Genomic DNA, 57,671 nt, shown 5'->3' on the forward strand with positions numbered 1-57,671 from the left:
CAAGGTGACAATGACAACGATCCGAATACACCAGCAGATCCAGGTCTTGACCTTGTACCAGGTGCGATCACAGTTGATATCGACCCTAATGGATATATTTCAGGAACAACAACGGATGTAGCACCAAATACAGAAGTAGTATTAACTATTGCTGGCTATAATGAAAATGGTGAAGCTGTCCATATTCAACGACCTGTCCAAACAGACGCAGATGGTCATTATCAATATGATTTGACGCCTACAGATGGAATTATACCTGCATCAGACGGATCACAAATTTCTGTAGTTGCGGAAACTAATGATCGTAATGGTCATGTGCTTAATGCTCAAGATTCTGAAATAGTTGAGCCAGTTGTTAAAGGTGATTCATCTACTGGAGTAACCAATGGTGGAGATTCTGTAACAGGTACATCTGGAGATGATTTATTAGCGGGTGATATTGGCGGATTAAAAACTAATTTCGTTGCTGGTCAAGACTATAATATTTCTATCGTTTTAGATTTATCAGGCAGTATGTTATATGCAATGAATGGTACGGGTAATCCACCTGCTGGCGAGTCGCGACTTGCTATTGCTATTAAGGGCCTTAAAGCCTTTATTCAGCAAATGACTGATCATGATGGCGTGATTAATTTACAAATAGCTTCATTCTCAGCAAATGGTAGCGTTGGAAATGGTTATAACCAAGTTTTCTTAAATGTAAGTAGTGATAATATAAATGAAATATTCACTTATCTTGATAGTCTGCAAGCAGGTGGTGGTACCTATCCAGAAGGAGGATTTAATAAGGCTGTAGATTGGTTTGACGATATCTCTACTGCTGATTTTGAAAATCAGACTTATTATCTTACAGATGGAGAACCAAACAGTTCTCAATCAACTTTGGACAATGCATTTGCCCCATTAGCTGAGCAGAGTAAAGTTTTTGCAGTAGGTGTGAGTAGTTCAATTAGTGATACTACAGTCTCTCGTTATGACAATACTGATGTCAATGGAAATAAACTTCCTGGTGATTGGAGTGGTACTAATCATGGTGAAGCTAAAGCTATTGCTGATGCTGATAAGCTGATAGCTTACTTAATAGGTGGCTCCGAAAACTTTATACCTGCTGATGTTGGAGGCGATACAGTTAAAGGAGGTGCTGGAGATGATGTTCTGTTCGGTGATGCTATAAATACGGATCATTTAACATGGACAGGATATGATCCTCTTCAGTATCCTAAATATTCAGGTTATTCAAAATTAATCGCATATTTAAAAGCTGAAGTTACTAATGGTGCTGAACCAAGCCAGCAAGATATCTATGACTATATAAAAGAGAATTTCCGCGATTTTGTTGCCGCTGATGCTGCTGATCCTGCGACTAAAGGAGGGAATGACACGATTTACGGTGGAGCTGGAAATGACATTATCATTGCTGGTGCAGGTAATGACATTATTTATGGTGGTTCAGGAAATGACATTATTTCGACTGGTCGAGGTGATGATACCATTGTCTATGATGTGTTAAATGCAACAGATGCTACTGGAGGTAATGGTACTGATACTTGGATAGATTACGAAACTAATGACAAAATTGAATTTGGAGAAGATTTCTTCGAAGGCTTATTAGCAGATCAGAGTAATTTAGGTGATTATATTACTGTTGTTGATGATGGTAATGGTAATGCTGTAATTCAGGTGGATCGTGATGGTGGTTCTGGGACTTATACTGCGTCTGATTTATTAATTATTGAAAATCAAGCTGGTTTAAGTTTGCAGGATTTACTCAATAATAATCAGATTATTATTGGTTGATTACATTAAACGGTTATAGATCATAGATCTATAACCGTTTTTTATCTACTTCAGGTCGGTTAAAAGAAATGTTGATTCATTTAAATAGCTTTTAATTTGATGATTAATAACTGATCGATTTAATTCAGATATTTTAAAATGCCTCTCATTACATCAAGATTAGGATGGATTTTATTTTCTCCTTTCTTTTTATTTATATCGCAAGTTCAAGCAGATACATTTAAGAGTTATTTAAATACTGCAAAAAATCACTTGAGCCAATATTTAGGAAAAGAAACAGAAGATGATTTTCAAAAAGTAAGTATTCAAAAGTTGAGTAATTTTAGCTTAGACGAGCGCTTAAATTATGAGACTCTACCTTTAGTGACTTCTTCAAAAATACAAGAGAAGAATTCAAAGATACAAACTCCAAATAAAAATTTAAGATGGGAACAGCGACCTCTAGATTTTACTGAGGCCATACATCAAGCTTTACAACGTCGTCCAGAAATTACTCAGAGTATTGCAACTATTGCTGGACAAAGCGCGAGTATTGATGTGGCTAAAGCTGCATACTATCCTCAAATATCAGGTGGAATGACTACAGCTGATTTAACCTCAGGAGAACGTGGAAGACAACTTTTTACAATTACAGCATCTCAAATGTTATATGACTTTGGAAAAGTTAAAAGCTCTGTTGATATTGAAAAAGCTAAATTATTTCAAGAGCAAGCAAATACTTTGGCAAATATTGATGATATTGCTTATCAAACAGCAAATGCTATTGTTAATATTAAACGCTATCAAGAAATTTTACGTATAGCCGATCAACAGATTAATGGCATAGCGCATATTGCTGAAATTTCAAATTTACGTGCAGATGCAGGTATTAGTAGTCAAGCTGATCCAGTACAAGCACAGTCGAACTTAGAAGCTGCTCAATCAAATAAAATTGTTCAAGAAACTCAACTTAAACAGTATCAACAAAAATTACGTAATTTACTGGGATATAATGTTTCAAATCTAGAAATAAATATTCCCGAATATATAGTTAAAAATGCAGGCCTTTATGAAGAAACCCAATTTACATTAATTCCACAAATGATGGCTGCTCAAGCTGCAATACAAGTTGCTAAATATCAAAAGGAACAAACGAAATTAAGTAATTATCCAACTGTAAGTATTAAAGGAAATTTAAGTCAGGCATTAAATGGTAAAAATCCGAATAATAATAAAGATGATGGTTTTTACAATTCAATAATGCTCGAAACAACAAGTGATTTTTTTCAAGGTGGGGCAATCCGTTCTAAGGAACGTGCAGCAAGTTATGCGGAAGAAGCAGCAAAGGCAGAGTTAGACTCCGTATATTTAGATGTATCAGATCAAGTACAGCTTATTCGTCAAGAAATAGAAAATAAACAGAAACAAATCCAAGTTCTTAGAGAACGCCAAAAGTCTACGATTCGTACAAAAGAGCTATATAAAGAACAATATAAGTTAGGTACACGATCGGTTGTTGATCTTTTAAATGCTGAACAAGCCATTCATAGCGCTGCTCAAGAAATAGAGACTGCTAGGTATGATATTTATTCGAACTTAGTACAATTTATCAAAATAACTGGCCGTTCTCGAGATTTATATCATTTAAATAATACTTCTATTCAAGGATTCCAAATTCAGCCATGAGCAATGTAATTAATTATCAGCCATGGCTTCAAGCCATTTTAGTTGTTGCTAAGCATTATCTTATTGATCCATCTGAAGAGAAGCTGAGACTTGAATTTGATTGGAGTAAAGAGCAAACAATAGAGGATGTTTTAACATTGGCTACACGCCAAATTGGAATGAATTATCGTAAAGCCCAGTTAAACTTAGACGAAATTAGTCCTTGGCATTTGCCTGTTATTATTGAGATGAAAGATGATCAAGTAGGTGTAATAGATAAAATTGATGCTAATCAAAATTTAAGTGTTCAATTAAGTGGAGATCAAGGTTTAGCACAAATATTTACATTCGATATTCTTAAATCGCATGTAATTAATATTTATATTTTACGTCCCGAAAAATCTGTGCCAGATGCTCGTATCGATGAATATGTAAAACCATATGAAGCTAGTTGGTTCTGGGAAATCATTTTACGTGACTGGAAGCGATATATAGATATTATGTTTGCTTCATTAGTTGCAAATATATTGGCATTAGCAACCATAGTTTTTTCTATGAATGTTTATGACCGAGTTATTCCCGCTCAGTCTGTACCAACCCTATGGGTGTTAGCAGGAGGAGTATTGATAGCAGCTATATTTGAATTTTGTTTGCGTGTAGCTCGTGTTTTCTTATCTGATATTTTAGGTAAGCGTGCTGATTTAAGTATTTCAGATTTAGTATTTGGTCATGCTTTAAGAATTAAAAATAAAGAGCGCTCTAAATCAACAGGGACTTTCATTTCCCAAATTAGAGAACTGGAAGGTGTTAGAGATTTAGTAACATCAACAACAATATCCGCGATTGCTGATTTACCATTTTTCTTCTTATTTCTTATCATTTTTTGGTTGATTGGCGGGAACTTGTTTTGGGTAATGATAGTCGTAGTGCCACTTATGATTATTCCAGGTATTTTAATTCAAAAACCATTGGCGAAATTAGCTTCTGAAGGAATGCGAGAAAGTGCGATTCGTAATGCGATGTTGGTTGAATCTGTTCAGGGAATTGAAGATATCAAATTGTTAAGGGCTGAATCGCGTTTCCAAAATCAATGGAATCATATGAATGAAGTATCAGCTGATATTTCAATGCGTCAACGTAAATTAGTTGGTGTAATGATGGCGTGGACTCAAAAAATACAAGGTTTGGCTTTTGCTATTGTGGTCCTAGTTGGTTGTTTTGCAGTTATGAAAGGAGAAATGACAACTGGTGCTTTAGTGGCTTGTTCAATTCTTTCATCAAGAATGTTGGGGCCTATTGCACAAATTTCAGGAGTATTAGGGCGGTTACAGCAAGCTAAAGTTGCTAAAACAGGTTTAGATGAACTTATGAAAAAACCAGTTGATCAACCTCCTCATGCACATCTCATTCATAGACCTGTATTGTCCGGAAATTATGAGTTAAATCAGGTTGAATTTAGATATAACGAAACTGAAGGTAAACCCATATTGCTAATTCCGAAGCTTAATATTAAAGCTGGAGAGAGAATCGCGATTTTAGGACGTAATGGGGCCGGTAAATCTAGTCTGCTGCAATTATTGGCGGGTATGCAAGAACCTATAAAAGGTCAAATTAAATTGGATGATATTGCTTTAGGATTAATTGACCCATTGGATATTCGTCGAGATATAGGGCTCTTAAACCAAAATGCACATCTTTTTTTTGGATCAATTCGAGAGAATTTAAAATTAGGAGCACCATTAGCTACTGATTCAGATGTTTTAAAAGCATTGGATCTCTCAGGCGCTTTAGAGTTTTTACAAGAAAAAAAAGAAGGTTTGGATTATCAAATTTTAGAAGGTGGAGCAGGTCTTTCTGGAGGACAAAAACAAGCCTTATTAGTGGCTCGTTTATTAATCAGAAAACCTAATGTTTTATTACTAGATGAACCCACAGCAGCTTTTGATGATGTTTCTGAAAAAAAATTTATTGAACAACTTCAGAGCCGGTTAGGTAATAAAACCTTAATTGTTGCAACTCATCGACGAGCAATATTAGAGTTAGTTGATCGTGTAATTGTTGTTAACAATGGAAAAATTGTAATGGATGGTCCTAAGGAGCAGGTTTTGAAAATATCACAGCCTAAGCAACAAATAGGAGCTGAATGATGAATTATGATCAGTTGAATTGGACCAGTTTAAACAAAAATAAAAAATTTGGGCAACCTTTACCAAAAGTTAGCATATTTTTATGGATTATCTGTTTGGGGCTTCTTGTCTTACTAATTTGGGCTTGGGTATTTAAATTAGAAGAAGTTTCAACAGGAACTGGAAAAATTATCCCTTCATCAAAAGAACAAACTATTCAATCCTTAGAAGGTGGGATTTTAACTAGACTCAATGTAAAAGAAGGTGAAATTGTTGAAAAGGGGCAAATCCTTGCACAACTTGATCCAACTCGATTTGCATCAAATGTGGGTGAGACAAAATCATTGCTGCTTTCTGCTAAGGCAACGGCTGCTCGTTTAAGCGCTGAAGTAAATGGAACAGCTTTAATATTTCCAAAAGAGGTATTAGAAGAACAAGCTCTTGTGAATGAAGAAACAGCTCTTTACCGGTCTCGACGTTCAAATTTGGAAGTGTCCTTAGAAGGTTTAAAAAAAGCTTTAGTTTTAGTACAACAAGAGTTGGCAATGACGGAGCCACTTGTTGCTAAAGGTGCCGCTAGTGATGTTGAGGTATTACGTTTGAAACGACAAGCAACAGATTTGGTAAATCAAATGAATGATGTTCGAAATCAATATTTGGTTAAATCTCGTGAGGAGTTAGCAAAAGCAAATACTGATATTGAAACCCAATCCCAAGTCGTAAAAGGTAAATCTGACACACTTAAACGAGCTATTTTTAAGTCGCCAGTTCGTGGAATCGTTAAAGAAATTGATGTTATGACTATTGGAGGTGTTATTTCTCAAAATGGGAAATTAATGACAATAGTCCCCTTGGATGAAAAGCTTCTAGTTGAAGCACGTATATCCCCAAGAGACATTGCCTTTATTAGACCGGGTCAAGAAGCTTTGGTTAAAATTACTGCCTATGACTATTCTATTTATGGTGGTTTAAAGGGAAAAGTTACAGTTATTTCTCCAGATACATTACGTGATGAAGTTAAACAAGATCAATTTTACTATAGAGTTTATATCCGTACAGATTCTGATAAATTAACTAATAAAAATGGAAAATATTATAATATTACACCAGGTATGGTAGCTACTGTAGATATTAAAACAGGGGAAAAAACTATATTAGATTATTTAATTAAACCTTTTAATAAAGCAAAAGAAGCTTTAAGGGAAAGATAATAGATTTTTAACTTTCTTTGGAGGGAGGGCTAGTTTGATGCTGTAGTTGGATTTTTTTATTAATATTAACCTTCTTGGTCAGCGCAAAGAACAGAGGTTATAACAGCCCATGTTAAAGTGGGCTCTTTATTAAATTTAATGTGTATGTTTTATTGCAATTTGATAGTTTTTATAAAATTTATTTCTAAGGATTGATTGATAATTATATGGCGTATTAGTTCTACCTTTGTAAATGATCTTTTAAACGGTCATTGCAATAAATCCAAGTAGACTCCTGCCTTATTAGGCAGAAGTCTGAATTATAGTAATTAATCTGCTATGTATTACAGAAATTAGCCCAGTCCTCCATTAATCTCTTACGTTTTTCAGGATAAGCTCCACGCAAATAAGCCGCTTCCACTTCATCTGGTAGCTTGTGTGCTAATACCTGTTCACATACTTCACGAAGATAATCCATTTTATCGGCTGACCAGTCACGGAAAGTTGAACGGAAAACATGTGTTGTGATTACTCGATTTTGTTTAAGATCAATATAAACAATTCCATTTTTATTTTAATTTTTTGTCATACATCCCTTTAATTACAATGGTTAAAGAGATATCAGATATCATACCATCACACGGAATATAGAAAATGAAGTCATCTGGTTAAAGATAAATTTCTTGGTAAAGTTTTTTAATTAATCTAATTGCTTTTCGGGATTACATAATTGGCAAAATAGTAGGAATTCATTTTGAATAAATAAAATTAATAGTTTTTTCTTTAATCTTGAATTTATTAGTTTTATTGTATTAAATATATACTTGTTACATTTAAAATACCAAAATATTACTTTTATGATGATGTTTTAAACAAAAGGAAAGAGGAAGTGAAGACGTTTTTTATGTGGGTTGGGCTTGCAGTCATTGTTCTTATTCTTGTTGCAATTTTTGTAAGAGGTGTTAATCAAAATACTACCGTTACTACAACTTCAAATATTAAAACTGCTGCAACAGACGAAGAAGTACGTCAAATGGCTATTGAAGCTGCCAATGAAGCTATTGCAAAAGAAGAAGTAGAGAAAGAAACTATAACTGCAAATGCTTCTGAAGTGCTTGCTCAGGAGACTTCAATATTTACGGCACCACAACTTAATGCTATACGTTCGGCAAAAGCATATTTAGATTACACTTTTTTTTCACGTAAAGGTTTGATTGATCAGCTATCTTCAAGACATGGTGACAATTATAATGTTAATGATGCAACAATAGCTGTAGATAGTTTAAATATAGATTGGAATCAACAAGCTGTAGGATCAGCAAAAGACTATCTTGATTTTCAAGGTTTCTCTTGTAAGGGGCTTATTGATCAGCTTTCATCAAAACACGGTAGTAAATATACTGTTGAACAAGCAACATATGGGGCTCAACAGGCAGGAGCTTGTTCTTAACACATTTTCAATTTCTCAAGAGACTGCTATATGCAGCCTCTGGGTTTATGTAAATTTAAATTTATTTTTCATTATATTTGGGGGGAAATTAATAAGCTAATATTTTATAAAAAATATATAATTTATAAAGTGTTACGGGTGTTAATATTTTTTCTTCTATAATACAACTTATTTATTGAACGTAGAGATTATTGGGTTAAAAGTCATGGTGAAAAGTTTAAAAGCTCATGAACGTTTAGCAGAACGACTTGCAAATATTATAACCCGTTTAAATAGAGGCGAGTATTTAGATCCTAATGAATTGACTTTAGATTTTGGAGTAACTAAAAAAACTATACAACGAGATATAGAAAGGCTATCAATCGCAGGTTTACCTTTAGTTATAGATGAAAAAACAAAGAAGTTTCATTTAGGAACAAACTATGTTGGTAAAATCAGCCCTCAGGATATCCAAAATTTTGCTCAGCTTTCTGGAGTTACAGGTTTATATCCTAATTTGGATCTATCATTTCTCAGAGAGTTACTCGATAGTCGTTCATCTGAAGTCTATGCGGCAAAAGGTTATTTTTTTGAAAATACAACTCATTTTTCAGATCTATTTAAATTAATCCGCGAAGCAATACAAGATAGAAAACAGATAACTTATCAATACAACAGTAAGTTACGTACGGTACAGCCGTATAAGCTTATACATCATCACGGTAGTTGGTACTTAGCAGCAGTAAGAAATGATCAGTTGCAACTACGAGCATATCGTTTGAGTAGAATTGGTAAAGATTGCCAAATACAACATTATTTAGGTCAGTTTGAACCGGATATAGAAATACTAAAACAATTAAAAAATGAAGAGAGTATTTGGTTTGGTAAGGAAAAAAAGAAATAGTATTGTCCGTTCACCATCTGGCGGCAGAGCATTTCGAACAAAGAAAACTTTTTCCTGAGCAACAAATTATGAAAAAAAACGATGATGGAAGTTTGATTATTTCAAGTCGTATTGCGCATCAAGATCAGATTAAATCCTTAATTAGATTCTGGATACCTCATGTTAAGGTAATTTCCCCTGTAGAGCTCCAACAGAGTGTAGAGAACGATCTAAAGTCATATCTAGAGATAAGTTTCTAGCTTACTTTTAGAAAATTTGAATCAGGTGAGTTCTTAGAGGGACATATCCTGTCTAACCGCTCATTTATGATTATTTATAGTCTATCAATTTAAAGTACGAGAAATAGTGTGAACGTTGAGTTATTAAAGGAATTATATAAAGAATTGATAAATATTGATCAATTAGAAGGATGGTATAAGAGTTACAAATCTCGAGTTTCCGAAGTTGAAGAAATGAGAGAAAAGATGACTAAAGGCTATAAATTAAATCCTCAAAGTGATGAGAAGTTCTTATTATCTTTATTAAAAATTCAAAAAAATGGAATAGCTTCAAGAGGACAGTCTAATATTAGTGATGTAGCTTATAACGAATTAATAAATAATAAGGAATTTCTTGAGATTTTAGAAAATGTAATCAAAGAACCAACCTATGAAAATTATATTAATTTTAGAAGAGTTAGTAAGCGTATATTAACTTTAGTGGGTAGCAATAATTTTCCTTTAATTTTTAATAGAGCGGTCGCAGCCTGTAATCTAGATTTGTCCACTGTTGTAGATGAAAGTAAATTTCATCAATTATTTAAATATCTTGATAAAGAGAAAATTCTTGATATTCCTCAAGAGGTAAAAGATAAAAATTGGTATGCCCAGAATATTTTCTTAGTAAGTAAATTTCGTGAAATACTAAGTGATCTTAAAGGTATAGTTGAGATTGATAAGTATTGGATAAATATATTTATATGGGAAATATATGTAAAAAAAGTCGAGCTTTCAAAGCAGAAAATTTCAATACTAAATAAAGTCGAAGCCGATGAGGTAGTAACAGAGATCAATAGATATGATGAGAAAAAAATGCAAAAGATAGTTCAGCCATTAAATCGTATTTTATTTGGTGCAGCAGGGACAGGGAAAACATATCATACAATTAATCATGCACTTAGTATTCTAGATAATGAAACATTAGAAGAGTTGGAAAAAGTAGATCGTATAGAATTGAAAAATAGGTTCGATAAATATAAGGAGAATGGCAACATTAAGTTTGTTACCTTCCATCAAAGCTTTAGCTATGAAGATTTTATTGAAGGGATTCGTGCAGAAGTAAGCAATGGTGGTCTTAGCTATAGTATAAAGTCAGGTATTTTTAAAGAGCTGTGTGAAAAAGCGACTATTAATAAAAAAGCGACTGATGAAAGTATAAAAAGTGCTATTTCAGAATTAACTGAAAAGGCAAAAAATGAGGAAATTATTTTTTATACAAAAAAGGGAGCTGAATTTAAAGTTAAAAGTAATTCAAGTGGTACCTTAATTGCGACTACCTCTAAAGATACAGAGGTAATATTGGCAAAAAGCTATATTACTAACTATTTATTAAAACAGTCTGACGAAATAATTGATCAACGAAGTTATGAATGGGCAATCGCTAAATCTTTACGTACCGAAGTTGATTATAAAACTATTGCAAGTAAAGAAAGTAATGAACGTTTTGTTCTTATCATTGATGAAATTAATAGGGGGAATATATCTCGTATTTTTGGGGAATTGATTACTCTAATTGAGGATTCTAAACGTCAAGGCAATGATGAAGAGTTGAGTACAGTTTTACCTTACTCAAAAGAAGAATTTAGTATTCCAAGCAATCTTTATATTATCGGAACAATGAATAGTTCAGACCGTTCCTTGACTGGGTTGGATGTTGCGCTGCGCCGACGTTTCGAGTTTATTGAAATGCCGCCAAGGCCTGAGCTCTTAAAAGATGATGAAGGAGAAGACTTAGAGATCGATGGTCTTAATATTGTGAAATTATTAACTGTAATGAATCAACGTATCGAAATACTATTAGATAGAGATCACTGTATCGGACATGCTAATCTCATACCTTTAATAGTAGAACCAAAAATCGAAAAATTAGCTAAAATTTTCCAGCAAAAAATCATCCCACAATTACAGGAATATTTCTTTGATGATTGGGAAAAGATCGATGCAGTTTTAAATGGAAATGGAATGCTTCACAAAAAGTATGACCCAATTTCAAAAAATAAATTATTTAAAGATCAAAGTTTGATTAATCGCAGTATTTGGGAAATTAATACTGAAGCATTTGGTGATGTGAAGAAATATATTGCAATTTATGATGAGACATCTGACGTTGGAAATGAGTTAAGTGGATATTGATTATGTCGAATATCACTATCCGTGAATACGCATATTTAAGAGTTTCACAGAATCCTCCTCTGCAGAATCGAAAGTTGGATTTTGCGGAAATTTCACAGAGTGGATTTGATTACTTATTTCAACTGAATCAGGAGTTGCTCAGAAATGGGCAGCGAATTCTGAAGTTAGGTAGAACGGCAACAGAAATACAAGTACAGAATTTTGTTGGAGTTATTGAAACCCCATGCGGCACTGAAATTGAGATCTTACCAAAACATGCTGATTCAGTAGAGGATAATGGTGATGCTAGGGCTATCTTGATTAAAATCTTGAAACAGGTTTTACAGTTGCCACAGCGTGATACAGGTCTTGCCTCGATCGAAAAATTTAAAGTACCTCTAACAGACTGGTTCTACGCACAATTTTTAGATGCTTTGCAGAAACTTTATCGTACAGGGGTGCGATTTGATTATCAGCGAGTAGAGGCTGAAGAAAACTTCTTACGAGGACAGTTAGATACAGCACAACAAATGCGAAAACCTTTAACAAGGCAACATCAATTAAGTATAAAACATGATATTTTTACGTCAAATCGGGCAGAGAATCGGTTGATTCGGTCATGTATTGATGTGGTCTGTAAGAGAGCTAAGACTGCTGATTTGTGGCGAACATCACATGAGTTTCACTTACTGTTCTCAGAAGTGCCTCAATCTACGAATTACAGGGAAGATTTTAAAAAATGGAAAAATGATCGTCTAATGTCACATTATTCCAATATAAAGTATTGGTGTGAATTGATTTTAGGCAATGAAATTCCATTCGCTGTAAAAGGTATTAATCAGGCAAGAAGTATTCTATTTCCTATGGAAAAGTTATTTGAAAAATATGTAGAAATACAATTATCAAAGCAACTTGTAAAAGGGGCAAAGCTTGAGACTCAGAAATCTAGCAAATATTTAGCTCAATATTGTTCAAAAGATATATTCAATTTAATACCAGATTTAGCTATCCAATATTATTGTGAACAATCAAAGTCTAAAAAATATTTGATACTTGATACTAAATGGAAGCTGATTAATAGCAATAATATTGAGGAAAAGTTTGGAGTAAAACAAAGTGATATGTATCAGATGTTTGCCTACAATCATATGTATCAGGGCCACACATCAGATATCGTATTAATTTATCCAAAACATAAAAATTTCCAGATAGCACTGGAACCTTTTGAGTTTAAACTTCATTACTTATTGAAGACTGGACTGCAACCAAAAATTTGGGTAGTTCCATTTGACTTAGAACGTAGCGAGCTTATTTTAGATAATTTGACGATTGCTGGGTTGCATTCTAAATGAAGTAAAAGCTACTTAGCGTAGCTTTTACTTCTGAATAATATCTATTAACACTGATTATTTTTGACAATCGCCATTACTTCTTTTTTATAGCTATCAGGAATGTAAATGTCATCAATTTGACAATTTTTCCCATCACACTGAACTTTAAAATCTACTTGAAAGCTTTCACCAAAGTTCTTTCCTTGAGCCCGAACTAATCCGTTGTTAAGGATGGAGAATTTCATCTGGTTTACACGTACATCATAATCATTGCCAGGTATAAGCACATTACGGACCCACTCGCACATTTCCCCTTTATGACGAAGAGCAATCGTATCTCTTCGAGAAAGCAATTGTTTAAGTTCAGAAGAACTATTCTGCTTAAGAATATCTACTCCCATATATTTATCACTTACAGCCATCATATATACTTTTTTCACGAAATTTATTTGTTCAAGAGGCTGTTTATCTGTAGCGGCAATAGAAGTAGTAGAAATTAAAATTAAGGTTATAGCTGAGGTTAATAATCGATTCATGAAGTACTTTTCCTAATAAATTTACTTTTAAGCAGGTCTGTAGTTCATACAGAAGTTAGATGAACTTTCTAAGCCACAATCCTGCATATATTTGAGTTCATTAATTCTTCTGTTATTCATATTAATCATACATTGAGCATGTAATTGTCCAGCGATAGTTCCGTAGGAAGCAACTTCAAAATTACATTGTTTCATTTTATAACTTATCCAAGAACGTTGGACTTCTAATAAATTTTTTTGTTCATTAGCGCTGAGAGTATTTTTATAGTTTGTATAAACCTGCATTATTTTTTTATCTGATTTTTGAACTTCTTTTTTATAACATTCATTAATTGAGATAGTAGTTCCATTGTTGCGTTCATTTTCGCACATTGCATAGGTTGCAAATGGAATAGTAGTTAAAATTAGGGCAATAAGTATTTTCATGACGATATCCAATTAATAAAGTTAATTTAATGTCCACATTTTGAGCAGATCCATCTATTTGCTAGAGCTGTCATAGATTTAGCAAAAGTATGCCAAAGTAACATTAATAGCCAAATCCATATCAAAATAGTGAATGTACAAATTGTTAAGAATAAGTGCATTAACCAACTCATCTGTTTTGAGTTTTTTTGATGTAAAGTTTTATAACCACATTCTTTACACATCTTCATTTTTTGAGAAACTACTCTAGCCATAAAGTACCTATTAATGGTGAAGCTGATTGTTCACTCCTGGATAAGAAATTTTAATATTTTCTGTGGGTTATTGCTATAGGTAACCAATTTTTGTATTAAAGTATATATAATTGAGAAGTTATATCTTCAAAAAATCAATTTATTTTGAAATTGAGAAATTCTTTATATAGCAAGTGCTAATTTTTCTGAATCTCTTAAGTTTTGGGGGTAGTTCTTATCCAGATATTTTTATATAAAGCTTGTTCGTGTAGAGGCATATCGCTACTGTGCTCTTTGTAAACGTGGTTCTAACTTTAGCTATAAATTTATATTTTGGACAATAAGCAATTAAGGAGTTGCGACAATGAGCATCGTTCTTTAGTTAATAATTAATTTAGTTTTTATGAGTAGAATATACAAAAGAATGGAAAAGTTACTAACAGCTATGCTGAGATTAATAATTTAAATAAAGATATTTGAGAGTCTATTTTTTTAATTGTAATACAAGATAATAGGCCACAGTTTTAGAAATTGACTCTGCTACAAAAAACTCTTGTGGTGGTGTGAAGTCTAAAGTCTGTTTACGATACCGCGTCTGTTTTCCTGTCTGTTTGTCTTTAAAAATAAACTCATTATGTGCATGAGAATATTCCTGTCCATACAAGGGACCACCAAGACACTTTAACCGTTTCACTGAATCATCCTTAAATTTACTTAATGGTTAGTTTAATGGGCTAATCTAATGAAAAACAATAACAATCACTTTACGACTTAGTCGATAGATCATTGACACCTTAAATTTTGCAGATTATCCTTTGCGTGCTGGCCTACATTGCCAGTTGGTTTTGACAGACCATTTCTCAGAGATATTAAAAGATCTTCTTTTAATGTCTAGCTTCTCGTTCCCTCCCGTAGCGGTAGGACGGGAGAGGGACACTTTCGAGTGTGCTGGCCTCTGAGACCAGTCTGTCAACCCTTTCTCGTTCTGCCACCATAATTCTAAATTGATGCTTTGGCAGAACTCCAAATATAAGGAGTTGGCTATGCATATTCTTTTTACACCTTCCGACTAGTTTTAATCGGGTTTGATGAACCTCTGGTTTCTCAAGCTTTAGGTCTTTTCGTCTAAAAATTTAACTTTAAAAATGTCATGTGAGCTATACCGTGGCAGGGCTTTGTGTTGCCTAAAAAAGCCTGACCTCCATGACGATGTCACTGGATATAACGATGAAAAATAAAATTTTGATGGGTTTGGTGGGTGTCAGTGTTCTGATGATTACTGGTTGTTCTTCCGATTTCGAAAAGGGTATGAAGCAAGGATGCATGAATACTGGTGGTAGTCGCAGTTTCTGTTCCTGCTTCTACGACAAGATGGAAGAACATTATGGCGAAGAGAAGCTGGAGGCGATTGGCATGATGCAAGTCAGGATGCCAGAGGATTTCGAAGAAGTGTCCTTTAAGTCTGGTCAGCAATGTGCACATAAACTTTAGAGCTCCTATTCACATTAAATCTTAGTTTGTCTTTTGATCTCACCTGCTGCCATAGAACAGCGGGTTGGATGGGCTTACCTAAAAAAATGAGGAATTTACAATGAAACATCCATTGATTGGCCTTTATTTCACCATTGTGATTGGTTATTGGCTATATTTGATTTGGCAGTACCCTATTTATTCTGGTTCATATTCTTTGGGGCGAGCACTTGTTTGGCCTGCTGATTTTCTACGTTGGTTGTTTTAATGCCTAAATCTAGGAATTTGCCATGACAATCATATCGAGAGAATCACTTCAGAAAAGCCGTTGGATGTTGATGTTAAGAGCGAGTGACAATATTTATTTTGTACCTGCTATTCCTTATAAAAAACTGCAAGGGGCCATGAGTTATTTCCCTCAAGGTGTTCATCCAGATGAAATCCTCATGCTGATTGACGATACGGTATTTGGCAGTGCTAAAGCTGGACTTTGTATAACGGCGATTGGACTCTTTTATAAAGAAAGCTTTGGAGATGAAGCAGTTTATCTCTTTAAAAATATTCATCATGTCGAGGCAGATATTGGAGTCATTAATCATGGCATTGTACTGAATCGAATGGAAACATTAACTTTTACCCAATTGGATAAGGGAACAGTACGAACATTGGCTTCATTCTTAAATGAAGTTTGTCAGGGACAAACAGAAACCTACCAGACTCCACCACAGATTGATGCAGAACTGAAGATGATTGTTGATCTGTTTGCTTATTTTATTACATTTACTGTGGGTCAATGGAATGCTCAGTCGAAAGAAGCGCTATCCAGTCATTTTTCCAAATTGAATAATCAAGCAGTACATCAGTATGTTGAACAACTAGTGAATCAACAACCAAACTTCGATTATGAAGAATTATTGCATCGCTTTGCAGAACTGAAAGATGTGCTGGCTTATAAACTTCGTACGGAGATGATCGAACAACTGGTTTATGCCATGGCACTGGGTAAAGTTGAGCAGAATCAGGCAGATCTTTTCATGACTCATTTGTGTCGTGTATCCAATGTTTCTAAAGCCGTATTTCCTGACCTTGTCAAAATTATTTATCAATGTCTGGCTGATGAAAAGCGGGCTAATGCTCCAGCGTTGAACAGTGAACAGCTTCAAGCATGCAAACTTCTTGATTTACAGCCCAAAGTACTGAGTGAGCAAATCCTCCAATCTGCTTATAGAAAAAAGATGGCTGAGTTCCATCCGGATAAATACCAGAACCTCCCAGATTCTGTTCGCCAGTTGATTGAGAATCAGGCACAGCAACTGAATGAAGCGAGAGCAGTATTAAAGAGCTATCTGGAAAATAACTGAAAATAAAGAATTTTTAATTACATATTACCCCAATGAAGGCAGCCCTAAAGCGCCGTATATCCTCTATTTCAAGGTAATGATATGAATATGATAAACAACAACACCCACTCAACTAAAAAGATACCACCGTTATATTGGTTGTTAACTGTAGTCATGATGGTTGTACTGATTGCCGGTGGGATTTTATTTAATCAACATCAAAAACGACAAACTGAACTTCAGTTAGCACAATTAGCTTTGGAACAATCTAAAGTACAGAAACAAGCTACTGCAACACAAGCAGCTTCTGAACCCGCTGAATCAGGTTTTACTGGTATTGAAAGCATGGTGGAAAACCCAGAATCAGAATCTGCTGATTCACAAGAGGAAGACGAAGTGGTTGCAGGCGCAATAGCAGCCGTTGATAACGCAAAAGCACAAGATGCGAGTATTGGGAAGCTCAGTTCAGAAGTTGATGGTGAGTACCATGAAGGAAAAACTTTAAGTTCCAATGCTTCTCGTTACGGGCTAAAACCAATCAAAACTGCTCCTAATGATTTAAAGTCAACCATCCCGAATATTGATCAAATGCTAGCGTCGCATCTAATGAATGTATGGGGCCGTTCAAGTCCAGATCAGGTGAGTAAACGAGTAGAAGGATGGAGCCAGCAAGGCAATACCATGACTTACCGTGCTGCTTGGGACTCTGACCGTTATCAATGTACTTGGTATGTCGTGAGCTGGGATAAGAACAGCAATCAAGTCCTGAATGAAGGATACCAGTCATGTTTTGGTCACTAACTTAAATAGCCTTTTAGCATTTATTGAATGATTACTTTTATTTACATCAGAGAAAATATTATGAATTTTATCAAACTTATCACTTGCGGAATCTTAAGCCTTTCAATCAGTTCTATTGCCTTTGCTAAAACTGAGCAGGTTACTTTAAAAGCCAATGTCTACTATGGTGAAGAATCAGTTGTATTTCCAACCACTAAAGGTGAAGTCGTTTTAAATAGCTACGCCATACCAGCCAAAGTTGTTCCCCAAGTTAAACCTTTTAAGAAAGGGCAATGTTTAGAAATCAAATCGAAACATGGTTTCTTTAAAGACACAGGGGATGGGCAATATATCGAAAGTATTCGACCTTGTACCAAGAAAGGTTTAGCCACTCCAAAAGTAAGTCACTAATTTGATATTCATCTAAAACGACATAAGTCTAATCAAACCACAAGCAATTGCTTGTGGTTTTTTTATGCCTTTTATTTAAGGAGGAAGACCATGCATCAGTGTCCTTACTGTCATTCATTACACATCACATTACTGCGCCAGACTGAGCCCACTTCAGGCGTATTTGCCAAGCTTTCCTCGTTCTCACCCATGTCTCTGGCAGCTGCTTGTATACAGTTGTCAAAACGCAGTCCTGTTCATCCTTTGGTGGGTGGCTTTGTGGGCTTGGTCATTGGAGGCATGTTTCTGCTCTATGTGCAGCATCAAGACAATATGGTGACGTTGCATTATCAGTGTGAGCAGTGTCTGGAACACTTTGAAAGCAAGCAATCGGGTTTTTAGTAACTCTCTTTTTCACAAAATTCAAATTAATTAAATCAATTAAAGGAAATCAATAATGGCACATCAAATAGAAACTATGGCATTCGTTGGTCAAACCCCGTGGCATGGTCTGGGCAATCAACTCTCTCAAAATCAGCCGATAGAAATCTGGGCACAGCAGGCGGGTATGGACTGGCGGATCGAATCATCCAATGTCAGTTATATGGCAAAGAATGAACGAGGGCAAAATATCCTGATGCCTTATGAAGAACAACGAGTGCTTTATCGTTCAGATACTCATGCACCGCTCTCGGTAGTGAGTCAGCGTTATCAGGAAGTCCAGCCCAAAGAAATTTTAGAATTTTACCGCGACCTTACTGAACAATCGGGTCTTGAACTGGAAACCGCAGGGGTACTGAAAGGTGGTAAGAAATTCTGGGCTTTAGCTAGAACAGGGCAGACTTCTGCTTTAAAAGGCAAAGATGTCAGTAATGGCTATATTCTCTTAGCCACGGCGTGTGATGGAACCTTAGCAACCACCGCACAGTTCACCTCGATCCGCGTGGTGTGTAATAACACCTTAGCCATTGCATTAAAAGGTCAGAACGCAAGTACAGGTGTGGTGAAAGTCCCACACAGTACTAAGTTTGATGCAGACAAGATTAAACGGCAACTGGGGATTTCAGTGCGAGCATGGGAGGATCACATGTACGAAATGAAACAGCTCAGTCAACGTAAAGTCACGCAGACTGAAGCGGCAGCCTATTTCGATGCAGTGTTTAACAATACCAGTCTCAGCGCTATGGAACAGGATGAAGGCATTATTCAGTTCTATCGTAATGTTGCCATACAAGCTAACTCAGCCACTAAAGCTGATAATAAGACTGAACCGAATGGCCGTGCCATGTCGAAAGTCATGACTATGTTTAACGGGCATGGCCGTGGGGCAGAGCTCAGTTCAGCCAAAGACACCGCGTATGGCTTGCTCTGTTCAATAACTGAATTTTGTGATCATGAGCGTCGCGCCATGAGTCAGGATCACCGTCTTGATTCCGCATGGTTCGGTGCAGGCGCAGGTCTCAAGCAACGTGGACTTGAACAAGCACTCCGTTTAGTTGTTTAAGTTTAGATTCAGATTCCAGATTTAACATGAGGATATGAGATCAATATGATCCTGTAAAACCTTCTCAATCCAGACCCCTCTTTGCCACATCCCCAGATGTGGCTTTTTTTATGCCCAAAATTTAACAATGACAGGAAATGATTATGAACTCAGTTGTAATTCAACCAAACAATATCAAACCAAATATCCATGCCAACCGTCCGAAACTATTTACAGTAAAACGCTTCGTAGAAACTAAAAATATGACTCAAGCCGAATGGCTGGAAGTCAGACGCAAGGGCATTGGTAGCAGTGACTGTGCCGCAGCCTGCGGTCTCAATCCGTATATGTCGATGTTGGAACTATGGATGATTAAAACAGGACGGATTCAACAAAATATAGAAGATGAAAGTGAGGGCCATGCACCCTTGTATTGGGGCAAACGACTGGAACCTTTAGTGGCTGAATACTACAGCATGCACACTAACCATAAAGTCCGACGTGTCAATGCAGTGCTGCAACACCGCGATCCAGATAAGCATTTCATGTTGGCAAACTTGGATTACTCCGTTGTGGGTAGCGATGAAGTACAAATCCTAGAATGCAAAACCGCAGGAGAATATGGCGCCAAGCTGTGGCGAGATGGGGTACCTTTATATGTACTTTGCCAAGTGCAACATCAATTGGCCGTGACAGGCAAAAACGCAGCGCATATTTGTGTGTTGCTGTGTGGACATGAAACCCGAATCTTTAAAGTGACACGTTCTGAATCCGTGATTCAGCATATCTTCAATGCGGAACGTTACTTCTGGGACTGTGTCGAGAAAGATACACCGCCTGAAGCGGATGCCAGTGAGTCGGCAGCTAAAGCTTTACAACTCTTATATCCAGAGCATATCCCATTCTCTACCACAGACTTATCTAGAGATGAGCAAGCCAATCAGCAGTTTGAGCAACTGATCCGAGTACGCAATCAAGTTGAAAAGCACCAAGAGCAATTTGACTTACTCAAACATCAGCTGCAAGCCAAGATGCAAGAATCAGAACGCGCCACCTTTAAAGCAGGTTCAGTGACGTGGAAAAAGGCTAAAGACTCGGTCAGTTTAGACAGTAAAGCTTTGCTCAAATCACACCCTGAATTTCTGAACCAATTTCCACAAGCTAAACAGGGCACACGGCGTTTTCAGATTTATATCAATGGTGGATAAGTCAGATTTTATCGATACAAGCATCAAGCAGTAATTCAATCACACAAGCTTATATCAGAGTCCATGCCTACAGCATGGGCTTTTTTATACCTATTCAATTTACAAAAAAGAGGAAATCCATATGATTAAAGGTTTAGCCATTACACCACCGATCTTAGGTCGTATCAGCATCGGTAAGATGGTGGAGAAGAATGGTAAACGTGTCCCTGAAAAAGATGATCAGTTCACCATTACCAGCCAAATCCAAAACAAAGAGGGTTGGGTGAAACATCCACTGGATGAACAGCTTCGAGCCAAGGCATCGAATCAAAAACTCAGAAGCATTCCAGTCCGTATGATTTTTAATGATCCCGAACTCAATCTACGTGCAGAGTACAGTTTATTTGATCGTCAAACAGGGCGACCAGTGTGTATGGGTAATGGTGAAACTTGCCAGCGCATGACCAATCAAGGTGTGGAACAACATCCATGCCCATCTCCTGATTTATGTCCTTTGGCACAAGGCGGTAACTGTAGGCCTTATGGACGGTTACACGTCAATTTAGATGAATCGGATGAACTTGGTACATTTATCTTTAGAACCACAGGTTTCAATAGTATTCGAACTTTGGCTGCACGTTTGGCTTATTACCATGCAGCATCCAATGGTTTACTTTCATGTTTGCCACTGCAATTGATACTTAGAGGTAAGTCGACGACACAAAGCTATCGTCAGCCTGTGTATTACGTGGATTTAACCTTAAGAGAAGGAGTCAGTCTAAAGGAAGCGATTCAAACGGCTCAAGAAATTGATCAACAGGCTAAAGCGAAAGGGTTTAATCAACAGGCCTTAGATCAGATGGCACGGCAGGGTTATGGCAATGCACGGTTTGAGGTGAATTCGGAGGAGGGTGTGGATGTGATGGAGGAATTTTATACGGATGAATCAAATGTAGAGCAACGTCAGCAGAATCATGACTTGACTCATGTGCAGGATATTCAGACAGGGTTGCAGCAGTCAGTACAGGCTTTGAATTAAGCTTAGTGTATCAATAGATTCCATATTTTATACTAAAGAAGGTATGATTTTATTTAGTATGGCTGATTTAAGTAAAGGAAATAGACTTAAATCAGTTTTTTTTATTTTTTGGTTTAAAAAGCATTTATTTTACTCCCCCTCTAAAAAATCATCTTAGCAATTCTCCTAATGTAAAAAGAGCTTATCCTAAATCATCTAAAGTCTTTAAAATTAAACCTATTCATTTTTATACATAAGAGCTTAAATACGTTATGAATCGAAATAAACTTGTTCCTGAATTAATTGTCATGAACTTAGAAAAAAGTAAGGCCTTTTGGATTGATCTAATTGGTTTTAAAATAATGTATCAACGAGAAGAAGAACATTTTGTTTATTTAGATCTTAATGGTGTCCAATTTATGTTAGAGCAATTTCAAGAGGATCAGTGGATTACTGCTGAACTAAATTATCCATTTGGTAGAGGAATTAACTTTCAGGTAGAGGTTGATCAAATTGATGCTATTTTAGAGAGACTAATTAACATTAATTGGCCTTTATATCAACTACCTGAAGAGAAATGGTACAGAGTAGATCAAGCTGAATATGGCCAGAAGCAGTTTTTGGTTAAAGATCCTGATGGATACTTATTGAGATTAGTTCAAGTATTAGGTGAAAGATAAAAATATATTTTATCTCTTTGTTACACATAGTAATGAAAAAATATCAGATATTTATACTTTGGAGAAAATTTACATTGCTACTTTTGAATAACAAAAAAGCGTGGATCGATATCCACGCTTCGTACATTTAAAGGTAAATAGCTACAGTTTGACGGCTAACAGCAACTAGTTTACCTGTTTCATCCCAAAGCTGAGCTTTTTCATATACGTAGCCATTAGTAGCATAATCAGCATTAACTTCGTACTTCCACCATGAATCACCATTATAAGTAGATTCAGCATCTATCAGATCAAAGTCCCATGTTAATGAGCTTGCTGGCGCTGGGCGATTAAACATTGGTAATACTGAGGCAGGCCACATATCCATTAATAAAAATAAATGTGGCAGTTTAATTTCGGCTATTTCTTCAGATGACTTTAATTTCATCCACCCAGTAAAACCAGTTTTTTTACTGTTCGAAAAAGGAATATCACCTTCAACGAGGATAACATCAAAGTGGTTTAAGAATTCCGGCATGATGCCTTCCATGTAAGGCAATAGCGTATAATCTTTTGGAAAACTTAATTGAGCTTCTGAAGCAGAATGTGTGATTGCAATACTTGATTCTCTTGGTAGTGCAAAACTAGCGATGATAATGGATACTACTTCTGTATTCTGGATAACCTCTACTTGAATCGTGGTTACAGACTTACTAGAACGTAGAATTCTAGAAACTAACTCAGCTTTTTCACCTGAAGTTACAGGCCCAACAAAAGTGATGGATGCTGATTTTAGTGTTTTATTTTCATCATTAAGTAAGAGCTGTGCATGGGATACCATAAGGGCTGTAATAAGTCCGCCATAAACTGTGCGGCCTTGCCCCCAGTTAAGAGGAATTTCTACTATAGAACTCTGTTTTAAATTTTCAATTAACTGATCTACATGCATGGATTGGAAAATTCCTAAAATTTATAATGTGAAATATTGCATAAAAACTACAATATAATCAATGAATAAACTGAACTTTTTGGTTTAATTATTTTTACTATAGTGAGGTGGATGTATCTCACTTATTCTTAAAATGAATACAAAGTCTATTAAAAAATATTAGATACTACTGCCACCTTGTTCTATAAGGATAGAATTGCAAATACAGGAATAAATATAATTTCAGAGAGATTTACCATCATGAAGATGATCCGTCAGCTTGTGTATATCAATACATTTTATACATAAAGTGTGAGTGAAAAATTACTGCAAATAATTGTTCATTCTATTCAGATATTTTTTACATAATAAAAACCAGCAATACCTAAAACAGGACCGATAAGTAAAATCCATGCAGAATTGAGCCCTATATAATCAAATGCATATGTTGTTAAACCAATTGAAATAATTGTAATTGCAAATCCTATCGAGTTTTGAATAGCTAAAGCTGCACCTAGTTTTTCTGGTGGACACGCTTCGGCTGAGAGTGCAGAAAATTGTGGGGAATCTGCAATGACTGATGTTCCCCAAATAACCAAAATAATAAAAAGCAACCATTCAGGCAAAAGTCGCCAGCCTAAAACAAAAATCAAACAGCATATGCCAGAAATTAAAAGTGCTCCTATTGCAACTTTAGTACTTCCAATTTTTGTTGAAAGAAATCCACTAAATATGCATCCAGCAGCACCACACGCCATCACAAAAAAAGTCAGTAATGCAACACTATTAAATCCTAAACTTTCTGGAATACCTGATTTAACGATGTAGAGTGGAATAACAGTCCAGAAAGCATATAGTTCCCACATGTGCCCGAAATATCCAACTGCCGCTGCTCTAAATTTGGGTATTTTGAAAACTTCTAAAGCACGACTATTATGTTTAGTCCTAATTGCTGAAACATAATTTTCACGATCTCCTAACTTAAAAACTAGAGATGCGGCTATAAGTGCTAATACAGAAGAAAAGGTAATCACATATTGCCAATTTAAATTTGCAGATAAACCATTTAACCCATAAGGAAGTGCTGTACCTAAAGTTAACATGGCAACAAGTTTCGCTAAAACTTGCCCAGTTTTATCAGGGGCCCATTGAATTACAAGTTTCATCCCAATTGGGTATATCCCTGCCAAGCATACACCAACTAAAAAACGATATATCATGGCTTCTATTAAACCATTAGCAATCCAAGCAAAACAGAGATTAAAGAAAGCCCCAAACAAGCCAGCGATTGCAAAAATTGAACTTGCTTTGAATCGGTCAGCAATCCCAGTAAATGCAATAAAAAAAGTTCCAAGAATAAATCCGATTTGTAAAGCATTCGTTAGCCAACCTATATCAGCAACAGAAATATTCCATTCACGAATTAAGTCTAAAACAACGCTATTCGCACTGAACCATAAAGATGTTCCAAATAACTGAGCAAATGAAATAATTGCGATAGCGTGGATTGAAAAAAAATTATTTTTAACAAGATTACTTTCAATATTCATTCAACTTCCTTTTGATACTTTTTATTTATCATCCTTATGGCCCAATCTTGACTCCATTCAGCATTGCAACCTCAATTACACCAGAAAAAAGCCCTGAATAATTTGGCTAAAACCTATGTACAGCAGCTATTAATCAATTTTTCATTCTAAGGTTTGATATGCTTTTAAAAGCATTGGCGTCAATCTTTCTATGATTTAATTTTCATACGTTGCTACCAAACTACTTCTAACTCTATCTTTTATATATCCATAGCGTATGGGTAAGCCAAATTTCTAAATCAACTTGACTCATTTTAAGAATACTTTAGGCAAAGAAGTTCGCTGTTATTGGTTAGATATTAAGATTAGTAATTACGTTAAAAATTGATCACTAAAATAAGTCAACTTTAAATAAAGCATTTCTTAATGAAGAAATGCTTTAAGGTATCGCTAAGAATTAACGCATGGTGACAAATTCTTCAGATGAAGTGGGGTGAATAGCAATCGTATTATCAAAATCTTTCTTTGTTGCTCCCATTTTTAAAGCAACAGCAAAACCTTGAAGAATCTCATCCATTCCATATCCAATCCCATGTATTCCTAAGATTTTTTCTTCAGAACCTACACAGATTAGTTTCATTTTAGTTAGCTGTTTATGCTCTGTCACAGCTGTATACATACTAGTAAAAGATGAGCTATATACTTTGACGTTATCTTTGCCAAACTGTTCTATGGCTTTTTCTTCAGTAAGACCGACTGTACCAATAGGTGGATGACTAAATACCACTGTTGGGACATTGTTATAGTCTAAATGTTCATTTGGTTTATTATTAAAAAGTCTTTCTGATAGTCTACGGCCTGCTGCAACTGCGACTGGAGTTAACTCCACTTTGCCAGTAATATCACCAATCGCATAAACACCTGTTTCAGTTGTATTTTGGAATGAATCAACTTGAATAAATCCTTGATCATTTAATTGAATATTTGTCAGATTTAAGTCAAGAGGTTGTGTATTTGGTTTTCTACCTACTGCCCAAATGAGACAGTCAACAATATGTTTATTTCCATCTTCTAAATATAAAACAATGGAGTTATCTTCAAGTTTGGAAACCTTTTTAATTTGAGTATGAGTATAAACTTGAATATTCTCACTACGCATATGTTCAATTAAGGTTTGACCTAAAAAACTGTCGAGGTTACGTAGAGGCTGATTTTTACGGATAAAAAGCTGTACATTTGAACCTAAAGAATTGAGAACTCCTGCAAGTTCTACTGCTATATAGCCAGAACCGATAATTGCAGTACGTTTAGGCAAATCTTGTAATTCAAAAAAACCGTTAGAGTCAATTCCAAATTCTACACCTTCAATATCAGGTAAACTTGCTTGTGTTCCAGTTGCAATAAGAATATGGTCAGCTGTAATTTTTTCACCATTGACTTCAATCGTTTTCTTATCAATAAATTTAGCAAAACCATGAATTACATCAATATTATTTTTACTCAGTACAGAATCATAAGAGGCACGAATTCTTTTAATATAATCCTGCCGATTATTAATGAGCTTTTTCCATTCGAAAGATTTTAATTCCGTATCGAATCCATAATCTGGACCATACTTTTTAATTGCATCGGCAATTTGAGCTGAATACCACATGACTTTTTTAGGAACGCAACCAACATTTACACAGGTTCCTCCTATGTCACCCATTTCAATCAGGGCACATTTTTTGCCATAAAGTGCTGCACGATTAACGGACGCAATACCACCACTGCCACCGCCGATCGCTATATAATCATAATGTTTAGGCATTAAAAATTCCTTTAATATTAACTAAATATTAATCGTCAAAGATTGTCAGTAGCTATAGTAATAAACGAAAACCGTTTAATTAGGTTTATGTTTACTTAAAATTAATGTGATTTAGAGCACGTTAACAATATTGCCAATAATAGCTGGATCTAACTCTGTACCGTCATTCATAGCCCATCGAACAAAACTACTGCCTTCCAATAAACTTAAAATCTGAAAAGCTTTTTGGTGTGTGTCGCCTTTAGAAGATAATTCACTGCATGAAATTCCTTCATCAATAATTTTTTTAATCCACTTTAATTGGATCTCAAAATATTGGCGAGTCAGCACTTGTAACTTATCTGGTAATGCGGCCATTTCAGCTGCAAGCGCACCACATAAGGGCAGCATTCCGTCTGACATTGCTGCTCTAAAAAGAGAAGCGAATGCACATAGACGACCAAAGGCATTAGGAAAATCTTGCTCGATACTCTCGAAATCTAGAATAGACTGCTGTATATATGACTCGATAATGACTGCACCAAGATCTTCTTTTTTTGGAAAATGGTGATGAATACTCGCTTTTTTGATTCCGACCACTTTTTCCAAATCAGCATAACTAAATGCGGCATAGCCTTTAGACCGTAACATATACTCAGCCGATTTAATTAATGATGCTCTGGTATCAATAGACATAATGGCTTTTACCTGTACGAAAATATGAGGGGGAGCATACTATGATATCACTGATAGTAAAGAAACCTCAGCTAGTACGTATGCTCCCTTATTACTTTACTTTTGAACGACTACAAGTTTAGGTTTCATGCGAATTGCACGTGATAAATTCGCAAAATTCGGAGATGTTTGAATCACTGCATTGTGAATCTCTTCTAGCTGCTCAGGCGTAGCATCCGCATCAATAAAAACGCTATATTCTATTTCATCATATCCTGGGTTAACTGTTTCATCTAGACCGAGAAAACCACGTAAATCAAGTTCACCAGTCGTGTTGATTTCTAATTTATTAACAGTGATTCCTTTTGATGCCGCAATTGCAACATATCCAACAGTCATACAAGCATTAAGAGCTGCCATTAACAGTTCTTGTGGATTCGGTGCTGTATCAGTTCCTAATATATCAGTTGGTTCATCTGCGGCAATATGGAAATTACGCTCGTATGTTTTTCCACAAAGTTCATAGGACTTAATCGTTGAAACAGAACGTGTTTGACCTGCCCAGCGAGTTTCTACATTAAAGCTAGCTTTTGATGTATTAGGGTTTTGGCTAACGCCCTCCGCAAACTGTTGGAAAGCATCTACATCAATACCGTTGATTGTATTTTTCATATGAAAATATCTCTATATTTGAATTTAGATAACTTGGGTAAATGAATAACCCAAGTGAGTACAGTTGTATAAAAATCAAGCCCTATGATTTATAACTCGTCATAAGCATCTAAGGTTCTTGCCGAGTAGACATAGGCTGCTCCAGCATTCAAAGCAATTGCAGTTCCCAATGCAGCAGCGACTTCTTCTTTTGTTGCCCCAGCTTTTTTTGCAGCAGCAGCATGAGCCGTTAAACAACCATCACAGCGAGTCGTTACTGCGACTGCTAAAGAAATCAACTCATGTGTTTTTGCATCCAACACTTTGTTTTCTCGTGTCGCAACTTCTAAGTTGTGAAACGCATTAGCGACAGGTTTATTTGTTTTTGCAAAGTTACCTACGCTTTTAACAAGTGCAGATAATTTGTTAGTCCATTCACCATTCATTTTCAGTACCTCTTCAATTTTTAAGCGTTATTTACCAAGTTTTCGTGATGCCATGACACCACCATCTACATCCCAAATTGAACCAGTCACCCAAGATGTTTTATCCGAAAGGAGAAATACAATAGTTTCTGCAACATCACGTGGAGTTCCATTTCTTCCTAATGGATGAAAACTATTGAAATCCTGCAAAGCACTATCTAGTTGATCACTAGGGATAAATCTTTCAAAAATACGAGTTTCTACCATGCCAGGGCTAACAGCGTTTACTCGAATGCCATGTTCAGCAAGTTCTGCTGCAACATGCCGAGTCATAGCCTCTAATCCTATTTTTGCCATTGAATAAGCCGATGCCGTAACAGTTTCAATAGCCTGACGTGCAGCAACGGCAGTTACATTTACAATCGATCCAGTTTTATTCTGCGCAACTATTGATGCTGCAACTTGTTGAGTAATAAAGAAGAAAGCGCGATTCAAATCGAGGAAATTGTTATAGTCACTCAATGAGTGATCTAGGAAACTTTTAGGGTAAAAAATTCCAGCTGAGTTAACTAATAAGTTAATGTCTTTATGTTCACTATTTAATTTGCTAATTAGATTTTGAACGCTATCAAAATTTGATAAATCAGCTGTTAGTGCAAAAACTTGATCTTCACTTGTTATAGCAACTAATTGTTTACGCGCTGCTTCGGCTTTATCTACACGATTCCCGACGATGATGACTGTACCGCCTTGTTCAGCGACTTTCTGTGCTGTTTCTAAACCAATGCCACTCGTACCACCAATGACAAGAAGTTTCTGACCTTTAAATTGTTGTTCACTCATGGGACACCTCAATAATTGATTATTTAATTTAATCTACCTACTAGTTGGTTTGTAGATTATATAGACTAATTCCAAATGTCAAGCACCACTTGAAATTAATCTGAATAAATCATTCGGGATGGCTGTTGGAATTTGTTAGACAAAGTGAGCCTATTGTTTCTTGATCAATATCTTCAAAACCGTTTGAATCTAATTTCATTAGCTCTTCTAACGCATTTTGATAATCCGTTAAGGGCTTTACGCCTACGATACGTTGAATTAATTGTCCATCTTTGAACATGAGTACAGAAGGTAAACCCCATATTTCATAACGATTTGCTAAAACTGGTGATTGATCAACATTGACCACTCCAACAGTTACATTACTCTCTATATGTTCTGCAAATTCATTAAATAAATTTTCACTACTATGGCAAGGCGGGCACCAAGGTGCGTGAAAACGTACCACAGCCAAACCTTCTTTCCATCCAATGTTGTGAAAGTTATCTTCATTAAAGGTAAGTAATTTACGCATTTTAGGGTTTCCTTTTTTCGCAGTTAGATATCGAACACTAAATAAGTTAAATAATATTTAATCGATTTTGAGTATGAATAAGTAAAACTCAGGAATAAAATATTAAAAATACTATTGCCTACCTATTAGTTGGTTGATATAGTGTCACTATCTTATCTGTTGCGCAATAGGGATAACAAAATACGAATTTTTGTATCTTTTAGAAACAGGTTATCGACCTGTGTCATTCATTGTCAGATTGATGAGTGTGGTCAAAGAAATTGCTTAAATTATTTGTAAATCTTTCTTGAGGTATATGATGAATAAATTATTCACTCCCCATAATTTGGCGGATATTCAATTAAAAAACCGTGTAGTAATGGCACCAATGACCCGTACTCGGACATTAAATGATGTGGCAGATGAGCTAGTTGCACTTTATTACTCTCAACGAGCTTCAGCGGGTCTAATCATTACTGAGGGTTTACCTGTATCAGAAGAAGGGCGTGGTTATTTATATACCCCAGGTTTATATAATGAAGCGCAAATGCATGGATGGCGCAAAGTTACAGATGCAGTGCATGCAAAAGGTGGACGTATTTTTGCTCAACTTTGGCATGTGGGACGAATGTCACATGTTTCAGTGCTACCTGAAAATCAAGCACCAGTATCATCTGGAACTATTCCAGCAACTAACACTACAGTATTTGCGTATTCTGATTCTGGAGAACCTAGTGCGGTTACACCAAGCATTCCTAGAGCACTAGAAACTGAAGAAGTTAAACGTGTCACTAATGATTTTGTTAAATCTGCACGACTGGCTATAGAGGCTGGTTTTGATGGCGTAGAAATTATGGCCGCAAATGGATTTATCTTTGATCAGTTCCTCAGTACTGAATTAAATAACCGTACCGATGAATATGGTGGCTCTGTTGAAAATCGCCAACGTTTCCTTTTTGAAACGATCGATGCTATCTCGCAAGAAATTGGTAATGATAAAGTTGCTGTACGTCTTTCACCATTTGGACGTATTTATGACCTTGCAGCTTATGAAGGGGAAGCTGATACGTGGAAAAATATTGCATTGGCTCTTGGGCAACGTGAATTAGCATATGTTCATTTGTACTATCAACCTACTTATGAAACAGCACCGATTGAAGCTGAGAGTTTTAAAACTTTATTCCGTAAAGTTTTTCAGGGCACCATTATTGCCGCAGGAGGTTTTAATCGACAAAGTGCCGAAGCTGCTTTGGCAAAAGGTGACGTTGATTTAATTGCTTTCGGTGTTCCTTATATTGCTAACCCAGATTTGGTAGAGCGGATGCAGAATAATTGGCCTTTGGCAGAAAGTGATCGCACAACGTATTACGGTGTGAGTGGTTCTCCAGAAAAAGGATATACAGATTATCCGAATTATGAAGTGAAGTAAGCAGATGATTGCCTAGCTATTTTTATGGCTAGGCTTAAAAGATTTCTGCTCATACAACATCTAATCAAGATTACTGAGGTATTTATGAAAACACTACACCCACAAATAACCATTGATGTATGGTCAGATTTTATCTGTCCATGGTGCTGGATTGCTAAAAAAAGATTTGAAAAAGGATTAGATGCTTTCGAACATAAGGATCATGTGATCGTTAGATATCATAGCTACCGCCTTGCTAATAAGTATGTGCCTGAATCCTTTAAAGCGGCATTGTATAAAAAGTTTGGAGGAAAAAATGGTGCAGAAGCGATGATGAGCCAAGTAAAGAGTGCAGGTGAGTCGGAAGGGCTAATCTATAACTTTGATACTATGCTTTTTGGCGATACTTTAGATGCACATGCCGTAGTAAAGCTAGCACAGCAAAAAGGTTTAGGTGAGGTACTTGCTGAAAAGTTATTCATGGCAAGTGTAACAGAAGGTCGGTCTATATTTGATCGTAAGGAGTTGGTTGAACTTGCTACTGAAGTGGGTTTATCCCGTGAGGAAACGGAAAGTGTCTTTAGCAATGATTTGTTTAAACAAGGTGTTCTACAAGATGAAGCAAACGCACATGCAATAGGTGCTAGTGGCGTTCCACTTTTTGTTATAAACAATAAATATTCAATCAGTGGTGCTCAATCTGTAGAAACCTTTCTGAATGTTTTAGAACAGGTATGGGCAGAAAAGCAGAGTGAAATAACGGCTACTGAAGGTCAAAGCTGCGGTATTGATGGTTGTAGCATTTAGTTTTTATGATTAATAAGCGTTGATAGGAATGTAATTAAGTTATCTACCATCAACGCATTTTTACTTAATCATAAAATGAAGTTAAAGATGACCAACTGTTTGACTAAATCCTTGCTAGTATTTAGATGAAAATTTAATTTAATGAATGGTTTATACTAATTCTTTGTTTAATAAATTTTTTAATTGATGTTAACGTTATGCCGAATCGGCTTTTGAGTCTGTGAGTTTATTTTGCTTGGAATTACTGATCTAACAACTTTTATTATTGGCACGACTTTAATTGTATTATTACCTGGGCCAAACTCACTTTATGTCATGTCTATTGCATCACGTTACGGTATTAAAACTGGTTATTTAGCAGCCTTTGGGGTTTTTAGTGGTGATTTAATTTTAATTATTCTTACCATTTTAGGTGCAGCGTCGTTATTGCATGCTTTTCCGTGGTTATTTACTGCTTTAAAGCTTATAGGAGCGCTATATTTAGGTTACCTTGGCATGAAACTCTTGATAGCTGCTTATCGAACTTGGCATCCACAACCTCAAATTTCTAAATTGATAGCCCATCAATCAACTAAAAATGAAAGTATCAAGCCATATCAAACGGCCTTGTTAATTAGCCTAATTAATCCAAAAGCAATTTTATTTTACTTATCCTTTTTTCTACAATTTGTGGATCCAAATTATCCTTATCCTTCACTCAGTTTCACTATTCTTGCGATTGTCTTACAAATCATAAGTATGAGCTATTTATCTCTATTAATTTTTTCAGGTGTAAAATTAGCCAGCTACTTTAATCATCGTTATAAAATTACTGCAATCAGTGTGGCATCTATTGGTTTGTTATTTTGTGGATTTGGAGTAAAACTTGCAACTACAGGTCTCTAAAAATGTGCCGTATTACTTCGGTATGATTTTTAGTGATTGGCTTTAAATATTGTGTTTGCTTTTAAGCTATATTGTACTTGTACAGTAGGTAGTTGAGTTTGCCCAAAAAGTCACTGTACATAAATTTATGAATTTTTTGCATACAACAATAATTCAAATTAATGAGAAAAATATGAGTTCAGAAGCCAGTTCAATCAGTTTATTAGCCCCCGTAATATTATTGACGGCCGCAGTGATTGCGGTACCCATATTTAAACGAATTGGACTAGGCTCTGTACTTGGGTATTTAGTTGCGGGGTTGATTATCGGCCCATTTGGTCTAGCTTTTTTTTACGACTCAATATCAATATTACACATTGCCGAGTTAGGCATTGTCATGTATTTATTTATTATTGGTTTAGAAATGCAACCCTCCCATTTATGGAGCCTAAGGCGAGAAATATTCGGATTGGGTTCGTTGCAGATTGTTCTCTGTATTATTGGGTTGATGGGTGTTGGACTGGCTTTTGGATTCAATTGGCAGATAGCCTTTATTGCAGCGTCAGGTTTTGTTTTAACTTCAACCGCTATTGTAATGCAGTTGCTTGGGGATCGAGGCGATATTACCCAACCACGAGGACAAAAGATTGTTGCCATACTTTTGTTCGAAGATTTACTGATAGTGCCATTATTGGCATTAGTTGCTTTTATAGCGCCAAATCATGTTGTTGAAAGTACCTCAGTAAGGTTTCAGAATATAGGTCTTGGTTTAATTGCAGTTGCTGGTTTAATTGCTGCTGGTTACTGGTTACTTAACCCATTATTTAGATTATTAGCTGCCGCCAAGGCTCGTGAGGTTATGACTGCCGCAGCACTACTTGTCGTTTTGGGAGCTGCACTACTGATGCAAGTAAGTGGCCTTTCAATGGCTATGGGTGCATTTTTGGCTGGTGTATTACTTTCGGAGTCTACATTTAGACATCAAATCGAGGCGGACATTGAACCATTCAGAGGAATCTTGCTGGGATTATTTTTTCTAGGCGTAGGAATGTCACTGGACTTGTCAGTTGTAGCAAAAAGCTGGCCATTAATTATTAGTGGTGTATTGTCGCTAATGTTGATGAAAGCAGTGGTGATTTATATTGTAGCGCGTTTAACCAAAAGCTCACATGGAGAAGCGTTAGATAGAGCATTGTTAATGGCTCAAGGTGGAGAGTTTGCATTTGTACTTTTTGCAGCAGCTACTTCTGCTCAAGTTATCGATACTACAATCAAATCAAACTTGACTGCTATAGTGGTACTCTCGATGGTTTTGACTCCAATCATTGGAGTTTTATTTAAAAAATTTGTCAGCGCAAATAAACCAGCTTCCTTAGAAAACATTGATATTGCAGAGGGCTTAACGGGGAGCGTATTAATGATTGGTTTTGGACGCTTTGGGCAAGTCACGAGTCAGTTATTGTTAGCTCGAGGAGTTGATGTAACGATTATTGATAATGACATTGACATGATTCAAAATGCTGAAAGATTTGGTTTTAAAATTTATTATGGCGATGCAGCTCGTTTAGATATTTTACATGCTTCGGGCGCTGGAACTGCACAAGCTATCGTAGTTTGCGTAGATAATAAAGAAATCACTAATAAAATCGTAAATTTAGCTCAGCATGAATTTCCTTTATCTAAGTTGCTAGTTCGTTCTTTTGATAGAGAGCACTCACTTTATCTAGTTAAACAAAATGTGGATTACATGATTCGTGAAACATTCGAGTCTGCAATTAAGTTGGGTGAGGCAGTTTTGGGAGAACTTGGAGTTGAGCCAGAAGATGTTCAACAAATTAGCGATGAAATCAGGGAGCGGGACAATGAACGTTTTGTTACTGAAATAGCCGCTGATGATGTTTATGCTGGCGTTGATATGCAATACTCACATCGGAAGCCTCGACCTACTGCACCGCTCATACAGCCAAAACAAAATTCACGTATTTTGAATAATGATGAAGAAAAATCTAATTTATAAAAAACTATTCAAATATGATGAAATGCACTTAGAAGCATTTGATGTAGTCTCAAATGAGCCCGTCTTGTGTTTAGGTTAATAAGCTGTAATTAGGAATTTTACTCTGCTAGCTTGAATCTGTTAGATACTTACTAATAGGCTTTATGCTGAAATCTAATGTAGTTTGTTCAATAGAGTAAACCATGCTTTACGCATGGTATGGTGGGCAGGATCTAATTTTAATCAAGAGTAAAGGGTGTTAGATGTAATAACTTATTCATTATCATTTGGTTGTATTTATTAGTGAAATAGCTTCTTTAATATAGCTAAATTTAATAATTGAGCTTTGAAAACTATATATCCCTGTATTTGTGCCACTAAGGAGAAAAATAGATGGTTCTCTCAGACTCGAATTACTTTGTTTTTTGTGATATTGTTCAATAAATCAATTGTATATTTATAGTTATGATCAGAACTAACCAATTAAACTCATAGAAGAATTAAGAAATTTTCTAATAATTAATATTAGTGCATACACGTTTATTGATGGCTATACATTAAATAAGGTTTATGAATCAATTTTCTATTCAAGTTTTAATAGGAAATATTAGGGGTGAACATGAGTGGTGGTCAAACTAAAAATGCCGCATTAACAACCGCCTTAGCCTTTCATTACCAAGTACTGATTGGCTTGGATAAATGCTTTTCACTAGAAGAAGGCCAATCAGTTTGGTTTGAAAAAGACGGTGATGTCAGCCTTGTGTCATCAGATGCTTTGGCTTCGACTCAAACTGAAGTCAAAGACTATGCTAATCGGCTTACTGACCACCACGAAAATCTCTGGAAAACACTCAAGAATTGGTTGGCATCAGAGTTTGACCATTCCCAATATGGAGCTTTGGTGCTGCATACCACTCAGGCTTTTGGTGCAACTACCCAGTTAAAGGATTGGAATACACAAACTGCTGACCAACGCCTCACTGTGCTACAGGCTATATTTGCCGAGCGCACTGATGAGCAACTTAATGCTGAAAAGCCATCTGACATCATCAGATTACAAAAAGCTGTTATGACTTTTGATGAAGCTTTGATTAAAAGCGTTCTTGGCAAAGTGACTTTGTTTACCGAGGCTGATAACGCGCAAGAATTAGAAAAACAGATTCTAGCTAAACCTGTTGGTATACCGAAGAATAACTTAAACAGTTACCTTCATGGTTTAGTTGGCTTTGTATATGCGCAGGCAACGCAACAATCATGGAATATTAGCAAAGAGATTTTTGTAGCGAAGTGCGAAGAGTTAACAGCACTTCTTTGTAAAAAAGAATTCACTTTTCCGGTTTTTTTAGGATACGAAGCGTCTGAGTTAGAAGTTGAACTATATCAAGACCGACCGTTCGTCCAAAAAATAGCTGAAATAGAACATCATGAGATGATCCCCGATGCTGTAGGCAACTGGCTAGAACTACAAAACTCTCTTTTAGAGCAGCTTGACGAATATCCGTTGTACAAAGATAAAACGGTAAATTATCAAAATCAACTGGTTAAAAAATACAAGCTGGCGCATTCAAGTGCACAACTTGAAGCAATTGATGCCATTAAGAGTTCAAAGTTGTTGTACAACAAAATCATGCAAGAATAGCCGTTAAACATGGGTAATGATATCCCGCCGATTGAATACAAAAATGGTTTGATCCACGACGCTATGGATGATGACGAGCGAGATTTGAAATGGTTCAGACTGATACTGTAAGTATTGATCGAAGTCGGATCATACTCAAACCAAATGTTATTGTTAAGTATGATGGGCAACCGTATAAGATTGCTAATGTACTGAATGCCAATGATATTGTGATTTCAAGTTTAGATTCTACACGTTGCTTACAGGTAAGTGCAGATTCTCTACAAGTATTTGAACCTGAAAATAACCAAACTAAAGATATAAATAAAGGTGATTGGGATATTACACATGAAGCATGGAAAATAGCTTTACATCGTTATGAAATTATCAAACCGTTAATTGGGTATTCAACAACTGAATTGGTAGAGCAACGGGCAAGCGAATATGACATTAACCGTTCCACTTTATGGAAGTGGTTAAAAGATTTTAGAGAAAATAATTCTATCTTAGTGTTAGTTCCTAAAAAGAGAGGTTGGACGAGAAAGAAGTCTAGGTTGTCTCCTCAAATTATGAATATTATTAATCAAGGTATTCAAGAGGAATATCTCAATGCCAGAAAGCCCAGTATTGCAAAGACCATAGATTTTATTAAGGCAGAATGTTCTCGTCTTAAACTAGAAGCTCCCCATGACAATTCAATTCGTAGAAAAATAGAAGCCTTAAATGATTATATGGTGATTAAGGCTCGTCATGGTTCTAAAGCAGCACAAGATAAATATGCATCTGCTGCTGGTGAGTTTCCTAATGCCGATTATCCCTTGGCATATGTACAGGTAGACCACACTCCACTAGATATTGAAATTGTTGATGATGAATTTAGAGAGGCGATTGGACGACCATTTCTAACATTAGCTATTGATGTAAATACTCGAATGGTGGTCGGTTATTACCTGTCCTTAGAAGCCCCCAGTGCAACATCTGTTGCCATGTGTATTGCTTCCAGTATTTTGTCAAAAAAACGGAAGCTTATTGAATTGGATATAGACGCTGATTGGCAAGTTGAAGGTCTTATGGATTCTGTGCATACAGATAATGGCCCAGACTTTAGAACTAACCATATCAGTCGAGCTTGTTTGAAATATGGGATTCATTGGGAGTTTCGTCCGATTGGTGGGGCAAGGTTTGGTGGACATATCGAACGTTTAATTGGCGTTGTTAACCTTGAAATGCACATCTTGGATGGTACAACTTTCTCAAATATTCAAGAACGTGGAAGCTATGATTCAGCAGGTCATGCTTGTATGACACTGAAAGAACTAGAATATTATATTGTTTATTGGATCACTAAAGTTTATCACCAAAAGAAACACTCCAAGCTCGGTATGTCACCTTTACAGAAATGGCAAGATGGTGTTTGGGGAACTAAAACTACAGTCGGAACAGGTTTAAAAGAGCGAGTTTCGGATGAAGACACGTTATTTATTGATTTTCTTCCTGAATTTGAATCAACAATTCAACGTGTAGGTGTACAGAAAGACAATCTATTTTATTTTGCTGATTGTTTACGACAATGGGTGAATTGTATTGACTCCGCAGATATAAATAAAAAGAGAAAAAAGAAATTTCTGTTTAAACGTGATCCAAGGGATATTTCTCTTATTTGGTTTTATGAACCTCTGTCCAATACATATTTTAAAGTACCTACTGCTAAACGAGAAATGCCACCAATTAGCTTATTTGAATACAAACAAGTACAGAAATATCTTCGTGGTGAACAACAGGATAATCAAAATCAGGATGAGATTTATAAAGCAATTCTTCATTTACGTGAGCAATTGAAACAATCCCGTAGTTTGACTAGGAAGCAACGGAGGGTAAATCAACGTAAAAAAGAAAATGCAAAAGCAACACATCATTTGTCTGAAAAAAATGAACTTGAATTACCGTCTGTTGTCGAAAATAGTGTTCAGCCAACTAATGATTTATGGGGTATTCCATTGACTGCATTTGAGGATTTAAGGGGATGACAACGCAAAAATATGAACATCTTGCAGATGATGTGCTTGAAGTAATGACTTTAAGTGACAGTGATCGTATCAATACTTTATTTTCTGATCGTTGGATTGGTTATAAAAAAGCAGTCACTATTTTGGATACTTTAACTGACATTTTGAATCGCCCTAGGAAGCTTCGCCCAGAATGTTTATTGATTGTGGGTGATTCTAATATGGGTAAAACGACCATTATCCATGAATTTACAAAGCAGTATTACACCAAAACAGTGAATGACATAGATATGGAGCTGCTGTCTGTAAAAAAACCTGTTTTAACCATATTAGCCCCTGCTAAAGCAAATGTGAAAGAACTCTATATCAATATATTGAATCATTTCTTTGTCCCATTTCGTCCTACTGATCCCGAAGCAAAGTTACGGAATCAGGCTGTCCACCTAATGCGGAAGTATGAGACAAAAATGTTGATTATTGATGAAATCCATAATTGTTTAACAGGTTCTACCAAACTTCTTTCCGAAGTGATGAACACCTTAAAGAATCTAAGTAATGATCTAAGTCTGAATATTGTTGGCGTTGGTACTCGTGAAGCAGTCACGATCCTACATACTGATGCCCAATATGCAAGTCGTTTTGATGTAGCAATGTTACCTAAATGGGAACTGAATCAGGATTTTCTAAGATTATTATTAAGTTATGTACGGTTATTGCCTTTAAAGAAACGTTCTGATCTAGCATCTCAAAGACTTGCCACCCTTATATTTGAAATTTCAGGTGGGAATTTTGGTGACTTAAACAGATTGCTAATTGAATGCGCTAAAGAGGCAATTGTACAAGGTAATGAAGAAATTACCGAAGAAATTGTTCATAAATTTAAATGGCTTAAACCAACCGAGGGTATGAGGAATATAAATCTTAACGTGGTTTAGGTATTCTGCTTTTCATAGGAAAATAGCCATGCATCAAATAGAACAATGTTGGTATATTCGTACTCCTATTCAAGAGGATGAAGTATTTTCCTCTTGGCTCATACGTTCTGCTTTGGATTTAGGCTGCTCACCATTAACTTTAGTGAATCTTTTGTGGGAAAAATGGAGAGGATTAACGATAGATATTGATCGGGGATTAAATGAAGAAAAATTAGACATATTGTTAAATCATTGTTTTGTGGAACAGTATGAAGTTCAGAAAACTATGTTAAGCAGCTATTTCCCTGCTTTGATTCCAATAAATTATAACAAAAATCAGCGTATTCCTTGGATACTGGCTCTAGGTATTCGGAATCGTTCAAATGTGTCGGGTCGTCAAGTTTGTACGCAATGTCTAAATTCTGCCAATTCACCACCATATTTGCGTATCAAGTGGCGCATGGGTTGGCATAGTGGTTGTGATATTCATAAAACCATATTAATAGATCATTGCCCGCAATGCGGAATCACACTACAACCTACAAAAATTGATGTAGAACATGGCTCATTAGCGATTTGCACTTCATGCTATGCTGATTTAAGTACATTCATTCAACGTTCAATAGAAGCGGATGCATTAAGATTTCAACATCAAGCCGATCAAGTCTTAGAATCACAGCTTGGGCGATATAATCAAAAGGATATTTCATCAATAGAGTGGTTTGAGATTGCTCGTACATGGTTGAGCTTTATTCGTTCCCCTATTAATATGAAAAGTCCTAACCTGTTGCAAATGTTTGAAAGTTTTAATATTGATTTAAATATAGATTATCCCATTACACCTGTAGCCTTCGAATTTTTAACGGTTCAGGAGCGTGAAAAACTATTATCAATTTTAAATAAAATCATGGCATTACCTTGTGATTTGATTGTGGAACGTTCTTTAGAATATCGTGTAAGTCGTTCTTATTTTTGGGATAAAAGAAAAAAAGTAGCTCTACAGCTTCAATTAATGAAACATAAAATGTTGAAGCCAAGTAAGATTGTTTTGCCTAAAGATAATGCTATTGTAATGCGTAAACCCAAATCCAAAAAAAGTGTACAACGGAAGTGGTTAAGGCTTTTAAGAAAGCTACAGAAAGGTGGAACAAGTGACTTTAGCTCAATTGCCCCATGAACAAAGCTGTAGTGGTTGTGAGAGGGCAGATATAGATAAATTTAAAAAAAGATATAAGGGCAACAAGTATTGTTCAACTTGTTATGCTCGACTTTTTAAAAAAAGAGCATGTCCAAAATGTGGTGAATATGCCCGATTGCCAAAAAACGATGATCAGGCAATTTGTAATGAGTGCATTAAAAAACAGCCTTGTATTCGCTGTAATCAAGCCAATAAGTCGATAGGGACACTCACCGAATATGGTGTGGTTTGTAATAGCTGTTCTGTTTATTTTCGCCCAATTGAGCGTTGTGAGAGGTGTAATACGCCATCGCAAAAATTGACGCATATTTCACGATTTGGTGATGATTTAAGGGTATGTCCAAAATGTTCTACTAGAGATTATGAAACATGCCCCTCTTGTCATAAATATCGCTTATTAGAGCAAGATGATACAGGGACTAAGATTTGTAAAAAATGTAGGAATAACGCCAAAAAGAAATGCAAACAGTGTGAGGTCATGATACCAGCAGGCTGTCCTGATCTATGTGATAATTGTTACTGGCATAAGAATCTATGGGAGAAAGCTAGACGGAATATTAAAGTATTCCAATCCCCACGTTTACAGGTTCAATATGAGCAATATTTACTTTGGTTAGAAGATAAAGTGGGTGCAAATAAAGCAGCTTTGTATGTCAATAAACATACCCACTTTTTTATCAAGACCGAAGAATTATGGATTGATGCAATTCCTACAGCAGAGCAGTTATTGGCTGTTTTAAGAACCAGTGGACTTAGAAAATTCGAGTTGGTTACATATTGGCTAGATGAAGCCCATCACATTAAGGCAGCATTAGAGGATAAAGATTTTTGTTCTCAACAGGATCAGATAGAAAAACTGATTTTAAGTCTTCCTCAGCCCTCTACTGCTTATGATGTGGTTATGTCTTATAAAGGTGAGCTTGATATAAAAATGAAAGATGGAAAGACCAGTATCCGTTCAATAAAACTGGCAATAAAGCCTGCGGTTGCTATTATGCACTATGTTTGTGCATCGGGAGCTGCATTACCTAACTTAGATCATGTAAAAGCTTATCTTATCGACTTTTCTGGTCAGGCTGCTGCACTAACAGGGTTCATTAATTTTTTGAATAAAAATTTTGATACATCCATAGATTACTTGGCTTTTAAAAAATCAAAAAATTTCAATGAGAAACGAAAGCAAAAAGTAGAGAAAGAAATAATTGAGCTGATAGATAAGCCTTTGGATAAAAAAGAAGATGTATTGAGTTGGGTAAAAATAGCTTAAGGTATTTTCATAATTTACCTTATGTGGAATCTCTAAAGGTCAAATTTGAGATGATTACAGAAACTGATGATGGATATACTATTTTATTGCAGAAACATTCTTATTGGTTGCCAAAAAACACATTAGACTCAAAAAGATAGATTTTTTGTGATTATACTGTGTTATTCCAAGCTAATTTATTGTAGAAGTTGGTTGGTTTATCTAATTCTTCTAAAAGAAGTATCCATAACAATAATCCTAGACAGTATTGTGGACGGCCGATCCCTCTAAATTCTTAAAATATTTCTGTTCAAATGCTTCAGGACTTAATCAGCCATTTGCAGAATGCCTTCTAATTCGGTTGTAATAAATCTCAATATAATCAAACAAAACCGCATTCACCTCTTTTCGAGTGGTAAATACACTGCCATGTATCACATGACCTTTCAATGTAAGAAAGAGGCTTTCAGTCACTGCATTATCCCAACAATTCCCCCTACGTGACATACTTTGAATATAGTTATTCGTTAATAATAGCGTCCTAAAATCACGACTACAGTACTGTGAGCCTTGGTCCGAATGCACCATGACACCTGTTGGATACCCCTGACGTGCCATTGCATAATTAAATGCATCACATACCAATTGACGATCTATCCGATGGCTGGTTTGCCAACCTAGTGTATCGGGAAGAATGTCAGAATATGCCGAAACTTCAAGTTTTTCGGAGTTGGTTAGTTGACCAAGCTCAAACTGGATATTGAAGTAATAGAAACTTTCAATCCACGAGGTGAATGATGTGAGAATTGTATGGAAAACCCATGTTTTTCTAGTAGCAATTTAACCAAAGACAAGCCCAAACCATACCCATCATTTTGTGAAGACTTACGCCAGAATCGCTGTGTCAGTAAACCAAGTTCAGCATCGGTCAAACCATGACCTGTATCCGCAACTATTAAATCCTCCTTATCCATATAGACTTGAATTGGGGCTATAGATTGTGAGTGTAAGTAAGCATTCTCAATCAGGTTTTTAAGTACAATCGCTAAAGTAGCGTGAGGTAGATTGATTAAAGATAAACTTTTCCAGTCAATATTAAGATGTTTGGATATATCAGGATATTTTTGTTCAAGTTCAACAATGATGTGTTGCAGAGTTTGGGCAACGTCTGTGGATTCCATTGAAGCATGTTGCGGTTTTATTTCAGTTTTGCTGAGTAATAATAGTTGTTCCAGTAACTGCTCATAACGCTGGATACTTGCTTCTGCCTGTTTGAGATTGATGTCAATTTTGCCTTGTGTTGGTTCAGTCGGTTTTAGCATGAGTTGGCTAAGCTGTACATGGGTTTTAATTGCGGTGAGTGGACTGCGTAACTCATGGGCAGCAAAGGCACTAAAACTTTTTTCATTTTCCAGACTTTGGTGTAGGTCATGTATCAGTTGCAGTAAACCATCGACAAAGGGCTGAATTTCTTTAGGAATATTTTGGGTTTTTAATTCTAGTAAGTAGGTCGCTGCATCAGATAGATGCTGTTTCTTGTGGCTTAGGTGCTGCGCAATCTGGTCTAAAGGTTGAAACTCGACCCGAATAATCCATAAAATTAAAAAAACACATAAAATCAGGGTAATGATTAAAGGGATTAATACTGATTGTAAAATCTGTTTAAGTAAGGAATAGCGTAACTGCAACCTTTCCGCAGCAACCACCTGTATTTGTCCTTTTTGTAAGACATAACTACGCCATTCCACCCCATTTTCTGACCATGTACTCAGCCCTATTTTTCGTGTACTTAAACTTTCAGGTGAACCTTGTGTCTTGGCAATCACCTGATGGTTGGCTGAAACATTAGAACTGAACAATGAAACCTGACAGGCAATCAGATTTGGGGTGCTATGGTCTTGTTGTACTGCATTAACAGTATTGGCAATTTCATCAACAGGGAGTTGCTGAATTAAACGGGCAACCATATGGGCAGAAGCAGAAAGACGTTCATCCAGTGTATTTTGCAGGTGTTTTTCCAGTTCAAAATAAAGCCAGCAAAATACCAAAGACCACAAGATAACAAAGACTGCTAGAATGGTAGAAACTAGTCGCCATTTTAAACTATAACTTTTCATGCACTTTGCTCTGGCACTTTGAACATATAGCCTACGCCCCGAACCGTCTGAATCATATCAGGATGAATCTTTTGTCTAAGGTGATGGATATGTACATTCAGTGCATTGCTTTCAATACTGTCCTGATAGCCATAAACTTTATCAATCAGTTGTTCTGTTTTTAACACTTGATTAGGATAAAGCATAAAGACTTCCAGCAAACTGTATTCCCGTCTGGATAAAGTGAGGAGATGTCCTTGATAATGTGCCTGTTGAGTGTCCTGATGGATCTCTAATTCACCAATATGCAGCACATTTGAGGAATATCCCCGATTCCGCCTAGCTAAAGCATGAACTCTGGCAATCAGTTCATTTAACTCAAATGGCTTGGTCAAGTAATCATCTGCACCTATATTTAAGGCATCTACACATTGCTGGGTTTGATTACGTGCTGTGAGTACCAGAACGGGTACATGAATTTGATCTTTACGCCATGTATTTAACAAATCAAGACCATCCTGATCAGGCAAGCCCAAATCCAGTAAACATAAATCAACCGCACTGTTACGAATAAAATAATCCGCAGCTTTGGCTGTATCAACATGCTCAACTGAAACATTCAAGTAATCCAGTGCAGCAACAATACTCTGGGCAATATAGGGATCATCTTCAACAAGTACGACAAACATGGTATTTCCTCATCTAGCCCACCTATTTTACAAACAAAAACAGCCCTTAATGTTCTGTTAATTTTGCACCCTTGATAATGCCCTGAATGTTAAGTTTAGATAAGCTCGTATGTTGATGAAACCATTGATAGCGATTGCATTGGGTATGGCCACAGCATCGTTATATGCAAATCAGGATTTTCTGCCCCCAGATCAGGCATTTAAATTTCAGGCAAGTTCTGTTTCTGAAAAAATAGCCGAGTTAAAATGGGACATCGCCCCACATTATTATTTATATCATGACCAGTTTAAGGTGAGTCTAGAGCAACAGAACTTACCTTTAAATCTACCCAAAGGTCAGGAAAAAGATGATCCAACCTTTGGTGTAACCAATGTGCATCACAATCAGGTGCTGACGCAACTGGCTGTAAAACCAAACAGCCAATATACAGTCAGTTGGCAGGGCTGTTCAGAGGATGGCTTATGTTATCCCGTACAACGAACCACAATCACAACGGATACCACAGGTCTACTTCCTCAACAGAATTCTGGGACAAAACTCTCTCATCTTGCAGCTTTAGTCACTCAGGAAAATACGCCTGAAGTGAAGTCAGAATCTGAAAGTGAAACTAGCCAGCAATCTATTCAACCAGCGCAAGAAAAAATAAGTCCTGAACCCCCTTTAGTGGTACAGCAAGATAGATCAGATACTCCTCTTGATGACAAGCGACAAGATCAGGTCAAAGCTCAGCCACAAACGGCATCATTGAGTGATGACTGGAATAATGACCAGTTCTTTTTAAATCTTTTGTCCAGTCAAAGTGTTGTTTTTAACATCATCCTGTTTCTAGGGTTAGGCATTCTGCTCGCCTTTTTACCTTGCTCATTACCTCTGATTCCAATTCTTTCAGGCATTTTGGTGCAGCGTAATAAGGGTTATAAAGCCGCTATCATCGCATTGACCTTTGTCCTGAGTATGGCATTGGTTTATGGGGTGATGGGGATTGTGGTTTCACAAATTGGTTACGGTATTCAACGCTGGTTCCAGAACCCTGTGTTCATTGGCTTATTTGCCCTGATGTTTATTGTGTTTGCGTTGAACTTATTTGGTTTGTATCAACTGTCTTTACCACAAGGTCTTTTACAGCGTTTAGATCGGATACAACAACGCCAAAAAGGTGGAACACTTCTTGGTGCTGGAATCATGGGGGCCGTTTCGGCCCTGATTGTTGGTCCCTGTATGAGTGCACCATTGGCAGGAGCTTTGCTCTATGTCTCTCATCTTGAACATAGTCTACTTGGTGGGTTCTACCTGTTCTTACTGGGTCTTGGGATTGGGATACCTTTATTTATCGCCAGTGTCTTTGGAGCTAAATATTTACCCAAGCCAGGTTTATGGATGGATCGATTAAAGTTTAGTTTTGGCTTTATCATGCTAGCAATGGCGATATATTTCGCTCGTCCTTTATTGCCTCTAACTTTGTACTATGCAGGGCTTGCCTTAATTCTGATCGCAATGGCGGGGTATTTACTGGCTATTTTACGCCATATTGTCCATATCCCTTATAAAGCTGCCGTTCTGGTTTTGGTCTGTGTCTGTGCTGTAAGTGGAATCTGGCATGTGAATCAGGCGATTGCGAATGTGAATATCACTGAAAGTGAGACACTTCATTCATGGATTATTGTGAAAAATCAGCAGGAACTGAATCAGGCGTTAGCTACACATGCCAAAGATACTATTGTACTGGACGTTTACGCTGACTGGTGCGTTGCCTGCCAACCCATTGAAAGAGAGCTTTTACCAAGAGCTGACGTTCAGGATGCATTGAAAAACGTGACCCGTATTAAGCTGGATTTAACCCAGTATGAAGCTTCGCAAGACATTATTTTAAAACAATGGCAGATTCTTGGTCCACCAACGGTATTGTTTCTTGCACCTAACCAGAAAGAGCAACGTGATCTTCGTCTTACAGGCACTTATACCGCATCACAACTAATTCAGAATATTCAAAAATTAAATGAGGAGAATCAACCTTGATTTCTTCTCAAGCACTGCATCTCGGTATGTTCATGCTGCCGTGGTCACTATTGATTTTACTGTCTGGACTTGTTGGTGTATGGTTCATTGGGAAATATTTTAAGCAACGTCATCAATGGAGTGAGTCAACTTGGCAGTGCTATAAGGATTCCTTATGGACTGCAATATGGATGGGCTTACTTGCCGCAAGACTTGTATTTGTGCTGATTAATACTGATCTCTATCTGGCTCATCCTGTTGATATTCTGAAAATTCAGGATAAAGGATTTAACCTTTATGCAGGCATCATTGCGGGGAGTGGCTGGTTTATCTGGAAAAATCGCTTATTAAAAGTGCCTGTATTGGTAAGCAGTTTTCTATTGTTTATCACGATACAGTTTGTGGGAATCAATCTACTCAACCATTGGAATGCACAGCAACACTATCCAGATTTAGCATTTAACGACCTTAAACAGCAACCACAATCCCTGACTCAATTTATTGGTAAACCTACTGTGGTGAATTTATGGGCGAGTTGGTGTCCGCCTTGCCATCGTGAAATGCCTGTTTTGTATCAGGCACAACAAGATTATCCAGATGTTCAATTTGTCATGCTTAACCAGGGTGAAACACCTGAAGCGATTGTGTCCTATCTACATAGTTATCAATTGAATTTTAACAATGTCCTGTTTGATCCTCATGGGGAAATGCCTCAACACATGAATATGTATGGCTTACCCAGTACCTTATTTTTTAATGCACAAGGACAACTTGTGGAGCGTCATCTTGGTGAATTAAGCCAAGCCATGCTCAAGCAATATCTGCAAAAAATTACTCATTCATCAAATCAATAGAGGTGTAACCTGATGAACGCTCATTTAAAGTTAATGTCTGGCTTAATATTATCCCTGAGTGCCGCTCAGGCATTTACTGCTGTACCCACAATTAAGCAGCAACTGGAAAAAGAGGGCTTTAGCTTTGTAAAACAGATAGAAGCCCCTGCACAAATGACGGGTTGGGCAGGACATATGCAACAGAACCCTGCAACAGTCTTTATCTCCAATGACCAGAAATATTACATTATTGGTGACTTACATAATGCCAAAGGAGATAACCTTACTGTTGATGCCCTAAATAAGCATGTTAAACAATCCGTATTGGATGATGTCTGGAAAAGTCTGGGTAAATCCGCTTATATTCAGGATGGCAATGTTAATGCACCCCGTATTGTCTATGTATTCTCAGATCCAAACTGTCCGTACTGTCATATGTTTTGGGAAAAAGCCCGTCCTTATGTAAAATCAGGAAAAGTCCAGTTACGTCATATTCAAGTGGCAGTGATTCGTCCAGAAAGTAGAGGACAGGCAGCAACATTACTTGCTGCTACAAATCCAGCAAAGGTTTTTGAAGAATTTAATGCGGCCAAGGGTAAGCAAAAATTAAAGGAAATGAAACCAATCCCAGCGAACATTGCCCAAAAAATTGAAAGTAATGAAGAAATGATGACCAAGTATGGTTTTTATGCTACACCTGCAATGATCTGGAAAAATAGTAAGGGGCAAATGGAAACTGCTTCTGGCGTACCAAAAGATTTGAAAGGAATTTTTCAATGATATATTTGAAAGATATGAGCCAAAATTAAATTGTATAATTGCCTGAATTTTCCATGTTCATATTCACATCGGAGTCAGGCATTATTTTGAACGAATAAAAACTAAATGACCTTGCATCAGAATTTGCTAAGGAATCAAAAAAAGACGATCTCAATCAACTCACCCGATTGTTAACCAAACTCACTGTTAAAATGGCGAGCATCTCAAACATCTGTTTCACAATTTTCTAATAACTTTGTTTTAAACGCAGATGGTTCAAAAGTTTCCCAAAGTTCATATCTAATGATCTCTTCCAATATTGAGGGAAAAGTTGTTAGTAATTTTTTATAATCAAAGCTTTTAATAATATTATACTTGCTTGGTTTTGTTAGGTTTTCATCATCATACGGGACTTGTATTTTTAAATATGAACAGTACTGATCTTATTAGAGATATTTTATTTAAGTTAGGCAACTGGACCTGCCCCATTAATCTTATCATTGAATAATATTTTGATAGCAGAACTTTACCCAATCTGCCATTAATGCTTTACGTTTTTCGAGATAAGCTCCACGTAAATATGCAGCCTCTACTTCATCAGGCAGTTTATGCGCAAGCACATGCTCACATACTTCACGAGGGTAATCTGTTTTGTCAGCTGACCAATCACGAAATGTTGATCTAAAACCATGTGTGGTAATTACTCGATTTTGTTTTGGGTCAATATAGCCTAAGCCATTTTCCTTAATTTTTTGTTCATGCATACGCTTAATCAAAGCAGTTAAGGACATGTCTGAAAGCTTGCTACTAGTACGAGGTGCAGGGAAAATATAGCTTTGAAGTTCAATATCAGTCTGAATTGATTTTAATAATTCAATTGCTGGTTCTGAAAGTGGAACACGATGTTCTTTTTCAGCTTTCATACGCTCTTTAGGTATAGTCCAGACTTTAGATTTAAAATCGATTTCTTGCCAAGTTGCTCCAAAAATTTCACCAGAACGACAAGCTGTTAAAATTGCAAATTCCAGTGCCTTTGGAGAAATACCATCTTTTTGGCGAAGGTGTTGAACGAATGTAGAGACTTGATCATAAGGCAAAGAAGGGTGGGGACGTGACTCCTGCTTTAAGTTACCTAATATAGGTTCAAGATTACCTTTCCATTCAGCAGGGTTGTCACCTTCAAAATACTCCATAGCCTTTGCATAATCAAAAATAGTCTCAATACGACCACGAATTCGTTTAGCTGTTTCGTTCTTCTCAATCCAGATAGGCCTAAGAACTTCAGCAATATCAACTTTAGTAATTGTGCCAATACTAATATCACCAAGAGTAGGATAGATATACGTTTCTAATGTGGTAGACCATTGAGCAATATGCTTCTGATTTTTTAATTCACGAGATTTATTGGCAATCACAATCTGAGCACATTCACGAAAAGTACGATTACGAAGTTTTTGAATACGTAGAGCTTGAAGTTGATCTTGTTTTTGCTGGATAGGATCAATCCCATTTCGGATTTGGGCTTTCATTTCATGAGCTTTCGCCCTTGCTTCGGCTAGCGACACTTCTGGGTAAGATCCCAACCCAATATCACGGCGATGAAGTTGCTGTTTTCCATTTTCATCAAAGCGTTGACCTACAACAACACGTAGAACCCAAGCACGAGAGTCGTTCACAATACGCAGGTGCAAACCATTGACACCGCCTACAGCATGCCTGCCATTTCCTTTGATTTTTGCTACACTGAGCGCAGAGAGTTCTTTGGCTTTCTTAGGCATAGGCTTGTTCTTGTCCCACATAAAAACCCACATAGAATATTTGAAATGATTGGGTTTGGCAAGACTTGGTTGGATTGGTGTTTACATAAGTTGTTGAAAAGTATATTTATGTTGGATTGGGTTGGACGGCATAATACAGGTGTTATACGGACACCGCTTCCGCCAAATTCGGAAAGCCCCTGTGAAAGCAGGGGCTTTTTTTATATGTATGTTTTTTAGTACTTAGCAACCCGTATAAAAATTTTGATTGAGTTGGGCAGATTTAGATTTCAGTTTAATTTTATATTTTGTAGTTAATTGCATCCTAATAATGGTCAATATCTTGTAATTGTTTGAAGAATTCTTTTGGGTCAACTATTGCTGCTATAAGTATAATTATGGGTAGAATAGCTCCTTATAATACTAACCCCTTTGCATCCCTAACTTGCAAAGTAAAATCGATCTCGGTATACGCTGAATTTAAATTAAGAGATATGGATAATTTATGAATTTAATAAATCACTGTAGTAAGTTATTTCTTGCAATTTTTCTTATGATGAATCTTTCAAATACATATGCAGCAAAGATACAGGCTGTAGATGCTGAAGTGCAAGAGAGTGCTGTAGACGCAATGGAAGCAGCTGGAGCAGAAGCTGTAGAGGTTGGTGAAGATGAGGCTGCATGCCGTGCTGACGAGGCTTGTGATGTTGCATCTGCTGTTTCTGAGGATGAAATGTATGGTGGCATTCAGCAGGAATATGTCGTAAAAGGCTGTAAGGTAACAATCTACAATGATGGGCCTGTGAAAATGGTCAATGTAAAGACGGATCAACCATGTGATGCTCCACTTCCTAAAGACCATAAATTTTCTAGATAGACTTTGTGAACCTATAAATTATTTTGTGCGCCTTTAAAAAATGTTTTAGTACTTAGAAACTCATATAAAATTTGGATTGAGTTAAGCAGATTTAGATTTCAGCTTAACTTTATATTTAATAGTGTCTTGGGACTGAATCCTCACTTTCTACTATTTAATATTTAGCTTTTGTTTTTTCTCAAAATCATGGACCATTCGAATACGCTCTTCAGTTGCAGGATGAGAAGATAAAGTATCAAGAACAGCTGTAGATAGTTTATTAGCTGAAGATTCTTCTTGAGAAGTTGGCGGGTTGAACTGATTTTTTTTATCGATACCTTCTTCTGTTGTATCGCTTAAACGTTGTAAGAAATTTGCGAAGTGCGAGACTTCTATGTGCTTCCTATCCATCAGCTGTAAAGCATATAGATCGGCTTCTGACTCAAATTTACGTGAGTAATTTGCACCAATCATCGCAGCAGGTAATGAGGTAAATAAGTCTGAACTATCTCCGGTCATTGCAATATATAATACACTTAGGCCTAAACTAGTTAACCCTTGTTGTAAACTATGGCGATAAATCAAATGGCCTTGTTCATGGGCTAATACGCCTAAGATTTCCTGATTAGTATGTGCCATTTTGATCAGTTCATCTGTGATGATGATCGTATTATTAGGTAATGCTACAGCATTTGCTCCTAATTGATTACCTTGACGGAAGACTAATTTGGCTGGTCTGTTTTCAGCAATAGTATTCAAATATTGTTTAGTAATTTGGTCTTTTTGAGTTTGTGTTAATTGGCTGGGTGCAGTCCAATTATTTAATACATAATTCTCGGCTTCATCACCTAGTTTCTTTAAAGTATTCTCAGGTAATTGAAAAGCAAGATAATGGGATGTAGCTGGAACACCCCATTTCACGAGACTGATCGCGAAAGTAATCACAAAAATTACACTAAAAAGAATAAGAGCTGGAGAGCGTTCAAATTTCCAGATCGAATGTTGAACCTTTTTAGTTGCATAATTAAACCATTCAGGTAATGCACTATGAAATTCAATCCGTGCATCATCAGATAATTCAATCACTGGGTGTAACTGTCCCAGCGCACCAATCAATTTCATATCAGTATATTGATAATGACGCTGTTGTTCTAATTGCTCACCATACCGAATGAGAACTTCAGATTTAGATTGAGCTGAAATCTGAGCACGGTGAGGTTTAGACACTATGCCGTCATAGAAAATGATATCTACTGCTTGGGACATAAATTATTAAACTCAAATTATTATAAAGAGATGTCAATATCAAAAATATCACTGATTTCTTCAGCTAAAGCACTTTGTTCTTGCTGAGCGAGATTCATCATTTGATCTGGATCATCTAATAAAATTAAACTCATCGATTCAATCTGATATTTGTGAATACGAACTGCAGCCCAAGCAGACATTAAGCCTATAGTTAAGATTTTTACAATCCAGTTTGAAGCTACAATCCATGCAAAACGCCATTGATTACAGTCTGTTTTAAATTGACTGTTTCCAACAGTAGTATTGTTCCATGTCGTAATAAAAAGACGTGCAGCAATTAATGGATAAATAAATAATCCAATAAATGCATATACCATAAACATTCCGAAGACTACAGAGTTCGATGAGAATCCAGAAATTGTTCCGATAATACCAAAGTAAAAGATTGAAAAGATAGCAATTACACCAAGCGCAATAAAAACGGGTATATAAAATGCAGTCATGTATGCAGACCAATTTGCGTTTAATTTAAAATTTAATTGTCCAGCATATAAGTTGTTAAGATAATATTTTTTATATAGCCAAATAGCTACGGGTGTAAAGATTCCTAATGTGAAAATATATACCAATATACTCAAAAGAAAGACTTTATAAGATTCTTTTATCGTTCCACCAAAATAAAAACGTGTGTTGCCGAACTTACTATTTCTTGCCGTAAAACGCAAAGTAGCCCGAATTAACCAAGGTACTGCTGTATATAACGCAACTAGTCCAACCACAGTCCCAATCATTGAATACTGTGATGAAATTGCAAATATGACGTAAATTCCTAATGCAATTAAACGTCCAATCAAAATCTTGGTTGGAATCCCTGTAAAATCAAAGCGACGTTCAAAAAATTCTGTATTGCCATAGAAATAGCGTAAGCGACGAACTTTAGCCCAAGGTGCGTATAAGCTTAAAGTAATAATAGTCAAAAGAATATTAACGATCCAGATTCCAAAATATTCTGAGGCTTTACCATGAAACTTAAAATGATAAATTCCTGATTGTGAAATGGGTGGGGACGTAATATTTTGATCCTCATTCAAATCTTGAGGAGATGAGGGTAAAGCTTGTTCTTGCATTTTATTCTCTTTATTGAAACTAAATGATCTTGATTGAAAGTAATAGATAATTAGAAAGCTATTGAGAATATTATATATTTTTTATAAATAGAAAGAAATAGAATGAAAAGTCAACAACAATGCCACTCGTGTCCTTCTGTGGCGGAACGGGAGAAAACACCTTTTATTTTATATAAACCCTCTTATTATTTTAGTTGAGAATAATATTGTTTTCGCCAATCAAGATAGTTCAAATCTAAATAATCTGCATTCCCCAATTTTATGGAATAGTATGATCGTAAGGCTATTTCAAAAGCTCCTTCATGATGTAAAAGCTCTGCAACTTGCTGCATATTCAATCTACGTAATAAATTATGATAAAACTGATTCACAATTGCATCTGAGTTTTCTTTATCTTCTTTAAATATTGAGCTTAACTGAGATGATATAGTTTCTAGTAAATAAGGAGTGTCACATTCAATAATAAAATCACTTTCTAATCTCTTTTCTATTGTTTCTTCTGCAATTGAGTGGATTATCAGTTTCGATATTATTTCTGAAGATGATGAAAGAATCATTATTTCTCCTTTTTCTTCCAAATTTTCAAGTATTTTAGTTATCTTGTTTAGATAGTCTTGATGAGTGTTCGTTAGCATTAAATTTTTTAACCTTAGAGATTATTATTAATATTATAAATTTTCTTCAATTAACATAGTACCCCTATACGAAATACTCGCATAAACCCAAATCGAAAAACCTATAACTCACTAAACTGTTCTTAACTTCTGTGACTTTATAAACCCCACTTTAACAATAACTCACTCATTATTTACCCTTACTTTTTAATGATCTATTTTAAAGCAAATGTCGTTTTGTATGCTTGACTGCAATAGGGTAGAGCACTATCCTTTGCCTGCTGGCCACATTGCCAGTCGGTTGTCGCAGACCGGGAAAACAAAGTCGATATGCAAAACTCTTGTTTTGTGTGTCGGGAACTCGTTCGCCCCCTTTTTCTCTACGGTAGGGCGGAAGGGGGACACCTTCGGGTGTGCTGGTTCCTTTGTTTCCAGTCTGCGAACCCCCTTTCGTTCTGCCACCATAATTTTAATGTTTTGGCAGAACTCCCAATAAAAAGGAGTTGGCTTTGCACATTCATCATTTTTTGGCAGCCTTTGCCAAAAGCTATAACGACACAACTTAAACTTTTAGAGTAGTTTGAAAGTCACTAGGCTTTTCAAACTTTAATTCGTCTTAACCAAAAACTTAATCAACAATAAAACTTGAGATGTGCCAAGCACAGTCTTTATGGGCTTTGCTATGCCTTTTATTTGCTTAAAAAAGAGTGAAGGCATTTTTATCTCATTTATATACAACAAGAATTTTTTATAACGGTAAAACTATGCCACATTCAGATCTCCCATTTCGTGCTTTAAGTGTGCTTCACACTTCCCGATATCTGTTTAACAACTATGGCTTTCACAATGTCGGGGTCGACCGAATTATTGAGTCAGCAAAAGTTCCCAAAGCCACTTTTTATAATTACTTTCACTCAAAAGAAAGGCTGATTGAAATGAGCCTGACTTTCCAAAAAGATGGTCTTAAACAAGAAGTGCTTTCAATCATTTATGTTCAAAAAGACTTAACGCTGCTTGAAAAGCTTCGCAAAATTTACTTTTTACATGCAGATTTAGACGGGCTTTATCATTTGCCTTTTAAAGCTATTTTTGAAATTTCAAAAACACATCCCAAGGCATATCAGGTAGTCGTTGATTATCGAAACTGGTTCATTAATGAAATCTATAATTTGCTTTTAACCACCAATGCAAATGCTTCAAAACCTGATGCTCACATGTTCTTGTTTGTGATTGATGGGGCAATGGTTCAGCTTTTAGATCCAAACAAGCCAGATGAAAGAGAAAGATTGTTGGATTATTTTTTAATGCAGTTTATTTAGTGAAAATGACTAAATAACATAGCTTATAGATTATTTTGATTAGGCATTTACTAAAATAGACAAATCTGTCTATTTTTTATAAAATATAGTTGTTTATAACTCAGATATATAAAAAAGTGATGTTTAATAATATCTTTCAAATTTTAGAGAATTTTGGTTTTCTCTCAAAACATCGTTCGGTATACCTTCAATTTTCAGATGCATCCCTGAATAGTCAGGTTTTTTTACAACGTATAGATGGGCAACATTATCTTAATCAGGGCATAACTGCGGATTTGATTTGTTTATCAATCAATGCTCACCTTCCACTTAAAAAATTTATAGGTGTACAGGTTGCTGTTGATCAGGTGACAGATCAAGGACAATTATTTCGTACCACAGGTATTATTACTGGAGCATCGCAGGGGCAAAGTGATGGTGCTCTAACTTTATATAAGTTCACAATAAGTGATTCAACTTATCTTTGGCATAAACGCAGAAATAGCCGTGTGTTTATGAACAAGAGTGTGAAAGAAATTAGTGAAATTCTTTTTCAAGAATGGCAAGGGAAAAGTCCATTATTTGCTGCTAGCCTTACACTAGATTTGAATGGGTTAAAACAACAATATGATACTCGGCCTTTCGTTATGCAGTTAAACGAAAGTGATTATGATTTTTTAACTCGTTTATGGCGTAGTGAAGGCATTAACTGGCTGATTGATGAATCTGAACTGACTGTACCGAGCAATACAGACCATATTCAGGCACAAAAATTACGTCTTATTGATGATAATAACCAATTTCAAGCGCTGACAAGAAGAACGGTTCGTTACCATCGCAGTAGTGCAACTGAACAGTTTGATAGCATGACTAGCCTAATCGCTGGTCGTAGTTTACAGCCGACTTCTGTGTATGTGCAGCGTTGGCAGTCAGATGTATTACAACAAACAGATGGGGCTGGCAATGTACAAAGTAAACATCAACATAGCAGTAATTATGACAATCAGAGTTTAAGTCTTGAAGATGCTTGGCATTTTAGCCCAGCATGGATGCACGATTTGAAAGGTGAAGATGGTGCAACACCAGCAAGTGGTCAGCAGCTAGAAAAGTTCAATCAAAACTTAAGTGCTTACCATGATGCCCAATCTAAGCAGTTTATTGCTCAAACTACTGTACGGGATACACAAGTCGGCTATTGGTTTGAACTTAATGAGCATCCAGAAATTGATCTACATAGTGGAGCAGACAAAGAGTTCTTAATTATTGGTAAGAGTTACTACAATCAAAACAATTTACCCAAAGATTTAAATCAGCAAATTCAAGCTTTGGTTCAACAAAGCGATTGGCAGTTGGGTAATACAGAAGAACGTCAGGGTAATGAGCTAATTTTACAACGCCGCAATATTAAAATTGTGCCTGAATATCAACCATTACAAAATCGGCCTAAAGCTTCTCCTCAACGTGCGCGTGTCGTTGGTCCAGCAGGTGAAGAGATTTATGTTGATCAATGGGGACGTATTAAAGTTCGTTTCTTGTTTACCAGAAGTGATGACCATAACCACGATGGTGGAGCGGGAAGTAATGACAATGATACTGATTCGGCTTGGGTCGATGTTTTAACCCCTTGGGCTGGAAAGGGGTATGGTGCAAGATTTTTACCACGTGTAGGAGAAATCGTTGCTATTAATTTCTTTGATGGTAATGTCGATCGCCCATTTGTGGTAGGCCGTATTCACGAGGCTGAACGTCATCCAACCCAGTTTGATCAGAAAGGGCAATTACCCGATACCAAAAAGCTTAGTGGTATTCGTTCAGAAGAAGTGGGTGGAAAAGGCTTTAACCAGTTACGTCTTGATGATACAACTGGGCAAATTAGTGCACAGTTACAAAGTAGCCATGCCGTAAGTCAGTTAAATCTTGGTAATTTGAGTCATCCGAAAGACAAGGCCGAGAGTGATGGTCGTGGTGAAGGTTTTGAACTCAGAACGGATCAATGGGGTGCTGTTCGAGCTGGAAGTGGTTTACTCATTACTACTCATAAACAGGATCAAGCTCAAGGGGTACATTTAGATGTAAATGAGGCTAAACAACAAATAGAAGGTGGCCTCAACAATGCCAAAGCACTTAGTGAGGTTGCTAAAAATCAGCAAACTGATCCATTGGAAGTACTTGAAAACCTAAAAACTTTTTTAGAGCAAATTGAACAGCAAGATAAAGACAAAGCAGCTGTATTTAAAAAAGCTATTATGGTGTTAAGTGCGCCAAATAGCGTGGCTATAGCGAGTAACGAGGATATACATCTAAGTGCAGATGGCCAATTAAGCCAAAGTGCTGGAGATAGTATTAATTTAAGCACTCAGAAGAACATAATTGCACACGCACAAAATAAGATCAGTTTTTTTGCAGCCCAACAGGGAGCTAGACTCTATGCGGGTAAAGGGAAAGTTGAGATACAAGCACAAGCTGACGGGGCAGACTTAATTGCACGTAAAGGCGTTCAAATTATTTCCACAGAAGATCGAATTGAAATTACTGCATCTAAAGAAATTGTAATCACATCTGGTAGTTCCCAAATTAAGATCAATAGTTCGGGCATTTTCCCTGTCACAGGCGGGAAGTTTGAGGTGAAAGCTGGGCAGCATTTATTTACTTCTGGAGCAAGTGTGAGTGCAAATACTCCACAGTTACCTGTGTTG

The 57,671-nt window shown here is 36.3% G+C and carries 48 protein-coding genes and 4 pseudogenes (1 of these 52 running past the window's edge); 33 read left to right on the top strand and 19 right to left on the bottom strand.

The genetic code is table 11. The features are described from left to right. The 4 genes from KTH84_RS08910 to KTH84_RS08925 all read left to right on the top strand — a co-directional run. A partial coding sequence (locus tag KTH84_RS08910) for a VWA domain-containing protein (RefSeq protein WP_262472910.1) occupies nt 1-1,797 on the top strand: 1,797 nt, incomplete at its 5' end. Nucleotides 1,798-1,935: 138 nt separating this feature from the next. Next, nucleotides 1,936-3,462 (top strand): TolC family outer membrane protein, encoded by a 1,527-nt coding sequence (locus KTH84_RS08915; protein ID WP_262472911.1) that lies wholly within the window; start codon nt 1,936-1,938, stop codon nt 3,460-3,462. Beyond that, a complete protein-coding gene (locus tag KTH84_RS08920) occupies nt 3,459-5,588 on the top strand; it encodes a type I secretion system permease/ATPase (protein WP_262472912.1) in 2,130 nt (709 codons plus the stop codon). Before KTH84_RS08915 ends, KTH84_RS08920 begins: the two co-directional genes overlap by 4 nt. Beyond that, the gene (locus tag KTH84_RS08925; protein ID WP_410374400.1) at nt 5,585-6,778 is read left to right on the top strand and encodes an HlyD family type I secretion periplasmic adaptor subunit; all 1,194 of its coding nucleotides are present in this window, start codon (nt 5,585-5,587) and stop codon (nt 6,776-6,778) included. Before KTH84_RS08920 ends, KTH84_RS08925 begins: the two co-directional genes overlap by 4 nt. A 316-nt stretch (nt 6,779-7,094) precedes the next feature. On the opposite strand, the pseudogene KTH84_RS08930 reads toward KTH84_RS08925, so the two are convergent. Continuing rightward, nucleotides 7,095-7,425: pseudogene (locus tag KTH84_RS08930) on the bottom strand (integrase); the annotation flags it as partial. A gap of 221 nt (nt 7,426-7,646) precedes the next feature. Here KTH84_RS08930 and KTH84_RS08935 point away from each other — a divergent pair. The 4 genes and pseudogenes from KTH84_RS08935 (at nt 7,647) to KTH84_RS08950 (ending at nt 12,811) form a co-directional block, all read left to right on the top strand. Further along, nucleotides 7,647-8,207, top strand: coding sequence for an Ltp family lipoprotein (locus KTH84_RS08935; RefSeq protein WP_202732803.1), 561 nt, complete (start codon nt 7,647-7,649; stop codon nt 8,205-8,207). 205 nt (nt 8,208-8,412) lie between these two features. Continuing rightward, nucleotides 8,413-9,329: pseudogene (locus tag KTH84_RS08940) on the top strand (helix-turn-helix transcriptional regulator). A gap of 108 nt (nt 9,330-9,437) precedes the next feature. Then, on the top strand, nt 9,438-11,480 hold the full coding sequence (locus KTH84_RS08945) for an McrB family protein (protein ID WP_202724518.1): 2,043 nt from the start codon (nt 9,438-9,440) through the stop codon (nt 11,478-11,480). Nucleotides 11,481-11,482: 2 nt separating this feature from the next. After that, nucleotides 11,483-12,811, top strand: coding sequence for an McrC family protein (locus KTH84_RS08950; protein ID WP_151302712.1), 1,329 nt, complete (start codon nt 11,483-11,485; stop codon nt 12,809-12,811). A 44-nt stretch (nt 12,812-12,855) separates the two neighbouring features. On the opposite strand, the gene KTH84_RS08955 is transcribed toward KTH84_RS08950, so the two are convergent. From KTH84_RS08955 to KTH84_RS08965, 3 genes are all read right to left on the bottom strand, one after another. Continuing rightward, entirely contained in the window at nt 12,856-13,326 is a 471-nt protein-coding gene (locus KTH84_RS08955; protein ID WP_192836327.1) for a hypothetical protein, read from the bottom strand. 27 nt (nt 13,327-13,353) lie between these two features. Continuing rightward, a complete protein-coding gene (locus KTH84_RS08960; protein ID WP_064479363.1) occupies nt 13,354-13,752 on the bottom strand; it encodes a lysozyme inhibitor LprI family protein in 399 nt (132 codons plus the stop codon). A gap of 717 nt (nt 13,753-14,469) precedes the next feature. Next, on the bottom strand, nt 14,470-14,679 hold the full coding sequence (locus KTH84_RS08965; RefSeq protein WP_151302709.1) for a hypothetical protein: 210 nt from the start codon (nt 14,677-14,679) through the stop codon (nt 14,470-14,472). Nucleotides 14,680-15,212: 533 nt separating this feature from the next. On the opposite strand from KTH84_RS08965, the gene KTH84_RS08975 reads away from it, so the two are divergent. The 10 genes from KTH84_RS08975 to KTH84_RS09020 all read left to right on the top strand — a co-directional run bounded on the left by KTH84_RS08975 (nt 15,213) and on the right by KTH84_RS09020 (nt 22,333). Then, nucleotides 15,213-15,476, top strand: a complete 264-nt coding sequence (locus KTH84_RS08975; protein WP_151302708.1) for a hypothetical protein — start codon at nt 15,213-15,215, stop codon at nt 15,474-15,476. A 100-nt stretch (nt 15,477-15,576) separates the two neighbouring features. Continuing rightward, nucleotides 15,577-15,723 carry a hypothetical protein gene (locus KTH84_RS08980; RefSeq protein ID WP_000682545.1) on the top strand — a complete coding sequence of 49 codons (147 nt, stop codon included), beginning with the start codon at nt 15,577-15,579 and terminating at the stop codon, nt 15,721-15,723. Nucleotides 15,724-15,793: 70 nt separating this feature from the next. Beyond that, nucleotides 15,794-16,816 carry a J domain-containing protein gene (locus KTH84_RS08985; protein ID WP_192836417.1) on the top strand — a complete coding sequence of 341 codons (1,023 nt, stop codon included), beginning with the start codon at nt 15,794-15,796 and terminating at the stop codon, nt 16,814-16,816. 81 nt (nt 16,817-16,897) lie between these two features. Continuing rightward, nucleotides 16,898-17,596, top strand: coding sequence for a hypothetical protein (locus KTH84_RS08990; protein ID WP_151302707.1), 699 nt, complete (start codon nt 16,898-16,900; stop codon nt 17,594-17,596). Between the two features lie 60 nt (nt 17,597-17,656). After that, complete coding sequence (locus KTH84_RS08995) at nt 17,657-17,986, top strand: hypothetical protein (protein WP_151302927.1); 330 nt, start codon at nt 17,657-17,659, stop codon at nt 17,984-17,986. A 90-nt stretch (nt 17,987-18,076) separates the two neighbouring features. After that, nucleotides 18,077-18,367, top strand: a complete 291-nt coding sequence (locus KTH84_RS09000) for a hypothetical protein (protein WP_262472914.1) — start codon at nt 18,077-18,079, stop codon at nt 18,365-18,367. A gap of 55 nt (nt 18,368-18,422) precedes the next feature. Further along, on the top strand, nt 18,423-19,469 hold the full coding sequence (locus KTH84_RS09005; RefSeq protein ID WP_151302705.1) for a DUF932 domain-containing protein: 1,047 nt from the start codon (nt 18,423-18,425) through the stop codon (nt 19,467-19,469). 143 nt (nt 19,470-19,612) lie between these two features. Then, on the top strand, nt 19,613-20,656 hold the full coding sequence (locus KTH84_RS09010) for a YqaJ viral recombinase family protein (RefSeq protein WP_034120189.1): 1,044 nt from the start codon (nt 19,613-19,615) through the stop codon (nt 20,654-20,656). A gap of 121 nt (nt 20,657-20,777) precedes the next feature. After that, on the top strand, nt 20,778-21,674 hold the full coding sequence (locus tag KTH84_RS09015) for a hypothetical protein (protein WP_034120187.1): 897 nt from the start codon (nt 20,778-20,780) through the stop codon (nt 21,672-21,674). Nucleotides 21,675-21,925: 251 nt separating this feature from the next. Then, on the top strand, nt 21,926-22,333 hold the full coding sequence (locus KTH84_RS09020; RefSeq protein WP_034120185.1) for a bleomycin resistance protein: 408 nt from the start codon (nt 21,926-21,928) through the stop codon (nt 22,331-22,333). A 127-nt stretch (nt 22,334-22,460) separates the two neighbouring features. On the opposite strand, the gene KTH84_RS09025 is transcribed toward KTH84_RS09020, so the two are convergent. The 8 genes from KTH84_RS09025 to KTH84_RS09060 form a co-directional block, all read right to left on the bottom strand. Next, nucleotides 22,461-23,261: a thioesterase family protein gene (locus tag KTH84_RS09025; RefSeq protein ID WP_034120183.1), complete on the bottom strand. Its 801-nt coding sequence runs from the start codon at nt 23,259-23,261 to the stop codon at nt 22,461-22,463. Between the two features lie 329 nt (nt 23,262-23,590). Further along, complete coding sequence (locus KTH84_RS09030) at nt 23,591-24,790, bottom strand: MFS transporter (protein WP_034120181.1); 1,200 nt, start codon at nt 24,788-24,790, stop codon at nt 23,591-23,593. A 436-nt stretch (nt 24,791-25,226) separates the two neighbouring features. After that, entirely contained in the window at nt 25,227-26,579 is a 1,353-nt protein-coding gene (gorA, locus tag KTH84_RS09035) for a glutathione-disulfide reductase (protein WP_034120179.1), read from the bottom strand. Nucleotides 26,580-26,690: 111 nt separating this feature from the next. Continuing rightward, entirely contained in the window at nt 26,691-27,254 is a 564-nt protein-coding gene (locus tag KTH84_RS09040) for a TetR/AcrR family transcriptional regulator (protein WP_034120176.1), read from the bottom strand. A 96-nt stretch (nt 27,255-27,350) separates the two neighbouring features. Further along, nucleotides 27,351-27,905, bottom strand: coding sequence for an OsmC family protein (locus KTH84_RS09045; RefSeq protein WP_034120175.1), 555 nt, complete (start codon nt 27,903-27,905; stop codon nt 27,351-27,353). A gap of 89 nt (nt 27,906-27,994) precedes the next feature. Further along, complete coding sequence (locus KTH84_RS09050) at nt 27,995-28,330, bottom strand: carboxymuconolactone decarboxylase family protein (protein ID WP_025095517.1); 336 nt, start codon at nt 28,328-28,330, stop codon at nt 27,995-27,997. 27 nt (nt 28,331-28,357) lie between these two features. After that, a complete protein-coding gene (locus tag KTH84_RS09055; RefSeq protein ID WP_034120169.1) occupies nt 28,358-29,152 on the bottom strand; it encodes an SDR family NAD(P)-dependent oxidoreductase in 795 nt (264 codons plus the stop codon). Nucleotides 29,153-29,261: 109 nt separating this feature from the next. Continuing rightward, nucleotides 29,262-29,666: a thioredoxin family protein gene (locus tag KTH84_RS09060; protein WP_034120167.1), complete on the bottom strand. Its 405-nt coding sequence runs from the start codon at nt 29,664-29,666 to the stop codon at nt 29,262-29,264. Between the two features lie 298 nt (nt 29,667-29,964). Between KTH84_RS09060 and KTH84_RS09065 the strand changes: the two genes are divergently transcribed. From KTH84_RS09065 to KTH84_RS09105, 9 genes and pseudogenes are all read left to right on the top strand, one after another. Continuing rightward, nucleotides 29,965-31,074, top strand: coding sequence for an alkene reductase (locus KTH84_RS09065; RefSeq protein ID WP_034120165.1), 1,110 nt, complete (start codon nt 29,965-29,967; stop codon nt 31,072-31,074). A gap of 84 nt (nt 31,075-31,158) precedes the next feature. Next, nucleotides 31,159-31,860: a DsbA family oxidoreductase gene (locus KTH84_RS09070; protein WP_034120163.1), complete on the top strand. Its 702-nt coding sequence runs from the start codon at nt 31,159-31,161 to the stop codon at nt 31,858-31,860. 231 nt (nt 31,861-32,091) lie between these two features. Further along, nucleotides 32,092-32,745 (top strand): leucine efflux protein LeuE, encoded by a 654-nt coding sequence (leuE, locus tag KTH84_RS09075; RefSeq protein ID WP_034120161.1) that lies wholly within the window; start codon nt 32,092-32,094, stop codon nt 32,743-32,745. A 172-nt stretch (nt 32,746-32,917) separates the two neighbouring features. Then, nucleotides 32,918-34,741, top strand: a complete 1,824-nt coding sequence (locus KTH84_RS09080) for a monovalent cation:proton antiporter-2 (CPA2) family protein (protein WP_262472915.1) — start codon at nt 32,918-32,920, stop codon at nt 34,739-34,741. A gap of 598 nt (nt 34,742-35,339) precedes the next feature. Continuing rightward, nucleotides 35,340-36,359 (top strand): hypothetical protein, encoded by a 1,020-nt coding sequence (locus tag KTH84_RS09085; RefSeq protein ID WP_262472916.1) that lies wholly within the window; start codon nt 35,340-35,342, stop codon nt 36,357-36,359. Between the two features lie 89 nt (nt 36,360-36,448). Next, a complete protein-coding gene (locus KTH84_RS09090) occupies nt 36,449-38,365 on the top strand; it encodes a Mu transposase C-terminal domain-containing protein (RefSeq protein WP_262472917.1) in 1,917 nt (638 codons plus the stop codon). After that, nucleotides 38,362-39,279, top strand: coding sequence for a TniB family NTP-binding protein (locus tag KTH84_RS09095; RefSeq protein WP_225996038.1), 918 nt, complete (start codon nt 38,362-38,364; stop codon nt 39,277-39,279). Before KTH84_RS09090 ends, KTH84_RS09095 begins: the two co-directional genes overlap by 4 nt. A 28-nt stretch (nt 39,280-39,307) precedes the next feature. Further along, entirely contained in the window at nt 39,308-40,435 is a 1,128-nt protein-coding gene (locus KTH84_RS09100; RefSeq protein WP_192836334.1) for a TniQ family protein, read from the top strand. Continuing rightward, nucleotides 40,410-41,863, top strand: a pseudogene (locus KTH84_RS09105) (transposase). The gene KTH84_RS09100 and the pseudogene KTH84_RS09105 overlap by 26 nt, the downstream one beginning before the upstream one ends. A gap of 97 nt (nt 41,864-41,960) precedes the next feature. Here the strand turns inward: KTH84_RS09105 and KTH84_RS09110 are convergent. The 3 genes and pseudogenes from KTH84_RS09110 to KTH84_RS09120 form a co-directional block, all read right to left on the bottom strand. Next, nucleotides 41,961-42,383: pseudogene (locus KTH84_RS09110) on the bottom strand (DDE-type integrase/transposase/recombinase); the annotation flags it as partial. Between the two features lie 53 nt (nt 42,384-42,436). After that, nucleotides 42,437-43,819 (bottom strand): ATP-binding protein, encoded by a 1,383-nt coding sequence (locus KTH84_RS09115; protein ID WP_192836335.1) that lies wholly within the window; start codon nt 43,817-43,819, stop codon nt 42,437-42,439. Continuing rightward, entirely contained in the window at nt 43,816-44,487 is a 672-nt protein-coding gene (locus KTH84_RS09120; RefSeq protein ID WP_151302698.1) for a response regulator transcription factor, read from the bottom strand. Before KTH84_RS09120 ends, KTH84_RS09115 begins: the two co-directional genes overlap by 4 nt. 109 nt (nt 44,488-44,596) lie before the next feature. On the opposite strand from KTH84_RS09120, the gene dsbD reads away from it, so the two are divergent. The 3 genes from dsbD to dsbG are packed head-to-tail and all read left to right on the top strand — an operon-like array spanning nt 44,597 to nt 48,096. Beyond that, a complete protein-coding gene (gene dsbD / locus KTH84_RS09125) occupies nt 44,597-46,504 on the top strand; it encodes a protein-disulfide reductase DsbD (protein ID WP_192836336.1) in 1,908 nt (635 codons plus the stop codon). Then, a complete protein-coding gene (locus tag KTH84_RS09130) occupies nt 46,501-47,337 on the top strand; it encodes a TlpA disulfide reductase family protein (RefSeq protein ID WP_192836337.1) in 837 nt (278 codons plus the stop codon). Before dsbD ends, KTH84_RS09130 begins: the two co-directional genes overlap by 4 nt. 12 nt (nt 47,338-47,349) lie before the next feature. Then, nucleotides 47,350-48,096 carry a thiol:disulfide interchange protein DsbG gene (gene dsbG / locus KTH84_RS09135; RefSeq protein WP_151302696.1) on the top strand — a complete coding sequence of 249 codons (747 nt, stop codon included), beginning with the start codon at nt 47,350-47,352 and terminating at the stop codon, nt 48,094-48,096. Nucleotides 48,097-48,572: 476 nt separating this feature from the next. Here dsbG and KTH84_RS09140 read toward each other — a convergent pair whose 3' ends face one another. Next, nucleotides 48,573-49,853: a tyrosine-type recombinase/integrase gene (locus tag KTH84_RS09140; RefSeq protein WP_192836420.1), complete on the bottom strand. Its 1,281-nt coding sequence runs from the start codon at nt 49,851-49,853 to the stop codon at nt 48,573-48,575. 532 nt (nt 49,854-50,385) lie between these two features. Here KTH84_RS09140 and KTH84_RS09145 point away from each other — a divergent pair. Then, entirely contained in the window at nt 50,386-50,709 is a 324-nt protein-coding gene (locus KTH84_RS09145; protein WP_262473024.1) for a hypothetical protein, read from the top strand. 150 nt (nt 50,710-50,859) lie between these two features. Here the strand turns inward: KTH84_RS09145 and KTH84_RS09150 are convergent, their stop codons facing one another. From KTH84_RS09150 to KTH84_RS09160, 3 genes are all read right to left on the bottom strand, one after another. After that, entirely contained in the window at nt 50,860-51,954 is a 1,095-nt protein-coding gene (locus KTH84_RS09150; RefSeq protein ID WP_262472918.1) for a M48 family metallopeptidase, read from the bottom strand. Between the two features lie 20 nt (nt 51,955-51,974). Beyond that, on the bottom strand, nt 51,975-53,063 hold the full coding sequence (locus tag KTH84_RS09155) for a YjgN family protein (protein WP_262472919.1): 1,089 nt from the start codon (nt 53,061-53,063) through the stop codon (nt 51,975-51,977). Nucleotides 53,064-53,248: 185 nt separating this feature from the next. Continuing rightward, entirely contained in the window at nt 53,249-53,698 is a 450-nt protein-coding gene (locus tag KTH84_RS09160; protein WP_262472920.1) for a hypothetical protein, read from the bottom strand. Between the two features lie 743 nt (nt 53,699-54,441). Here KTH84_RS09160 and KTH84_RS09165 point away from each other — a divergent pair. Both KTH84_RS09165 and KTH84_RS09170 read left to right on the top strand, forming a co-directional pair. Further along, nucleotides 54,442-54,996 (top strand): TetR/AcrR family transcriptional regulator, encoded by a 555-nt coding sequence (locus tag KTH84_RS09165; protein WP_262472921.1) that lies wholly within the window; start codon nt 54,442-54,444, stop codon nt 54,994-54,996. Between the two features lie 119 nt (nt 54,997-55,115). After that, nucleotides 55,116-57,671: the 5' portion of a type VI secretion system Vgr family protein gene (locus tag KTH84_RS09170; protein ID WP_262472922.1), read on the top strand. Its footprint extends 210 nt past the window's final position; only the first 2,556 of its 2,766 coding nucleotides appear in the window; the start codon lies at nt 55,116-55,118; the stop codon falls past the right edge of the window.

Origin of the sequence: Acinetobacter sp. WU_MDCI_Abxb74, assembly GCF_025513915.1 — a bacterium.
Lineage (GTDB): Bacteria > Pseudomonadota > Gammaproteobacteria > Pseudomonadales > Moraxellaceae > Acinetobacter > Acinetobacter calcoaceticus_C.

What these genes read in the sequence shown, in the direction of transcription:
- KTH84_RS09070 (WP_034120163.1), top strand. Translation starts at nt 31,159, where the DNA reads ATGAAAACACTACACCCACAAATAACCATTGATGTATGGTCAGATTTT.
- KTH84_RS09065 (WP_034120165.1), top strand. Translation starts at nt 29,965, where the DNA reads ATGAATAAATTATTCACTCCCCATAATTTGGCGGATATTCAATTAAAA.
- KTH84_RS09025 (WP_034120183.1), bottom strand. Translation starts at nt 23,261, where the DNA reads ATGCATGTAGATCAGTTAATTGAAAATTTAAAACAGAGTTCTATAGTA.
- KTH84_RS09015 (WP_034120187.1), top strand. Translation starts at nt 20,778, where the DNA reads ATGATTAAAGGTTTAGCCATTACACCACCGATCTTAGGTCGTATCAGC.
- KTH84_RS09155 (WP_262472919.1), bottom strand. Translation starts at nt 53,063, where the DNA reads ATGCAAGAACAAGCTTTACCCTCATCTCCTCAAGATTTGAATGAGGAT.
- KTH84_RS09005 (WP_151302705.1), top strand. Translation starts at nt 18,423, where the DNA reads ATGGCACATCAAATAGAAACTATGGCATTCGTTGGTCAAACCCCGTGG.
- KTH84_RS09055 (WP_034120169.1), bottom strand. Translation starts at nt 29,152, where the DNA reads ATGAGTGAACAACAATTTAAAGGTCAGAAACTTCTTGTCATTGGTGGT.
- KTH84_RS09095 (WP_225996038.1), top strand. Translation starts at nt 38,362, where the DNA reads ATGACAACGCAAAAATATGAACATCTTGCAGATGATGTGCTTGAAGTA.
- KTH84_RS09165 (WP_262472921.1), top strand. Translation starts at nt 54,442, where the DNA reads ATGCCACATTCAGATCTCCCATTTCGTGCTTTAAGTGTGCTTCACACT.
- KTH84_RS08955 (WP_192836327.1), bottom strand. Translation starts at nt 13,326, where the DNA reads ATGAATCGATTATTAACCTCAGCTATAACCTTAATTTTAATTTCTACT.
- KTH84_RS09040 (WP_034120176.1), bottom strand. Translation starts at nt 27,254, where the DNA reads ATGTCTATTGATACCAGAGCATCATTAATTAAATCGGCTGAGTATATG.
- KTH84_RS09085 (WP_262472916.1), top strand. Translation starts at nt 35,340, where the DNA reads ATGAGTGGTGGTCAAACTAAAAATGCCGCATTAACAACCGCCTTAGCC.
- KTH84_RS09145 (WP_262473024.1), top strand. Translation starts at nt 50,386, where the DNA reads ATGATGAATCTTTCAAATACATATGCAGCAAAGATACAGGCTGTAGAT.
- KTH84_RS09160 (WP_262472920.1), bottom strand. Translation starts at nt 53,698, where the DNA reads ATGCTAACGAACACTCATCAAGACTATCTAAACAAGATAACTAAAATA.
- KTH84_RS09050 (WP_025095517.1), bottom strand. Translation starts at nt 28,330, where the DNA reads ATGAATGGTGAATGGACTAACAAATTATCTGCACTTGTTAAAAGCGTA.
- KTH84_RS09120 (WP_151302698.1), bottom strand. Translation starts at nt 44,487, where the DNA reads ATGTTTGTCGTACTTGTTGAAGATGATCCCTATATTGCCCAGAGTATT.
- KTH84_RS08985 (WP_192836417.1), top strand. Translation starts at nt 15,794, where the DNA reads ATGTTAAGAGCGAGTGACAATATTTATTTTGTACCTGCTATTCCTTAT.
- KTH84_RS08925 (WP_410374400.1), top strand. Translation starts at nt 5,585, where the DNA reads ATGATGAATTATGATCAGTTGAATTGGACCAGTTTAAACAAAAATAAA.
- KTH84_RS08950 (WP_151302712.1), top strand. Translation starts at nt 11,483, where the DNA reads ATGTCGAATATCACTATCCGTGAATACGCATATTTAAGAGTTTCACAG.
- KTH84_RS09030 (WP_034120181.1), bottom strand. Translation starts at nt 24,790, where the DNA reads ATGAATATTGAAAGTAATCTTGTTAAAAATAATTTTTTTTCAATCCAC.
- KTH84_RS09090 (WP_262472917.1), top strand. Translation starts at nt 36,449, where the DNA reads ATGGTTCAGACTGATACTGTAAGTATTGATCGAAGTCGGATCATACTC.
- KTH84_RS09100 (WP_192836334.1), top strand. Translation starts at nt 39,308, where the DNA reads ATGCATCAAATAGAACAATGTTGGTATATTCGTACTCCTATTCAAGAG.
- KTH84_RS08920 (WP_262472912.1), top strand. Translation starts at nt 3,459, where the DNA reads ATGAGCAATGTAATTAATTATCAGCCATGGCTTCAAGCCATTTTAGTT.
- KTH84_RS09080 (WP_262472915.1), top strand. Translation starts at nt 32,918, where the DNA reads ATGAGTTCAGAAGCCAGTTCAATCAGTTTATTAGCCCCCGTAATATTA.
- KTH84_RS09060 (WP_034120167.1), bottom strand. Translation starts at nt 29,666, where the DNA reads ATGCGTAAATTACTTACCTTTAATGAAGATAACTTTCACAACATTGGA.
- KTH84_RS08980 (WP_000682545.1), top strand. Translation starts at nt 15,577, where the DNA reads ATGAAACATCCATTGATTGGCCTTTATTTCACCATTGTGATTGGTTAT.
- gorA (WP_034120179.1), bottom strand. Translation starts at nt 26,579, where the DNA reads ATGCCTAAACATTATGATTATATAGCGATCGGCGGTGGCAGTGGTGGT.
- KTH84_RS09020 (WP_034120185.1), top strand. Translation starts at nt 21,926, where the DNA reads ATGAATCGAAATAAACTTGTTCCTGAATTAATTGTCATGAACTTAGAA.
- KTH84_RS09010 (WP_034120189.1), top strand. Translation starts at nt 19,613, where the DNA reads ATGAACTCAGTTGTAATTCAACCAAACAATATCAAACCAAATATCCAT.
- KTH84_RS09115 (WP_192836335.1), bottom strand. Translation starts at nt 43,819, where the DNA reads ATGAAAAGTTATAGTTTAAAATGGCGACTAGTTTCTACCATTCTAGCA.
- KTH84_RS09000 (WP_262472914.1), top strand. Translation starts at nt 18,077, where the DNA reads ATGCATCAGTGTCCTTACTGTCATTCATTACACATCACATTACTGCGC.
- KTH84_RS08995 (WP_151302927.1), top strand. Translation starts at nt 17,657, where the DNA reads ATGAATTTTATCAAACTTATCACTTGCGGAATCTTAAGCCTTTCAATC.
- dsbG (WP_151302696.1), top strand. Translation starts at nt 47,350, where the DNA reads ATGAACGCTCATTTAAAGTTAATGTCTGGCTTAATATTATCCCTGAGT.
- KTH84_RS09140 (WP_192836420.1), bottom strand. Translation starts at nt 49,853, where the DNA reads ATGCCTAAGAAAGCCAAAGAACTCTCTGCGCTCAGTGTAGCAAAAATC.
- KTH84_RS09150 (WP_262472918.1), bottom strand. Translation starts at nt 51,954, where the DNA reads ATGTCCCAAGCAGTAGATATCATTTTCTATGACGGCATAGTGTCTAAA.
- KTH84_RS08990 (WP_151302707.1), top strand. Translation starts at nt 16,898, where the DNA reads ATGAATATGATAAACAACAACACCCACTCAACTAAAAAGATACCACCG.
- KTH84_RS08975 (WP_151302708.1), top strand. Translation starts at nt 15,213, where the DNA reads ATGAAAAATAAAATTTTGATGGGTTTGGTGGGTGTCAGTGTTCTGATG.
- KTH84_RS09045 (WP_034120175.1), bottom strand. Translation starts at nt 27,905, where the DNA reads ATGAAAAATACAATCAACGGTATTGATGTAGATGCTTTCCAACAGTTT.
- dsbD (WP_192836336.1), top strand. Translation starts at nt 44,597, where the DNA reads ATGTTGATGAAACCATTGATAGCGATTGCATTGGGTATGGCCACAGCA.
- KTH84_RS08915 (WP_262472911.1), top strand. Translation starts at nt 1,936, where the DNA reads ATGCCTCTCATTACATCAAGATTAGGATGGATTTTATTTTCTCCTTTC.
- KTH84_RS08960 (WP_064479363.1), bottom strand. Translation starts at nt 13,752, where the DNA reads ATGAAAATACTTATTGCCCTAATTTTAACTACTATTCCATTTGCAACC.